General features: G+C 38.9%; 52 protein-coding genes and 1 pseudogene (1 of these 53 running past the window's edge). 27 read left to right on the top strand and 26 right to left on the bottom strand.

Annotation, left to right across the window (positions count from 1 at the left end):
- The 4 genes in view from hxsB to DK865_RS15320 are tightly spaced (at most 19 nt apart) and all read left to right on the top strand, a layout consistent with a single transcriptional unit that may run on beyond the window.
- Positions 1–1,018, top strand: partial view of a His-Xaa-Ser system radical SAM maturase HxsB gene (gene hxsB, locus DK865_RS15335; RefSeq protein WP_109392305.1) — the 3' portion only. It extends 371 nt beyond the left edge of the window; 1,018 of the gene's 1,389 nt are visible here — the last part of the coding sequence; its start codon lies beyond the left edge, outside the window; it ends in the stop codon at positions 1,016–1,018.
- Positions 1,011–2,120 (top strand): His-Xaa-Ser system radical SAM maturase HxsC, encoded by a 1,110-nt coding sequence (hxsC, locus tag DK865_RS15330; protein WP_109392304.1) that lies wholly within the window; start codon positions 1,011–1,013, stop codon positions 2,118–2,120. Before hxsB ends, hxsC begins: the two co-directional genes overlap by 8 nt.
- Entirely contained in the window at positions 2,117–2,680 is a 564-nt protein-coding gene (gene hxsA / locus DK865_RS15325) for a His-Xaa-Ser repeat protein HxsA (RefSeq protein ID WP_109392303.1), read from the top strand. The genes hxsC and hxsA overlap by 4 nt, the downstream gene beginning before the upstream one ends.
- 19 nt (positions 2,681–2,699) lie before the next feature.
- The gene (locus tag DK865_RS15320) at positions 2,700–2,930 is read left to right on the top strand and encodes a hypothetical protein (RefSeq protein WP_109392302.1); all 231 of its coding nucleotides are present in this window, start codon (positions 2,700–2,702) and stop codon (positions 2,928–2,930) included.
- Between the two features lie 38 nt (positions 2,931–2,968).
- Here DK865_RS15320 and DK865_RS15315 read toward each other — a convergent pair whose 3' ends face one another.
- Positions 2,969–3,409: a PACE efflux transporter gene (locus DK865_RS15315; RefSeq protein ID WP_109392301.1), complete on the bottom strand. Its 441-nt coding sequence runs from the start codon at positions 3,407–3,409 to the stop codon at positions 2,969–2,971.
- A gap of 110 nt (positions 3,410–3,519) precedes the next feature.
- Between DK865_RS15315 and DK865_RS15310 the strand changes: the two genes are divergently transcribed.
- Positions 3,520–4,422 (top strand): LysR family transcriptional regulator, encoded by a 903-nt coding sequence (locus DK865_RS15310; RefSeq protein ID WP_023583674.1) that lies wholly within the window; start codon positions 3,520–3,522, stop codon positions 4,420–4,422.
- On the opposite strand, the gene narL is transcribed toward DK865_RS15310, so the two are convergent.
- Complete coding sequence (gene narL, locus DK865_RS15305; RefSeq protein WP_368570648.1) at positions 4,419–5,072, bottom strand: two-component system response regulator NarL; 654 nt, start codon at positions 5,070–5,072, stop codon at positions 4,419–4,421. The two genes, DK865_RS15310 and narL, sit on opposite strands and share 4 nt — an antisense overlap.
- Positions 5,073–5,097: 25 nt before the next feature.
- Positions 5,098–6,903, bottom strand: coding sequence for a nitrate/nitrite two-component system sensor histidine kinase NarX (gene narX, locus DK865_RS15300; RefSeq protein WP_023583676.1), 1,806 nt, complete (start codon positions 6,901–6,903; stop codon positions 5,098–5,100).
- A 297-nt stretch (positions 6,904–7,200) separates the two neighbouring features.
- On the opposite strand from narX, the gene DK865_RS15295 reads away from it, so the two are divergent.
- From DK865_RS15295 to DK865_RS15265, 7 genes are all read left to right on the top strand, one after another.
- Entirely contained in the window at positions 7,201–8,595 is a 1,395-nt protein-coding gene (locus DK865_RS15295; protein WP_109392299.1) for a NarK family nitrate/nitrite MFS transporter, read from the top strand.
- A 52-nt stretch (positions 8,596–8,647) separates the two neighbouring features.
- The gene (locus DK865_RS15290; RefSeq protein ID WP_109392298.1) at positions 8,648–12,409 is read left to right on the top strand and encodes a nitrate reductase subunit alpha; all 3,762 of its coding nucleotides are present in this window, start codon (positions 8,648–8,650) and stop codon (positions 12,407–12,409) included.
- Positions 12,409–13,962: a nitrate reductase subunit beta gene (gene narH / locus DK865_RS15285; protein ID WP_109392297.1), complete on the top strand. Its 1,554-nt coding sequence runs from the start codon at positions 12,409–12,411 to the stop codon at positions 13,960–13,962. Before DK865_RS15290 ends, narH begins: the two co-directional genes overlap by 1 nt.
- A complete protein-coding gene (gene narJ, locus DK865_RS15280) occupies positions 13,962–14,687 on the top strand; it encodes a nitrate reductase molybdenum cofactor assembly chaperone (protein WP_194295211.1) in 726 nt (241 codons plus the stop codon). The genes narH and narJ overlap by 1 nt, the downstream gene beginning before the upstream one ends.
- Entirely contained in the window at positions 14,684–15,361 is a 678-nt protein-coding gene (narI, locus tag DK865_RS15275) for a respiratory nitrate reductase subunit gamma (RefSeq protein WP_109392295.1), read from the top strand. Before narJ ends, narI begins: the two co-directional genes overlap by 4 nt.
- Before the next feature lie 363 nt (positions 15,362–15,724).
- Positions 15,725–16,348: an isochorismate family cysteine hydrolase YcaC gene (gene ycaC / locus DK865_RS15270; RefSeq protein ID WP_023583682.1), complete on the top strand. Its 624-nt coding sequence runs from the start codon at positions 15,725–15,727 to the stop codon at positions 16,346–16,348.
- A 121-nt stretch (positions 16,349–16,469) separates the two neighbouring features.
- Positions 16,470–17,666, top strand: coding sequence for a lactate oxidase (locus DK865_RS15265; RefSeq protein ID WP_023583683.1), 1,197 nt, complete (start codon positions 16,470–16,472; stop codon positions 17,664–17,666).
- Between the two features lie 84 nt (positions 17,667–17,750).
- On the opposite strand, the gene eptB is transcribed toward DK865_RS15265, so the two are convergent.
- On the bottom strand, positions 17,751–19,442 hold the full coding sequence (gene eptB, locus DK865_RS15260) for a kdo(2)-lipid A phosphoethanolamine 7''-transferase (RefSeq protein ID WP_109392294.1): 1,692 nt from the start codon (positions 19,440–19,442) through the stop codon (positions 17,751–17,753).
- A 531-nt stretch (positions 19,443–19,973) separates the two neighbouring features.
- On the opposite strand from eptB, the gene fdhF reads away from it, so the two are divergent.
- The 4 genes from fdhF to DK865_RS15240 all read left to right on the top strand — a co-directional run bounded on the left by fdhF (position 19,974) and on the right by DK865_RS15240 (position 26,258).
- A complete protein-coding gene (gene fdhF / locus DK865_RS15255) occupies positions 19,974–22,118 on the top strand; it encodes a formate dehydrogenase subunit alpha (RefSeq protein ID WP_081705923.1) in 2,145 nt (714 codons plus the stop codon).
- A 300-nt stretch (positions 22,119–22,418) separates the two neighbouring features.
- Complete coding sequence (locus DK865_RS15250) at positions 22,419–23,996, top strand: PTS transporter subunit EIIC (RefSeq protein WP_109392293.1); 1,578 nt, start codon at positions 22,419–22,421, stop codon at positions 23,994–23,996.
- Positions 23,997–24,010: 14 nt separating this feature from the next.
- A complete protein-coding gene (locus tag DK865_RS15245; protein ID WP_023583689.1) occupies positions 24,011–25,372 on the top strand; it encodes a 6-phospho-alpha-glucosidase in 1,362 nt (453 codons plus the stop codon).
- Positions 25,373–25,481: 109 nt separating this feature from the next.
- On the top strand, positions 25,482–26,258 hold the full coding sequence (locus DK865_RS15240) for a MurR/RpiR family transcriptional regulator (RefSeq protein ID WP_109392292.1): 777 nt from the start codon (positions 25,482–25,484) through the stop codon (positions 26,256–26,258).
- A gap of 22 nt (positions 26,259–26,280) precedes the next feature.
- On the opposite strand, the gene DK865_RS15235 is transcribed toward DK865_RS15240, so the two are convergent.
- Together DK865_RS15235 and DK865_RS15230 are read right to left on the bottom strand one after the other, a co-directional pair.
- Positions 26,281–27,168: a 2OG-Fe dioxygenase family protein gene (locus tag DK865_RS15235; protein ID WP_109392291.1), complete on the bottom strand. Its 888-nt coding sequence runs from the start codon at positions 27,166–27,168 to the stop codon at positions 26,281–26,283.
- A 162-nt stretch (positions 27,169–27,330) separates the two neighbouring features.
- Positions 27,331–28,944: a sigma 54-interacting transcriptional regulator gene (locus DK865_RS15230; protein ID WP_109392290.1), complete on the bottom strand. Its 1,614-nt coding sequence runs from the start codon at positions 28,942–28,944 to the stop codon at positions 27,331–27,333.
- A 404-nt stretch (positions 28,945–29,348) separates the two neighbouring features.
- Between DK865_RS15230 and hydN the strand changes: the two genes are divergently transcribed.
- From hydN to sugE, 4 genes are all read left to right on the top strand, one after another.
- Positions 29,349–29,906, top strand: a complete 558-nt coding sequence (gene hydN, locus DK865_RS15225) for an electron transport protein HydN (protein WP_036914782.1) — start codon at positions 29,349–29,351, stop codon at positions 29,904–29,906.
- Between the two features lie 72 nt (positions 29,907–29,978).
- The gene (gene hypA / locus DK865_RS15220) at positions 29,979–30,320 is read left to right on the top strand and encodes a hydrogenase maturation nickel metallochaperone HypA (RefSeq protein ID WP_023583694.1); all 342 of its coding nucleotides are present in this window, start codon (positions 29,979–29,981) and stop codon (positions 30,318–30,320) included.
- A gap of 8 nt (positions 30,321–30,328) precedes the next feature.
- Positions 30,329–30,619, top strand: coding sequence for a hydrogenase maturation factor HybG (gene hybG, locus DK865_RS15215; protein ID WP_109392289.1), 291 nt, complete (start codon positions 30,329–30,331; stop codon positions 30,617–30,619).
- A 132-nt stretch (positions 30,620–30,751) separates the two neighbouring features.
- Positions 30,752–31,066 carry a quaternary ammonium compound efflux SMR transporter SugE gene (gene sugE / locus DK865_RS15210; RefSeq protein ID WP_023583696.1) on the top strand — a complete coding sequence of 105 codons (315 nt, stop codon included), beginning with the start codon at positions 30,752–30,754 and terminating at the stop codon, positions 31,064–31,066.
- 33 nt (positions 31,067–31,099) lie between these two features.
- Here the strand turns inward: sugE and DK865_RS18970 are convergent, their stop codons facing one another.
- The 7 genes from DK865_RS18970 to frdA all read right to left on the bottom strand — a co-directional run bounded on the left by DK865_RS18970 (position 31,100) and on the right by frdA (position 36,136).
- Entirely contained in the window at positions 31,100–31,675 is a 576-nt protein-coding gene (locus DK865_RS18970) for a nucleotidyl transferase AbiEii/AbiGii toxin family protein (RefSeq protein ID WP_196727703.1), read from the bottom strand.
- A gap of 64 nt (positions 31,676–31,739) precedes the next feature.
- Positions 31,740–32,081 carry a nucleotidyl transferase AbiEii/AbiGii toxin family protein gene (locus DK865_RS18965; protein WP_267128445.1) on the bottom strand — a complete coding sequence of 114 codons (342 nt, stop codon included), beginning with the start codon at positions 32,079–32,081 and terminating at the stop codon, positions 31,740–31,742.
- Positions 32,078–32,488: a DUF6088 family protein gene (locus DK865_RS15200; RefSeq protein WP_023583698.1), complete on the bottom strand. Its 411-nt coding sequence runs from the start codon at positions 32,486–32,488 to the stop codon at positions 32,078–32,080. The genes DK865_RS18965 and DK865_RS15200 overlap by 4 nt, the downstream gene beginning before the upstream one ends.
- Positions 32,489–32,828: 340 nt before the next feature.
- Positions 32,829–33,188: a fumarate reductase subunit FrdD gene (gene frdD / locus DK865_RS15195; protein WP_023583699.1), complete on the bottom strand. Its 360-nt coding sequence runs from the start codon at positions 33,186–33,188 to the stop codon at positions 32,829–32,831.
- A 14-nt stretch (positions 33,189–33,202) separates the two neighbouring features.
- The gene (gene frdC / locus DK865_RS15190) at positions 33,203–33,595 is read right to left on the bottom strand and encodes a fumarate reductase subunit FrdC (protein WP_023583700.1); all 393 of its coding nucleotides are present in this window, start codon (positions 33,593–33,595) and stop codon (positions 33,203–33,205) included.
- Positions 33,596–33,609: 14 nt separating this feature from the next.
- Positions 33,610–34,347, bottom strand: coding sequence for a succinate dehydrogenase/fumarate reductase iron-sulfur subunit (locus DK865_RS15185; RefSeq protein WP_075672948.1), 738 nt, complete (start codon positions 34,345–34,347; stop codon positions 33,610–33,612).
- Positions 34,340–36,136 carry a fumarate reductase (quinol) flavoprotein subunit gene (gene frdA, locus DK865_RS15180; RefSeq protein ID WP_036914785.1) on the bottom strand — a complete coding sequence of 599 codons (1,797 nt, stop codon included), beginning with the start codon at positions 36,134–36,136 and terminating at the stop codon, positions 34,340–34,342. The genes DK865_RS15185 and frdA overlap by 8 nt, the downstream gene beginning before the upstream one ends.
- A gap of 944 nt (positions 36,137–37,080) precedes the next feature.
- Here frdA and epmA point away from each other — a divergent pair.
- Positions 37,081–38,058: an elongation factor P--(R)-beta-lysine ligase gene (gene epmA / locus DK865_RS15175; protein ID WP_109392288.1), complete on the top strand. Its 978-nt coding sequence runs from the start codon at positions 37,081–37,083 to the stop codon at positions 38,056–38,058.
- A gap of 43 nt (positions 38,059–38,101) precedes the next feature.
- Here the strand turns inward: epmA and DK865_RS15170 are convergent, their stop codons facing one another.
- The 6 genes from DK865_RS15170 to glpT all read right to left on the bottom strand — a co-directional run bounded on the left by DK865_RS15170 (position 38,102) and on the right by glpT (position 43,566).
- Positions 38,102–38,515: a hypothetical protein gene (locus DK865_RS15170; protein ID WP_023583703.1), complete on the bottom strand. Its 414-nt coding sequence runs from the start codon at positions 38,513–38,515 to the stop codon at positions 38,102–38,104.
- Positions 38,512–38,967 carry a LemA family protein gene (locus DK865_RS15165; RefSeq protein WP_228407801.1) on the bottom strand — a complete coding sequence of 152 codons (456 nt, stop codon included), beginning with the start codon at positions 38,965–38,967 and terminating at the stop codon, positions 38,512–38,514. The genes DK865_RS15170 and DK865_RS15165 overlap by 4 nt, the downstream gene beginning before the upstream one ends.
- A gap of 95 nt (positions 38,968–39,062) precedes the next feature.
- On the bottom strand, positions 39,063–40,136 hold the full coding sequence (locus DK865_RS15160; protein WP_036914789.1) for a hypothetical protein: 1,074 nt from the start codon (positions 40,134–40,136) through the stop codon (positions 39,063–39,065).
- A gap of 36 nt (positions 40,137–40,172) precedes the next feature.
- Complete coding sequence (locus tag DK865_RS15155; protein WP_023583704.1) at positions 40,173–40,730, bottom strand: LemA family protein; 558 nt, start codon at positions 40,728–40,730, stop codon at positions 40,173–40,175.
- Positions 40,731–40,997: 267 nt separating this feature from the next.
- Positions 40,998–42,077: a glycerophosphodiester phosphodiesterase gene (gene glpQ, locus DK865_RS15150; protein ID WP_109392286.1), complete on the bottom strand. Its 1,080-nt coding sequence runs from the start codon at positions 42,075–42,077 to the stop codon at positions 40,998–41,000.
- Between the two features lie 136 nt (positions 42,078–42,213).
- Entirely contained in the window at positions 42,214–43,566 is a 1,353-nt protein-coding gene (glpT, locus tag DK865_RS15145) for a glycerol-3-phosphate transporter (protein ID WP_072063819.1), read from the bottom strand.
- A gap of 380 nt (positions 43,567–43,946) precedes the next feature.
- On the opposite strand from glpT, the gene glpA reads away from it, so the two are divergent.
- The 3 genes from glpA to glpC are packed head-to-tail and all read left to right on the top strand — an operon-like array spanning position 43,947 to position 48,092.
- On the top strand, positions 43,947–45,605 hold the full coding sequence (gene glpA, locus DK865_RS15140; protein ID WP_171455253.1) for an anaerobic glycerol-3-phosphate dehydrogenase subunit A: 1,659 nt from the start codon (positions 43,947–43,949) through the stop codon (positions 45,603–45,605).
- On the top strand, positions 45,595–46,902 hold the full coding sequence (gene glpB / locus DK865_RS15135; RefSeq protein WP_023583708.1) for a glycerol-3-phosphate dehydrogenase subunit GlpB: 1,308 nt from the start codon (positions 45,595–45,597) through the stop codon (positions 46,900–46,902). Before glpA ends, glpB begins: the two co-directional genes overlap by 11 nt.
- Positions 46,899–48,092 carry an anaerobic glycerol-3-phosphate dehydrogenase subunit GlpC gene (gene glpC / locus DK865_RS15130; RefSeq protein WP_023583709.1) on the top strand — a complete coding sequence of 398 codons (1,194 nt, stop codon included), beginning with the start codon at positions 46,899–46,901 and terminating at the stop codon, positions 48,090–48,092. The genes glpB and glpC overlap by 4 nt, the downstream gene beginning before the upstream one ends.
- A 180-nt stretch (positions 48,093–48,272) precedes the next feature.
- Here the strand turns inward: glpC and DK865_RS15125 are convergent, their stop codons facing one another.
- The 3 genes from DK865_RS15125 to DK865_RS15115 form a co-directional block, all read right to left on the bottom strand.
- A complete protein-coding gene (locus tag DK865_RS15125; RefSeq protein WP_109392285.1) occupies positions 48,273–49,418 on the bottom strand; it encodes a phosphoenolpyruvate-utilizing N-terminal domain-containing protein in 1,146 nt (381 codons plus the stop codon).
- A 59-nt stretch (positions 49,419–49,477) separates the two neighbouring features.
- On the bottom strand, positions 49,478–50,581 hold the full coding sequence (locus tag DK865_RS15120) for a glycerol dehydrogenase (RefSeq protein WP_109392284.1): 1,104 nt from the start codon (positions 50,579–50,581) through the stop codon (positions 49,478–49,480).
- Between the two features lie 364 nt (positions 50,582–50,945).
- A complete protein-coding gene (locus tag DK865_RS15115; RefSeq protein ID WP_036914791.1) occupies positions 50,946–51,620 on the bottom strand; it encodes a 7-cyano-7-deazaguanine/7-aminomethyl-7-deazaguanine transporter in 675 nt (224 codons plus the stop codon).
- Positions 51,621–51,825: 205 nt separating this feature from the next.
- Here DK865_RS15115 and tusA point away from each other — a divergent pair, with 205 nt between their 5' ends.
- Positions 51,826–52,080: a sulfurtransferase TusA gene (tusA, locus tag DK865_RS15110; protein WP_036914793.1), complete on the top strand. Its 255-nt coding sequence runs from the start codon at positions 51,826–51,828 to the stop codon at positions 52,078–52,080.
- Between the two features lie 89 nt (positions 52,081–52,169).
- Here tusA and DK865_RS15105 read toward each other — a convergent pair whose 3' ends face one another.
- Complete coding sequence (locus tag DK865_RS15105; protein WP_109392283.1) at positions 52,170–54,527, bottom strand: zinc/cadmium/mercury/lead-transporting ATPase; 2,358 nt, start codon at positions 54,525–54,527, stop codon at positions 52,170–52,172.
- A 181-nt stretch (positions 54,528–54,708) separates the two neighbouring features.
- Positions 54,709–55,335, bottom strand: coding sequence for a lysoplasmalogenase (locus DK865_RS15100; protein WP_023583715.1), 627 nt, complete (start codon positions 55,333–55,335; stop codon positions 54,709–54,711).
- A gap of 148 nt (positions 55,336–55,483) precedes the next feature.
- Between DK865_RS15100 and DK865_RS15095 the strand changes: the two genes are divergently transcribed.
- Entirely contained in the window at positions 55,484–55,870 is a 387-nt protein-coding gene (locus DK865_RS15095) for a DUF2500 family protein (RefSeq protein WP_194295210.1), read from the top strand.
- 75 nt (positions 55,871–55,945) lie between these two features.
- Here DK865_RS15095 and DK865_RS15090 read toward each other — a convergent pair whose 3' ends face one another.
- Both DK865_RS15090 and rsmD read right to left on the bottom strand, forming a co-directional pair.
- Positions 55,946–56,248 (bottom strand): DUF1145 family protein, encoded by a 303-nt coding sequence (locus DK865_RS15090; RefSeq protein ID WP_023583717.1) that lies wholly within the window; start codon positions 56,246–56,248, stop codon positions 55,946–55,948.
- Between the two features lie 17 nt (positions 56,249–56,265).
- Positions 56,266–56,850 (bottom strand): 16S rRNA (guanine(966)-N(2))-methyltransferase, encoded by a 585-nt coding sequence (rsmD, locus tag DK865_RS15085; protein WP_023583718.1) that lies wholly within the window; start codon positions 56,848–56,850, stop codon positions 56,266–56,268.
- Positions 56,851–57,078: 228 nt separating this feature from the next.
- On the opposite strand from rsmD, the pseudogene DK865_RS15080 reads away from it, so the two are divergent.
- Positions 57,079–57,671: pseudogene (locus DK865_RS15080) on the top strand (signal recognition particle-docking protein FtsY); the annotation flags it as partial.

Genomic DNA, 57,671 nt, shown 5'->3' with positions numbered 1-57,671 from the left:
AATCGCACTAATAAAAAGTCTTTCAAAAAATAACTATAAAATTGAAATACAAGGTGGTGAACCATTAATTAGGTTTGACCTTGTAAAAAAAATATATGACGAAGCTATTATTCAACTTGGTCAAGAGAATATTGAGTTTGTTATTACTTCAAGCCTTTCATTACTTACAGATGAAATGATTGAATGGTCAGAAGAAAAACCTGTTATCTACTCAGTATCTTTAGATGGAAATGAATATGTACATAATAAAAACAGAATATTACCTACAAAAAATTCATTTCAGATAATCACAGAAAATATAAAAAAACTACAACGCAGATTAGGTAAAGATAGGGTTTCAACAGTCACTACAGTAACAAAAGAATTACTTCATAATCCTCGGTCACTCATTGATGCTCATTTTGAATTAGATATATTTGATCTTTTTATTAGACCTATAAGTCCTTATGGATTTGCAGAGAAAAAAGAAAGCTACACAATATCTGAATATATTAATTTTTATGAGAAATTATTAGATATTATTTTCGAGGAAAACAAGAAAGGATTTCCTTTTGTTGAGCATTCTGGTGCTATACATATAAAAAGATTATATAATCCAGGCTTTTGTGGATATGCTGATTTAAAATCGCCAAGTGGTATAGTATTTAATAGCTTATTATTCAATTATGATGGGAAAGTCTATGGAAGTGATGAATCAAGAATGCTTCAGCAGGTATACTCTGATATTGACTTTTCTTTAGGTGACTTTGATTCGTTATCATTTAATAAAAATCCTATCTATAATAATTTACTTTCTAATTCATTTAACATGTTACATGTTGGTTGTGAAACTTGTGCTTTTCAGCCATATTGTGGCGTTGATCCTTGTCAAAATATCAGTTTATTTGGTGAGCCGGTTGGAAATAAAAGTCTTTCACGATTTTGCCTTTATCACAAAGGGATGTTTAAATTATTAGTAAAAAAGATTGATAAAGGTAATGAAGGATCTACATTATTAAAAAGTTGGACTTATGCCTGAGGTTATTAGAAAAGATTTATTCGATATTAAGAATAAATTAGATAATGGTTACTACCAAGTATTTAAAGATAAACTGGTAGATCCTAAATTCTATTTAGACAATGTTATTGTTCAACAAGAAGGAGCGGTTCTATCACCAACATTCTATAACGGTGCAAAATATGTAATAGTAGATAGTGAGCTTTATAATAGCGTCGAGAATGGTGATATTATTTCCTCTTCAAATAATAAAGTGAGAGTAATTTTATCTCGTAAGGCAAATCACAACACATTACTCGTAACGGAACGATGTAATAATCTATGCCAGTTTTGTTCTCAGCCACCCAAAAAAGATGATGACTCTTGGCTATTAGAAGATGCTATTCTTGCAATATCTGCATTTAATTTCGATGGCATTATTGGGATTAGTGGTGGAGAGCCTTTAATTTATGATGATAAATTTATCGATTTCACCCAAATAGTGAAAAAGAATGCACCTAAAACGGCACTACATGTATTAACTAATGGGCGAAAATTTAGTGATATTACTTTTACTAAAAAATTAGCGGAAGAAATTAAGGGAATGGCTATATCATTTGGTATTCCTCTCTATTCTACCCATGAGAAAATTCATGACGAATTAGTTGCATGTAAAGGAGCATATAAAGAAACGATTGCAGGATTAATTAATGCGGGTAATTTAGGCATCAATATTGAATTAAGAATAATTCCAACAAAAATAAATCACCTTTATTTTCATGGGGTTATTGAATTATGTGCAAGAATATTTTCAAATATTAATCAAATTTCAATTATGAATTTAGAGCCAACAGGTTGGGCCAAAAGAAATTGGAAGGATCTTTATATTTCTCCTGATGAGTACTCAGAACAGCTAAATTTAGCGATTAATATGACGGATATTAGTCAAATACCTTTGGCATTGTTTAACTATCCTTTATGCCATCTACCTGAAAACTTATGGGAATACAGCGTTCAATCTATTTCTGATTGGAAGAACTATTATCCAAGTGAATGTAGCCTATGCAAAATGAAAGAGCACTGTGGCGGATATTTTAGTTCTTCATATGGTAAATATCATCAAACTGCGAGGGCCATTTTATGAAAAAGTGGAGTTTAGCTGCATTACTACCTGGTTTCTTATCCTTAAATAGTCAGGCAATAGCCAGTTCTACTGGACTACCTAATTCTGAATTAACATTTGAACCTGAAGATCTTGTTTTTGCACCTTTAAATGTAGAAACACCATTTTATATTGCAGGGCATAGAAGCCATAGTTCTCACAGAAGCCATCGTAGCCATAGTTCTCACCGCTCTTCTTCTGGTGGTGGTTATTACAGAAGTGCTCCTTCTACACCGAGTTATTCTCAGCCACAAACGACCAATAGAACAAATTCGCAGAATTCGTCAGCTTCTTCATCTAATAATGATTTTTCACAATCAGTTAGGAATTCAAACTTTACTCAAGAACAAAGAAAGCGCCTTGTTATGAGGGTACAATTTGCATTATTTGAAAAACATTATTTCAATGGTGTAATTGATGGCGTTATGGGACCTGCAACCCGCCAATCAATACAAAATTATAGAAGAGATATGAAGCTATCTTCTAATGCATTAATTGATGCTGATTTATTAAATGCATTAGGAATTTATGCAACTAACTAAGAATGCAGATGGTTAAAGTATGAACATTAAAATAGGTGATGAGTTTTTAGTTTATATGGCGCTGGGTGAAGAGAGCTATATGAAAGAGTATTACCGTGTTCTGGAAGCTGATAAAGATTTAGGGCAAGTAACGGGTAAGCTTTTAAGAAGAACAACGGCTGATGATAAAAATATTGGTTTAGGTCGTTGCGAGTTAGAAGGCGGTATTGAGCAATTTGCGTTAGAAGATATCTATCCTGTCAAAGAGTGATCTGTTATTCGGATCACTCTCCTGATTTAATTTGCCACTTAGGCTACAGGTGCATTTTCAGGTAATGCAGATTTTGGTAAGCCAAACACTTTATCAAATACCCAGTTATAAACGAAAGTATAACAAGGGATGATGATGATCAGCGCAAAATCCATCACTAATGCTTGCCATAATGAAACATGCAACCACCATGCAATTAACGGAATTAAATAGAGCACCAGCGTGAGCTGAAATCCAATCGCATGTACTAGACGGCGTCTGAAAGTTCGTATCCTTGAAACTTGCCGACTCTCCCAAAATTCAAATAGGCAGTTATAAATAAAATTCCAACTCACCGCGATGGTGGTGATCACAAGCGCTAATGGACCTGTTACTGCGGTTGAACTATCAGCCAACAGTGCAAGCCCAACGGATGAAATGACCCAGCCAAAAATCTCATAAGCTGTCACGTAGACAATTTTTCGTTTAATACCTTGCATTGTACTCTCTTTTTCTGTGGATCTGTGCTGTTAAGCATCGTAAGATAAATCAGTAAGAATGATAGAAAAAGTTAGCTAGTATCAATTTGACTGAAACATCAGGAGTGAACATGCAGTTCTCAAGTGAACATATTGCGATATTTTTAGCCGTGATGGATAAAGGCTCCTTCTCTGCAGCTGCACGTTCATTAAAACGCGTTCCATCAGCAGTCAGTATGGCGATTGCTAATATGGAAGCTGAATTAGGTTATGCGCTTTTTGAACGTTCATCACGAGAGCCTCAGCCAACTGAAAAAGCCAAAGCACTTGAGCCTCATGCCAGAATGATCGCAGAGCAATTAAAATTATTACAAGTGCACGCACAAGAGCTTTCCATGGATCTCGAAAGTGTTTTAAATATTGGTGTTGCGGCTGATATTAATCCTGATTATTTATTACCTGCGTTATCTGAATTAACGCAACGTTATCCGTTACTTAATGTGAATGTGATAACCGCGGCACAAGATGACATTATTGAGATGTTACATTCGCATAAGATTCAATTGAGCCTAGTTTATGGGGGATTGTATGTGAATGGTGATGAGCAATTTCAATATCTAGGTTCTGAGTCATTGGTGGCAACAATATCTGCAAGTCATATTGCATTAGCACACCCCGCAAGTGTGTTTATTGAGGATCTGGTCAATGTGCGCCAAATTATGATCGCAAGTCATACCAAAGAGTTAAGAGATGAGCGCTCATTAGTGGCAACGAATTATTGGCAAACGGATAGTTTCCAAATGGCTCTGGGTATGGTTGAAGCGGGAATGGGCTGGGGCAATTTGCCGTATTCGCTGATTTATACTCAATTGCAAAAAGGAAAATTAAAACAGCTGCAGTTTAAGAATACGAAAAATGAGTTGCGATTGCCTATTCATGCCATGTGGCTAAAAGGGGAGTCATTACAAAAAGGGGCAAAAGAACTCGTTGAGCTGATGAGTACTCACCAGCCCATTGTACCTAACTTTAATTAATCGACGCGTTGTTGATGAACCCAAACAGCGACTTCAACACGAGATTTTAGCTTCATCTTTTTCAGTAGATGTTTTACATGCACTTTGACCGTACTTTCTGTGATATCAAGCTTACGTGCGATCATTTTATTTGATAACCCTTGCGCTATCAGCTTTAAAATATCACGTTCACGCGGGGTGAGTTGTTCAATATCTCGCTCACCTTCAGAACGATCTTCACGTAATGATTCGGCTAAAATAGGGGTTAACGTAGGGCTGACGACCATTTTTCCAGCCGCCGCCTGTTTTAGAGCGACAAGTAATTCTTCAGGCTCCATATCTTTTAAAAGATAGCCATCTGCACCACGTTTTAACGCCGTGACTAAATCATCACTATAATTTGATACGCTGAAAACAACGATCCGACCGGATAACGACTTTAATCGCAGTTGATCAAGAGTTTCAAAACCATTCATTCCTGGCATATTCAGATCGAGTAAGATTAAATCAGGATCTAATTCTTCAGCGAGTTTCACACCTTGAATGCCATCTCCCGCTTCCCCAACGACAGTGAGTGTTGTATCAAGGCTTAAAAGTTGTTTTACACCATTGCGTAGCATCGGGTGATCATCAATGAGTAAAATTGTCGCTTTTTCTGTGGGGGAACCCATATTATTCATTACGACTTGCTCCAATTTAGACAGGGTCTTTATGAGTAGTTATTAATGGAAATTTAACAAACACTTGAGTACCGCCCTGTTCGCGTACTTTTATCGTATAAGAACCATTTAAGCTATTTGCGCGTTCACGCATAATAATAAGACCATAATGATTTAATTTTTCAGGTTCTGGGTTAATTCCTTCACCATTATCATTAATTTTTAGTTCAACCATACCATTATTTAGAGATAAAGAGACTTCAGCCCAATTGGCATTGGCATGTTGTAAAATATTATTTAATGCTTCCCGGACGATTTGTACAACATGAATACTTTGATGTGAATTCACACATTTTGCGGGTAATTGATAGTCAAAATTAATGGAGAAACCAAGGCGCTGATTAAATTCAGTCAGTGTACTTTCTAGCGCTGCAAGTAATCCTGGTTCTGTGAGTTTTAAGCGAAACGTGGTTAACAGTTCTCTTAATTGACGATACGCGACATTAAGCTCTTCTCGCATCTCTTTAAGGAGTTTTTGGCAATTATCCGGTAAGGTTTCTGACTGCATCTGTAAATAGCTAACTTGCATTTTTAAACAAGAAAGCGATTGAGCAATAGAGTCATGTAATTCACGCGCAATTGCCGAACGTTCATCCATTAATAAAAGCTGCTGTTGTTGTTCGTTTTGTTGTTCCATTGCCAGCATTGCTGAGATCTGTTTTGTCAGTAAGAGCATTAAATTATTTTGTTCATCTGTTAAAACGGTATTTTCAGGTAACTGTATAACAAATAATCCATAACGATGGATTTGATCAGCTAATTCCCAATGTAATAACTCACTATTTAATGAAGTCGTTATTGGCGTATTATCTTCACAACGTTCACATTGTGGATCAGGGCAATGTTCGGAGCGTGGTTGAGGTTCTAAACTGATTTCATTAAATAATGTGTGATGATTATCTTCATATAAACGTATCTGAAAATAAGTATCGGGAATGATTTGTTGAAGCTCAAATAATATCTGTCTTAATCGGGCACAAAGTGGTGCTGGAGAGTGTAATTGTTGGCTTGAATGATAGAGATAAGAGAGCACTTTATTTTTTTGTTGTAAGTCGTAAGTTTTTTCAACCACTCTTTTTTCTAATTCGCTATACAGTGTAGAAAGCTCTTCTGACATGGTATTGAGTGCAATCCCCAATGTGGCAATTTCATCATGGTGTGTACGTTGGTGGAAACGTGCTGAAAAATCACCATGACCAATGGAATTAGCCATCGTCATAAGTTGTTGCCAAGGGTGTAATAAACGGCGACGGAAATGCCAAACAGAGCCAAACAGCAATAACAGCGTAAGTGCAGTAAAAATAAGCTGGGTATAAGCCACCAGCCTGATTTTTTGCTCCGTTAGCTGATCGATACTTAATACTAATTTATCTAGTTGAGAAACAAAAAAGACAACTTCTTGTTTGGCGTCATCACGTTGTTTTGCATAGAGCAATGTGGGTTTTAAGGTATCTTTCCAGTAAGTATTTAATTGAGCATATTGTGATTGTAGCGATTCATTGCTTAAGACTTGACGTAATTCACCACTGTCTAAGTCGGTTTCTAATTCGTGAAGATAATAACGATGTTGTTCATCTAGGGGTAAAGCGGATAACAAGCGATAGCTTTGCATACGCAGAGAGCCTGATTTATTAATCGCATGAGCATTACCTTGTACACTTAAAATAATGTGGTTAGAAATGGCCATGCCTACCACACCTAATAGAGTGAAAAGCAACATGAGTATCGCTATTTGATTAATAATTGAAAAACGGTAATGCCATTGGATTTTATGAGTGCTCATCGTTATTTTTCCAAATTTATTCAAGCGCTATCTTGCCTTAAAAAGGCATCAAATGTCATATACTACTAAAGTATTACCTCTAAATATCTCATGGAGATAATTTCACTTATAAATTATAGCGATTTCAAATTAACTTATTCATTTAAAATGAAAAATTAAGGGTTACCCTATTAATACTTAGGTATAAAGAACGATTTTAGCTTAAAAATCAAACAAATCTTTGCTTGATGCAGATCATGACTAATTAACAATTCTAATCGTAAAAAGGTGCCAATCTAACCGTTAATCGAGGTTGTTATGGCACTCACTCAACACCCAGAAAAAATGAGAAAAGGGGTGATCGAAGATTGGCATCCTGAAGATAAAGCTTTTTGGGAAAAGACTGGTCAAAAGATCGCTTCACGCAATTTATGGATTTCTGTTCCTTGTTTACTTTTATCATTCTGCGTATGGATGCTTTTTAGTGCCGTTGCAGTAAATTTGAACAAAGTTGGCTTTAACTTTACTACAGATCAGTTATTTATGCTGACTGCGCTGCCTTCTGTTTCAGGTGCTCTTTTACGCGTTCCTTATTCTTTCGTGATCCCTATTTTTGGTGGTCGTCGTTGGACTGCAATCAGTACCGTATTTCTAATCATTCCTTGTATTTGGCTTGGTTTTGCAGTGCAAGACACCACAACGTCTTACTCAACCTTTATTGTGATTTCACTGCTATGTGGTTTTGCTGGTGCAAACTTTGCATCCAGTATGGCAAACATCAGCTTTTTCTTCCCGAAAGCACGCCAAGGTGGTGCATTAGGATTAAATGGTGGATTAGGCAATCTGGGTGTCAGCGTTATGCAATTAATTGCCCCATTAGTGATTGGTGTGGGTGTCTTTGCAATGTTTAGTGGCCCCGGTGTTGTTCAACCTGATGGTTCACGTTTATGGCTAGAAAATGCCGCATGGGTTTGGGTACCTTTTTTACTGTTTTTCACTTTTGCTGCTTGGTTTGGTATGAACGACCTTGCGGCTAACAAAGCGTCTTTGAGCCAGCAATTACCCGTTTTAAAACGCGGCCACCTCTGGTTGTTAAGTATTTTATACCTGTGTTCTTTTGGTTCATTTATTGGTTTCTCTGCGGGTTTTGCCATGCTTTCTAAAACCCAATTTCCCGATATCGTTATTTTACATTATGCCTTCTTTGGACCTTTATTAGGGGCTTTAGCACGTCCTATCGGTGGTGCGCTTTCTGATAAGTTTGGTGGCATTAGAGTTACGCTGATTAACTTTATTATCATGGCAATATTCTCGGCATTACTCTTTTTAACGCTACCTGAAAACGGTGCTGGTGGTTCGTTTATCGCGTTCTACGGTGTCTTTATGGTGTTGTTTTTAACCGCAGGTTTAGGTAGCGGATCTACATTCCAAATGATTGCAGTGGTGTTTAGAAAAATCACGGTTGATCGCATGAAAGCCCAAGGCGCCACAGATGAAATGGCTCAAAAAGAAGCGGTAACAGAAAGTGCCGCAGCACTTGGTTTTATCTCCGCGATTGGTGCAATTGGTGGCTTCTTTATTCCTAAAGCCTTTGGGACATCACTGACTATGACTGGCTCTCCTGCCGGTGCCATGAAAATCTTTGTTCTATTTTATATCGCCTGCGTCTTGATCACTTGGTTGGTCTATGGACGTAAACACAATAAACAATAATGACGAATTATACGCAATGTGAGAGCGCTCGCGCGCATTGGGAGAGTATCTGATGAGTAAGTTTCTCGATAGATTCCGCTATTTTAAGCAGCTTGGTGATACCTTTTCAAAGGATCATGGCCAAACGCTAAATGTTAACCGCGATTGGGAAGATGGTTACCGTAGTCGCTGGCAACACGACAAAATTGTTCGTTCTACTCACGGTGTAAACTGTACCGGCTCTTGTAGTTGGAAAATTTACGTCAAAAATGGGTTAGTCACATGGGAAACCCAACAAACGGACTACCCACGTACACGCCCTGATTTACCGGATCATGAGCCTCGAGGCTGCCCTCGTGGTGCAAGCTATTCATGGTATTTATATAGCGCGAACCGTGTTAAATACCCAATGGTGCGTAAACGCCTCATTAAATTATGGCGTGAAGCAAAAGCACAACATCGTGATCCTGTTGATGCATGGGCTTCTATTGTTGGCTCACCAGAAAAAACCAAAAGCTATAAGCAAGCACGTGGGCGGGGCGGTTTTGTTCGCTCTTCGTGGTCAGAAGTGAATGAAATCATTGCCGCTTCTAACGTGTTTACTGCAAAAGAGTTTGGTCCCGATCGTATTATCGGTTTCTCGCCAATTCCGGCTATGTCAATGGTGTCATATGCGGCGGGCGCACGTTATTTATCGCTTATTGGTGGCGCGTGTTTAAGTTTCTACGATTGGTATTGTGACTTACCCCCCGCATCTCCCATGACTTGGGGTGAGCAAACAGACGTACCAGAATCTGCAGACTGGTATAACGCTTCTTATCTGATTGCATGGGGTTCTAACGTACCGCAAACCCGTACTCCTGATGCGCACTTCTTTACCGAAGTTCGTTATAAAGGCACGAAAACCGTTGCGGTAACGCCAGATTACGCTGAAATTGCCAAGCTCTGTGACCAATGGTTAAACCCAAAACAAGGTACTGATAGCGCAATGGCAATGGCGATGGGACACGTTATTCTTAACGAATTCCACGTTAAACGCCAAACTGAATATTTTAGTAACTATGTGCGCACTTACACTGATATGCCAATGTTGGTGATGTTAGATAAACACGACTCAGGTAAGTTAGTTGCAGGTCGTATGTTGCGTGCTTCTGATTTAGTGAACAATCTGGATCAAGAGAAAAATCCAGAGTGGAAAACCATTGCCATTGATGAGAAAACACAGCAATTGGTTGCGCCTCAAGGTTCGATGGGCTTTCGTTGGGAAGGCGCTGCCAAATGGAACCTTGAGCCTAAAGATGGCAAAAGTGGCGAAGATGTCACCTTACAATTAGGTCTTTTAGATCACCACGATGATATTGTTGATGTGGCATTCCCTTATTTTGGCGGGATCAAGAGTGAATACTTTGAAGGTGTTGCCCTTGATGATGTGCTAGTTCACAAGTTACCGGCTAAACGTATTACACTTGCTAATGGTGAAGAAAAATACATCACAACTGTCTATGATTTATTGTTGGCCAACTATGGTGTTGATCGCGGTTTAAATGATGAAAACTGTGCGTCAAACTACGATGAAATTAAAGCATATTCACCTGCATGGGCTGAAAAAGTGACAGGTGTCAGTCGTCAAGATATCACCCGTATAGCGCGTGAATTCGCGGATAACGCAGAAAAAACACATGGTCGTTCAATGGTGATAGTGGGAGCCGGTATTAACCACTGGTATCACATGGACATGACTTATCGTGGCATTATCAATATGCTGATTTTCTGTGGTTGCGTCGGTCAAAGTGGTGGTGGTTGGGCACACTATGTTGGACAAGAAAAACTGCGTCCACAAACGGGTTGGTTGCCATTAGCCTTTGGTCTTGACTGGCAGCGTCCGCCTCGCCATATGAACAGTACGTCATTTTTCTATAACCACTCAAGTCAGTGGCGTTATGAAACTGTATCACCAACCGAGTTGTTATCGCCATTAGCGGATAAATCTCGCTTTACTGGTAGCTTGGTTGATATGAACGTGCGTTCAGAGCGTATGGGGTGGTTACCTTCCGCACCGCAATTAAACGTGAACCCTCTGTCTATTGCGAAAAAAGCGCAAGAAGCAGGTGTTAGTGCCACTGATTATACCGTTAATGCATTGAAATCAGGTGAAATTCGTTTTGCTTCAGAACAACCTGATAATCCACAAAACTTCCCGCGTAATTTATTTATCTGGCGTTCTAATCTATTAGGCTCTGCGGGTAAAGGGCATGAGTATTTACTGAAATATTTACTGGGCACTGAGAACGGCCTACAAGGTAAAGATTTAGGCGAGCAAGGCCACGTTAAGCCACAAGAAGTGGAATGGCAAGATAAAGGCGGTGAGGGTAAAGTTGATTTAGTGGTGACGTTAGACTTCCGTATGTCGAGCACCTGCCTGTTTTCCGATATCGTTTTACCCACCGCTACATGGTATGAAAAAGATGATATGAATACGTCGGATATGCATCCATTTATTCATCCATTAACCGCTGCGGTTGATCCTGCTTGGGAATCTAAAACAGATTGGGAAATTTATAAAGGTATCGCTAACACCTTCTCTAAATTGTGTGTGGGTCATTTAGGTGTCGAAACGGATTTAGTGACACTACCGATTCAGCATGACTCCGCCGCTGAAATGGCACAACCTTTTGATGTAAAAGATTGGAAAAAAGGTGAATGTGACCTAATTCCGGGTAAAACAGCACCACACCTGATCCCGGTTGAGCGTGATTATCCAAATACCTATGCTCGCTTTACCTCACTTGGGCCGTTAATGGATAAATTAGGTAATGGCGGTAAAGGGATCAGTTGGAATACACAGACAGAAGTTGATTTCCTGAAAAAACTTAATCGTGTTCGTCATGAAGGTGCAGCAGAAGGGCGCCCAGCGATTGAAACCGCGATTGATGCCGCCGAAGTTATCCTCTCTTTAGCCCCTGAAACTAACGGTCAAGTGGCGGTAAAAGCGTGGGATGCACTCAGTAAAGTGACAGGACGCGATCACACTCATTTAGCTAAAGTCAAAGAAGATGAGAAAATTCGTTTCCGCGATATCGTTGCTCAACCTCGTAAGATCATTTCAAGTCCTACATGGTCTGGTCTTGAAGATGAGCATGTTTCTTATAACGCTTGTTATACCAATGTTCACGAGATGATCCCTTGGCGTACTTTAAGTGGCCGTCAGCAGTTGTATCAAGATCACGAGTGGATGCGTGCTTATGGCGAAAGTTTAGTGGTCTATCGTCCACCTATTGATACGAAGGCGATTGATGCGGTTAAAGGTAAAAAACCCAATGGTTTCCCTGAAAAAGCGCTGAACTTCCTGACGCCTCACCAAAAATGGGGTATTCACTCAACGTATAGCGATAACTTACTGATGTTAACGCTCGGTCGTGGTGGTCCTGTGGTTTGGTTGAGTGAAGATGATGCTAAAGAGATGGGGATTCGTGATAACGATTGGGTTGAAGCATACAACAGCAATGGTGCGCTAACGGCGAGAGCAATTGTCAGCCAACGTATTCCTGATGGCATGATTTATATGTATCACGCTCAGGAGCGTCAAATAAATTTACCAGGCTCTGAAATCACAGGGATGCGTGGCGGTATTCACAACTCTGTGACGCGCGTTTGCCCTAAACCCACTCATATGATTGGCGGATACGCTCAGTTGGCTTATAGCTTTAACTATTACGGTACTGTGGGTTCTAACCGTGATGAGTTTGTTGTGGTGCGTAAAATGAAACAGATTGATTGGCTTGATGGTGAAGGTGATGCTTATCAACAGACCCTGAATGGACAGGAGAAGGCATAATGAAAATTCGTTCACAAGTCGGTATGGTACTGAACCTCGACAAATGTATCGGTTGCCATACCTGTTCAGTAACCTGTAAAAATGTTTGGACGAGCCGTGAAGGTGTTGAATACGCATGGTTCAATAACGTTGAAACCAAACCAGGTACAGGGTATCCCCAAAATTGGGAAGATCAAGAGAAGTGGAAAGGCGGTTGGATCAAAAATATCAAAGGTAAATTAGTACCAAGAATGGGCAACCGTGTTGGTCTATTATCTAAAATTTTTGCCAACCCAGATGTTCCCGCATTAGACGACTACTATGAGCCATTTGATTATGACTATGAGCATTTAAAAAATGCACCAGAAGGCTCATTACCGACAGCACGTCCTCGTTCGTTGATCACGGGGCAACGTATGACCAAGATCGAAAAAGGCCCAAACTGGGAAGATGATTTAGGGGGCGAATTTAGCAAACGTGCTGCGGATAAAAACTTCGCCAATATGCAAAAAGAGATGTATGGGCAGTTTGAAAATACATTCATGATGTATTTACCACGTTTATGTGAACACTGCTTAAATCCCGCTTGTGTCGCGACTTGTCCAAGTGGTGCGATTTATAAACGTGCTGAAGATGGCATTGTGCTTATCGACCAAGATAAATGCCGTGGATGGCGCATGTGTTTAACTGGATGCCCATACAAAAAAATCTACTTCAACTGGAAAAGTGGTAAGTCAGAAAAATGTATTTTCTGTTATCCACGTATTGAAGCTGGTCAGCCAACACTGTGCTCAGAAACCTGTGTTGGACGTATTCGTTATCTGGGGGTGATGCTGTATGACGCAGATAAAATTTCACAAGCCGCCAGCGCAGATAATGAAAAGGATTTATACCAAAGCCAATTAGATATCTTTTTAGATCCTTTCGATCCTGACGTGATCAAAGCCGCTGAAGAGCAAGGTATTCCATTAAGTGTGATTGATGCAGCACAACGTTCACCGGTCTACAAAATGGCAGTGGATTGGAAGCTGGCATTACCACTGCACCCTGAATATCGCACCTTACCCATGGTATGGTATGTGCCACCTTTGTCACCGATCCAATCTGCTACTGATGCGGGGGTCTTGCCACATACGGGTGTACTGCCTGATGTAGAAAGCTTGCGTATTCCCGTTCAGTATTTAGCTAACTTACTGACAGCGGGTGATACTGCTCCTGTGTTATTAGCATTAAAACGCATGTTAGCGATGCGTCATTACAAACGTGCTGAAACCGTAGAAGGAAAAACAGATTTAAGTGCGTTAGAGCAAGTCGGTTTGACTGAAGCGCAAGCACAAGAGATGTATCGCTATCTGGCGATTGCCAATTATGAAGATCGCTTTGTTATTCCATCAAGTCACCGTGAATTAGCAAGAGAAGCTTTCCCTGAACGTAATGGTTGTGGTTTTAGCTTTGGTGATGGTTGCCATGGCAGTGATAGCAAATTTAATTTGTTTAATAGTCATCGTATTGATGCAATTGATATCACATCAAAAACACCTCAAGACGAACGCCGCTCAGAGGAGAAAATATAATGATCTCTCTGAAAGTCATTTCCCATCTTTTAGATTATCCCACTCAAGAACTGTGGGATAACCGAAGTGAGCTTATCGATGCATTACAGGAAGCGGATGAGCTTCCTGTGACTCAAGTTGCGAAATTAATGGCATTTATTCATGCGTTAACGCAACAAGAGTTATTAGATGCGCAAGCCAATTACAGTGAGCTTTTTGATAGAGGTCGAGCGCGATCACTGTTGTTATTTGAACACGTTCATGGTGAGTCTCGCGATCGTGGTCAGGCAATGGTTGATCTGCTTAATCAATATCAACAAGCAGGGATCACATTGAGTAGTCGTGAACTTCCTGATTATTTGCCAACGTATCTTGAGTATTTAACGCTTTTACCTATAACCGAGTGTATTGAAGGGCTAAACAATATTGCGCCTATTTTGGCTCTGTTAGGTGAGCGTTTAAAACAACGAGGCAGTGATTATCACGCACTCTTTGATGTGTTGCTTTGCCTCTCACAAAGTGGGTTGGAAGCATCACAGCTGACTGCTCAAGTCGAAAAAGAGCCTTTAGATGATACACCTGCTGCATTAGATGCTGTGTGGGAAGAAGAACAAGTGACGTTTCTTGGCGAAGGTACGCAATGTGGTAGTGGCAAAATCAGCCAACATCAGCGTCGTTTCGCACAAGAGACGACAGTTCAATATCTCAACGTGGGGAATTCGTTGGATACGGGAGCACAAAAATGAATTACATCAATATGTTATTTTTTGATATCTATCCCTATATTGCGGGTGCCGTCTTTATTATCGGTAGCTGGTTACGCTACGACTATGGTCAATATACATGGCGTGCCGGCTCTAGCCAGATGTTAGACAAGAAAAATATGCGATTGGCTTCTAACTTGTTCCATATCGGGATCATCGGCATTTTTGCTGGTCATTTTCTGGGGATGTTAACGCCTCACTGGATGTATGAATCTTTCCTGCCTATTGAATATAAACAAATTATGGCAATGGTCGGTGGTGGTACTTGTGGTGTATTAATGCTGGTGGGAGGCGTGATGCTATTAAAACGCCGTTTAACTCATCCACGCGTAAGGGCCACATCTTCATTTGGTGACATTATGATTTTAACACTGCTGGTGATCCAAGTTGCGTTAGGTTTACTCACTATTCCATTCTCAGCACAACATATGGATGGAAGCGAAATGATGAAGCTGGTGGCTTGGGCTCAATCTATCGTGACTTTCCATGGCGGTGCCTCAGCAAACCTTGAAGGTGTTGCATGGGTATTTAAATTACACATCTTCTTAGGAATGACGATTTTCTTATTATTTCCATTCTGTCGATTAGTCCATATTTGGAGCGTGCCAATTGAGTATTTAACTCGTCGCTATCAAATTGTGCGTAATCGTCATTAATGAATACCCCTCTCCTGATAGTAAATTAGAGACCTTTTAATTGCGCTTATCTCACCCCCGCCCGCGGGGGTTTTTTTATCTCTTTTTCTTGCCTTAAAACATCAACAAAATTTTTGAATAGTTAAAGCAATAATCTTTAGATTCATTTAAAAATGGTTGCACTTATAATTCTTTTCAACGAAATGAATTTATACCCGTCAATAAACAGTTAATTAAATATCGTGATATTTAATTAAATTTAAAGATTTATAATTGTTTGTTTATTATAAATAAACTCAAATTTAAATTAATCTGAATATTGTCATGTAAATTTGGTGCTATGATTTAATTGAGTCTTACCTCTATATACTATCGGAGATTATTATGAGCTTTAAATATCATCGTATTGATAAAAATAATGCCGCTGTTCTGTTAGTAGACCATCAAGCAGGATTACTCTCTTTAGTTAGAGATATCGAACCTGATAAATTCAACAATAACGTTTTAGCATTAGCCAATGCTGCTAAATACTTTAATTTACCTACCATTTTAACGACTTCTTTTGAAGATGGTCCTAATGGTCCTCTAATGCCTCAGCTCGTTGAAATGTTCCCAGATGCCCCTTATATTGCTCGCCCAGGTCAAATCAATGCATGGGATAATGAAGACTTCGTTAAAGCCGTTAAAGCAACGGGTAAAAAACAACTCATTATTGCGGGTGTTGTGACAGAAGTTTGCGTTGCATTCCCTGCATTATCAGCACTTGAAGAAGGTTTTGAAGTCTTTGTTGTCACTGATGCTTCAGGCACTTTCAATGCCATTTCTCGTGACTCTGCGTGGGATAGAATGTCAAAAGCAGGGGCACAATTAATTAACTGGTTTGGTTTAGCTTGCGAATTACACCGTGACTGGCGTAATGATGTTGAAGGATTAGGTACACTGTTTGCTAATCATATTCCAGACTATCGTAATCTAATGACAAGCTATAATACTTTAACAAAAAAGTAAGCGGTTAATTTAAGTTTTATCTAAAAATAGGGCTTATATTATTTTTTGAAGAATATAATTTAATCAAATTTAAAATTTATTAAATTATAGATATAAGCCCTTAATTAAATATGGAATAGAAATGAAACGTCAAATATTAAAAGCTACCGCTATTGCTATGGCATTAAGTGTCGGTGTTGCACAGGCGGCTGAATATAAAGCAAGTACTGCTGAAGGTCCAATTAAAATTGTAAACTTAAAAGCAATGGAAGCTCAAGTTCAAGCAAATATGGAAAAAGGTGCCTTTGGTTATATTCGTGGTGGTGCTGAAGACGAAAATAATTTACGTGCGAATACACGCGCATTTGATAAAAAATATATTATGCCACGTTCATTACAAGGCATCGAATTTTCTGACATAAACCTAAAAACAGAATTTTTAGGGATTAAATTAGATACGCCTATTATTCAGGCGCCGATGGCAGCTCAAGGGCTTGCTCATCAACAAGGCGAAGTTGCCACAGCAAAAGGTATGGCGAAAGCGGGCTCTATTTTTTCATTAAGCACTTATGGTAATAAAACCATTAAAGAAGTGGCGGATGCCCAACCCGGTTACCCCTTCTTCTTTCAGTTATACATGAGTAAAAATGATGCCTTTAATGAGTATATTTTATCTCAAGCAAAACAGTATGGCGCTAAAGGTATCATTATGACTATCGACTCTTCTGTTGGTGGCTATCGTGAAGATGATGTGAAAAATAATTTCCAATTTCCACTCGGCTTTGCCAACTTAGAAGCGTTTGCAAAAATCAGTGATGATAAATCTAAAACAGGTAAAGGTGCGGGTATTAGCGAAATTTATGCTCAAGCTAAACAAGCCTTCACACCAGCAGATATTCAGTATGTGAAAAAAATGTCTGGTTTACCGGTCATTGTAAAAGGTATCGAATCACCTGAAGACGCAGATACTGCTATTAAAGCCGGTGCAGATGCAATTTGGGTTTCTAACCATGGTGGTCGTCAATTAGATAGCGCACCCGCAACGATTGATGTATTACCTGCGATTGCAAAAGTGGTGAATAAACGTGTTCCTATCGTCTTTGATAGTGGCGTACGTCGTGGCTCACACGTATTTAAAGCCCTCGCAAGTGGTGCGGATGTGGTTGCGGTAGGTCGCCCGATTCTTTATGGCTTAAATTTAGGTGGATCTGAAGGTGTGAATTCAGTTATTCAACATTTAAATAAAGAGCTGAGAATTAATATGATGTTGGGTGGTGCAAAAACAGTAAAAGATATTCAAGCTACTCCTCTTTATACTGATGCAAGTTTTAATCAATAATTAACTTATTTATTAAGTTAAGAATAATAAAAACCCCACGTTCAATTTGAGCATGGGGTTTTGTTTATCGGTTATTACGAAAATTTATTTTTGGGTTGATGGTGTATCACCAAAACAGAGGTTATTTTGGTTATTAATGCCACCATCAGGTGAGGTATAACCTAAGCAACCTAACATCGAATCAAAAATATTGTGATGATAGAACGTGCGTTCTGCATCTTGATTATGTTTTAGGTTATCGAATAACTGCTTATTTTCAGGCTCTGCTAAATAGCTATCTGACATCCACACTAAGAATGGCACTTTAAATTGTTCTGGTGGGGCAATTTCTTTTGGTGTGCCGTGTAAGCCACCTTTTTCTGAAATAGATTCACCGTGATCGGAGGTATAAAATACAATGGCTTTTTTATCGCGTAATGTGTCGAGTATGCCATCAATAAAATAATCGGTATAAAGAATAGAGTTATCATAAGCATTCACTAACTGCTCTTTCGTACACTCATCATCCACATTTAAACATTCAGGTTGGTATTTTTTGAATGATTCAGGGTAACGCTGAGAATACATAAAGTGAGAGCCTTTAGTATGTAAAATCACTAAATGATTTCCCTTTGGATGCTGAGAAACCGCATTCGCCGTTTCAGCAATTAATAAGGTGTCATCAAGCTCTTTACCAAAATTGCTATTTTTTGCCGTCATCATCTCTTTCATTGCGTAGTTATTTAAATCAAGCTTATTGTAAAACCACAACTCGCTTTGCATTGAGAACAGTTCTGATGACATACCTAGTTGGCTTAGTACTGAGAAAATATTGTTCTCTTTTAATGTCCGCTGATCGTTACTTTCTGTTCCGTTTTCGCGTACGAACATACATTTTAAAGAGAGTTTTGTTGCGGTATCACAAGAAATACCTTTAAAGGCAACCAGATTCTTCTCTTGGCTTAATCGCGGATTTGTTTGACGTTCATATCCTAACAATCCCATATGATCCCATCTTGCTGTTTCACCAATAATAAAAACAACATACACATCTTCATTTGCCTTTGAAGGCTGATAAGTGAAGTGATCGGCAGGATTAAAAACATTTTGGCTATTAAACGTGTCGTCATACTGTGTTATTGCATATTGAAACAATGGAATAATCCAATTTGTAGGTAAATACGCATAACTTAAGCCACCACTATAACTTGGCAGATCCAAATTATTTTTTATTTCATAGGCTTTTTGTCTTGAATCAAGCGTTTTTAAATAGCTAAAAACAGCCAGTGCAATCACAAGCATTTTGGCGGTATTTTTTATCCAGATTTTTTTCTTTTGTTGTGGTGTTAGATTTGTCTCTGGTTTTTTGCAGAGCCAAATAAGAGCCAATGGCAAAATAGATAAGCCAATAATCCAAATAATCACATTGGGGCTAACCAGCTCTTTAGATAAATCCGTATCCGTGGTGAGTGTTGAAATGATAATGCCGTATCCAATAACGACATCATAAAAAGAAATATAGTAACTAGCACAAACACTCACGACGAGAATAAAAGAGGCGATTATCTTAAAGAAGAGAGTGCCGAAGAAAGAGAGTAGTCGTAATAGAAAGAAAGTAAAGGCAATATTAACAGCAACTTCACCTAGAATATATAATGCATCAATGAGGGGGTTGTTTGTATTCTGTGTGCCATATCGGCCAATATAAACGGAAAGATTAAGAAAAAAACCAAGATAGATAGCTAAAAAAAGGGCAATGTTCTCTTTAGAAAACCGTAAAAACTTTAATTTTTGCATGTTCAGTTATTATCAATTTATATGATGTAGAGGTCTTTAAGACCGCGAAGTTGTTTTCAGGTTCAGTATTATGTTCTTTTTTTTATTGAAGTTTAAAAATTTTTTATTTGAATTACATTGATATAAAAATTATTAATTTTAAATAGTTCTAGTAGATAGGCATATTGATAGAGATATTAGAAGGTTGTCATCATTATATACGGCAAGATCCCGATAAAGGCAGATAAGAAAGCGTATTTATTATTTTGATTTTGCAGATAAAACGAATAAGTATTATTACGTTATAAGCGTTAATGTATAACGGATTTTGATAGAAATACAAATCGACATAAATATCGTCATTAGTGTCGATCACTTCCTGCTACTTTCGTTTTCATTGTTTTCTTGCTCATTCAACAGATTTTATTTTTCTTTATTTTTCATTGCGTTGTGGAAAAGTAAAAAAGAGTGCTTATTTGGCACACTCTCTGCATAGATAGAGGAGAGGATCAGGTAATAACCTGAAAGTTGATGAACACAGGAGCAATGTTGATGAAAAAAGTCATCACGGTCTGTCCGTATTGCGCCTCAGGATGCAAAATCTACCTGAAGGTGGAAAACGGTAAAATCATTGGTGCTGAAGGCGCCAATGGTTTAACAAACCAAGGTGAGCTGTGTCTGAAAGGGTATTATGGATGGGATTTTATCCATGATACTAAGATACTGACTCCACGTCTTAAAACACCTATGATCCGTCGTGAAAGAGGCGGAAAATTAGAATCGGTTTCTTGGGAAGAAGCAATTGAGTTTGCCAGTAGCAAGCTTCTTGCTATCAAAGAGAAATACGGTGCTAAATCTATTATGACAACGGGCTCTTCACGAGGTCCGGGTAACGAAGCTAACTTCGTTATGCAGAAATTTGCTCGTGCGGTTATCGGAAATAATAATATAGACTGCTGTGCTCGTGTCTGACACGGCCCTTCGGTTGCAGGTCTGCAGCGTTCGGTCGGTAATGGTGCTATGAGCAACTCAATCGTTGAGATTGAGGATACCAAATGTCTATTTGTCTTCGGTTATAACGCCGCAGACTCGCATCCTATTGTCGCTCGCCGTATTGTTAAGGCGAAAGAAAAGGGTGCTAAAATTATTGTATGTGACCCTCGTTACATCGAAACAGCACGTTTAGCTGATTTACACTTAGGCTTAAAAAATGGCTCTAACATTGCGCTCTTAAATGCGATTGCGCACGTGATTATTGAAGAAGGGTTGCATGATAAATCCTTTATCGAAAATCACACTGAGCAATTTGAAGAGTATTGTAAATTAGTTGAAAGCTATACACCTGAATCCGTTGAAGAAACGACAGGATTAAGTGCGCAAATTATTCGTGAAGCTGCACGTATGTACGCGAAAGCAGAAACAGCAACAATTCTTTGGGGAATGGGGGTAACTCAATTCTACCAAGGTGTTGAAACGGTTCGTTCACTGACTAGTTTAGCTCTATTAACCGGTAATTTAGGTAAAAAATACGTCGGGGTTGGCCCAGTTCGTGGTCAAAATAACGTACAAGGTGCGTGTGATATGGGGGCATTACCTAACACACTGCCGGGCTATCAATACGTTACTGACGAAAAAGCGCGTGAGAAATTTGCTAAATTCTGGGGCATTGAATCCATGCCTGATGAAGTGGGCTATGCATTAAGTGAAGTCCCTCATAATATCGATCACGGCTTGTTAAAAGCTCACTATGTAATGGGTGAAGATCCGCTACAAACGGAACCTGATCTAGCAACCATTCGTAGAACGTTTGAAAAACTGGATCTTCTGATAGTACAAGATATCTTTATGACCAAAACAGCGTCTATTGCTGACGTTATTTTCCCTGCAACATCATGGGGTGAACATGAAGGTGTTTATACTGCAGCGGACCGAGGCTTCCAACGCTTCTATAAAGCGGTTGAACCTGTTGGTGATGTAAAAACAGACTGGCAAATTATCAGTCTGATGGCAACAGCAATGGGGTATCCAATGCATTACAACAATACCAAAGAAATTTGGGATGAGTTGCGTGAGTTATGCCCTATTTATTATGGTGCGACTTACGAAAAAATGGCGGACTTGGCTTATATTCAATGGCCTTGCCCAACAGAGGATAGTCCAGGTACACAATATCTGTACGAAGGCGGTCATTTTGATACCCCTAATGGTAAAGGTCAATTCTTTACTTGTGAGTGGGCACCACCGATTGACAAACTGTCTGATGAATTCCCAATGGTACTGGCAACAGTCCGTGAAGTTGGACACTACTCTTGCCGTTCAATGACAGGTAACTGTAAAGCATTGGCGGCGTTGGCTGATGAACCGGGTTATGTTCAATTAAACACCGAAGATGCCAAACAGTTGGGGATTAAAGATCAAGAGCTAGTTTGGATACGCTCTCGTCAAGGTAAAGTCATTACGCGTGCCGCGGTCAGTGATAGACCGAATAAAGGCGCGGTATATATGACTTACCAGTGGTGGATTGGTGCTTGTAACGAATTGGTTGCAGAGAATTTAAGCCCAATTACTAAAACACCTGAGTATAAATATTGTGCAGTATGTGTTGAGCCAATCAAGGAACAGGCTCAGGCAGAACACTATGTGAAAACGGAATATAGCAATATTAAACGTCGTTTAAGAGAAGCCGCCGAGGGCTGATCTGACTTAACGAGTATTGTTTTTCTGCCTTAAAACCGAGCTTACTGACCTTGTGTTAGGAAGCTCGGTTTTTTTATGATTTTTTATTGTTGTAGGGTCTTTTTCTCTTCTGCTTATTGTCGAAAAATCACTTAACTTTTGTCTGAATGTTCACCATGCGTTAGCTCACAATAAAAAAAGTAACATGTTACTTTTTGCGTAATCCGTTTCTAAATCAAGTGGATAAATTGCTTTTTATTAAATGCCAGCGCAGGATGCTGCTATGGAAATGAGTGTAAGAAAACAACAACGAGATACCGTATGAAAAAACTCATTAATGCCCTACAAGCGTTTGGTAAATCCTTATATGGCCCCGTCTTGATATTACCTATTGTCGGTTTATATATCGCTTTAGGTAATGTCTTTGGCAATGGCAATCTTGCGGAATATATTCCGTTTTTAAATCACCCGGTTATTCAAAGCATTGGGCAATTACTCGCAAAATCATCCGTTGCTATTTTAGTCAATTTGGCACTGATTTTTGCTGTGGGTATTCCCGTTGGTTTAGCAAAAAAAGATAAAGGCTATGCAGGTTTAATTGGCTTAGTGGTGTTTGTCATTTTCACAAATGCCATGAACATTACGCTAACGCTACAAGGTAAGCTGGTTAGCGCAGAAGAGATGCGAGCAGCTGGTCAAGGCATGGTATTAGGTGTTCAAGTCCTAGAGATGGGGGTATTTGCTGGGATTTTAACCGGGGCAATATCAGGATGGCTTTATAACCGTTATTCAGGTCGTCAATTTAACGGCATTATGGCTATCTACTCTGGTCATTGTTTTGTCGCCATTATTGCTATTCCATTCACCATTGCATTGGCTGTTTTAATGTGTGAAGTCTGGCCTTTTGCTCAGGCGGGAATTACTAAAATGGCGCTGGTGATTCATGATTCAGGTGCTTTTGGTGCGCTGATTTATGGATTCTTAGAACGTATTCTGATCCCAACTGGATTACATCATTTAGTGTATACCCCATTTTTGTATACAGAATTAGGCGGTGTTGCGGATGTATGTGGCACAACTTATCAAGGTGCAAGAAATATCTATTTTGCTGAAATGGCATGTCCTGAAGTTAAACAACTTAGTAGCACCGTGATTTGGGATGCGCGCGGTATCGCTAAAATGTTTGGTTTAACTGCGGCAGCCGCAGCCATGATCTCAGTGGCTAAAAAAGAGAAAAAGCAGATGGCGAAAGCGATTTTAATTCCTGCCGCAGCGACCTCTTTCTTGCTGGGCGTGACAGAGCCTCTTGAGTTTTCCTTCCTCTTTGTTGCCCCTGTTCTGTTTTTAGTTCACGCCGTATTAACGGGTATTGGCATGATGCTGTTCTACCTATTAGGTGTTCATGCGATTGGTGCGAACGGTGTTATTGATTTCATTTTATATAACTTGCCATTAGGCACTGAAAAATCAAATTGGCCTATGTATATCGTGGTGGGTTTGATTATGTCAGTTCTCTATTTCGTTATCTTTAGAACCTTGATTTTAAAACTCAATCTTAAGACACCTGGTCGTGAAGATGATGATGAAGAGACGCGTTTATACAGCAAAGAAGATTACAAGAAAAAAGCCGAAGCAGTGACTGCCTCTGAAGAAAATACTCAAACGATCAATGAGTTAGGTGAAGAGATTATTGAAGGACTCGGTGGACGTGACAATATTGAAGTGGTTGATAATTGTTACACCCGCTTAAGAGTCATTGTTAAAAATATCGATGTAATTCATGAGGATATCTTGAAAAAAACGGGAGCTAAAGGCGTTGTGCGCCACGGTAATAACGTTCAAGTTGTTTATGGATTACATGTGAAAAAAATGCGTGAAGCGGTCGAAGCCGCACTTTAATAGGAGAAAGAAAGATGACTAAATCACCCTTTATCTTAAGTATTGCAGGCGGCGGAAGCACCTATACACCGGGAATTGTAAAAAGTTTAATGGTGCGTTTAGCGGATTTCCCACTGAGTGAAATTCGCTTATACGACATCGATCAAGAGCGCCAAGATACGATTGCACCTGTGGTTGAAAAAGTGATCCGTGATCATAGCGATACGATTAAATTTACGGTGACAACGGATGCAAAAATCGCGTTTGATGGTGCACATTTTGTGTTTGCTCAAATGCGTGTAGGTCAATACAAAATGCGTGAGCAAGATGAAAAAATCCCATTACGTCATGGTGTCGTCGGGCAAGAAACTTGTGGACCTGGCGGGCTTGCTTACGGTTTGCGCACTATTTTACCTATGGTTGAGTTAATTGATTTAGTTGAGAAATATGCCTCATCTAATGCATGGATTGTAAACTATTCAAACCCAGCTGCGATTGTTGCTGAAGGTGTACGTCGTTTACGTCCTAATGCTCGTGTATTGAATATCTGTGATATGCCTGTTGCGGCGATGCGTAATATGGCTGCCGTATTGAATGTTGATCGCCATGATTTAGATGTAGACTATTTCGGTCTAAATCACTTTGGTTGGTTCACTTCTGTGCGCGTAAACGGTGAGGAAAAACTCCCTGAATTACGTGAACATATCGCTAAATTTGGTCTTTTAACAGAAGATGCTGCTCAAACAGATCCACAACACTCCGATCCATCATGGGTAAAAACATGGCGTCATATTCAGCCACTAATGGAGGCATTCCCTGAATATATTCCAAATCCATATCTGCAGTATTACTTGATGCCAAATTATATCGTTGAACATCAAGATCCAGATTACACGCGCGCAAATGAAGTGATGGATGGTCGAGAAAAACGCTTGTTTGAAGCGGCGCGTGAATACAAAGAGACCGGTATTTTACCTGATGCTTTCCACGTTGGTGTACACGGTGCTTTTATTGTTGATGTAGCATGCTCTTTAGCCTTTGATTTACGCCAGCGCCACTTAGTGATTGTTGAGAATAAAGGTGCAATTGCTGATTTACCTTATGATGCAATGGTTGAAGTGCCTGCATATATTACCTCTCACGGACCAGAGCCTATTCGTGTTGGTGATATTCCGCGCTTCCATCGCACTTTGTTAGAACAACAATTGGCATCAGAGCAATTGCTGGTAGAAGCAACGCTTGAAGGTAGCTACGAAAAAGCACTCGAGGCATTTACATTGAATAAAACGGTACCAAGTGTGATCCATGCTAAGAAGATCCTTGATGATATGATTGAAGCTAATCGTGAGTATTGGCCTGAATTACGGAAAGCGTATGTAAATGGTAAGCGTGTTTGATCTCAAGACTTGCTGTTAACGAGTAATTGAATAAGAATGCTGTTCTATCACTAGAACAGCATTTTCCTTTTATGTTGCTAAGGACGATGTATCAAACAAGGTAACAGGTATGTCGGCGCGATTGTCATCTTTACTCTCAAGAGCAACAGAATTAACCCGTGCAGAATATCGCATTCTTTCCTATTTAATTGATAATCCAACACAGATCGGCAAACTTACCATTAGAGAACTCGCTCAAGTTAATTTTGTTTCGACAACGACCATTATGCGACTTTGCCAGAAATTAGGTTTTTCTGGTTATAGTGAGTTGGTTTATTACTGCAAACAGTTGTTATCCTCGGCTGAAAAATCCCACCCATTGAAAAGTGATGAAAGCGAGGTAACAGAGCCTCTTTTTGATCAGTTTTTAGCAAATTATTTAAAAACGTTCACGTTAATTTCAGTCGAACGAAGACACGCTTTTGCTGATTTAATTAATCGTAAGAACTCATTTTTTATTTATGGTGCAGGTTTTTCCCATATATTTTCAGAATATATTAGTAAGCGGTTACAACTGATTGGTAAAGATGCTTTTCTTTCTGGTCTCAGTGACAGTAAGAATATCTTTATTAATAATGCCTCACGCTATACGGTTTTTATTGCAATATCTCGTAGTGGAGAGACAGAACAAGTCGTTGAAAAAGCGAAAATAGCAAAAAGTATTGGTATGAAGATTGTTGCATTTACTCGAGCAAGTGCCAATCCGTTGGCTGAACTTGCTGATATTCATTTCCCCATTTATGACGATGCAGTGAATTATCATTGCGACACTCTTGAGAGCTCATCTTTTGAATCAAATCTTATCTTGATGATTGATTTGTTACTCAGCCGTGCTCAACGATTTTAATTTATGCGATAACGCGTTATGACTAACCCACTGACTGGTTTAAATAAAGTGTTAAAGGCAAGTCAGGATGTGAATTCATCGAATCAAATTTATGTGATGGGTGAGAATCAACCGTTGGATAGCGAGAGAGTAAAACGATAAGATCTTGGTAAGCCTGATTTTTATTATCATGCGTAAAAATGGGTGTACCACTATGATTTAATTCATTATCTGCAATTAATAAAATATCAAGATATTGTAGATTATTATGTTCAGAAAGCATGTTTTCAGGGGTGATTTTTTGCCAAGGTGTTCCAATGGCTTCTTTCGGTGAATGAACACGTAAAGCCCCCGTTTTATCCTTAACGTTATTCTTATTTATCATCACAATCATAGTGTGATCAACGCCATCTTTATGAACACCTTCAATTGAAAGTTCACTTAAGGAATCGGGTTGGGCAATTAATCTTAAATGAAAAACAGTTGATATTGATTTAGACGAATTTTGATCTGTTAAGTGACGAGGTGTAAATGTATTACCTTGAATTAATAGCATTTTTAATTTTAATAAGGCTTGATAGGCGGTATTACTCTGCCAGCGATCATCCAGTGCTCTAAAATGCCTTTGTGCACCACTGTCTTCTCGAATAAATCCATCTTCTTCAGTGAGCACAAAAGGTTGATACTCTAGTCTGGAGATTGTTTCGATATCATTATCAAAAAGGTAGCGTCCTGTTCGAGTGTGACGAAATGAAAGCGTTGGATCTTGTGCTAAATAATCACCATATTCCATTAGTGTATTAATATCTTTTTCTTTAGCACCTAATTGTTTTATTAAATCAATGACAATATTTTGAGGAATAAAGACATATTTATTATTTTTGTATTCTTTTTTTATTTCACTAATTTTATTTATAAGCAGGCTATTCATATATAATATGCTCCATTGATGGTTTATATTATTAATTAGAAAGTTATCTAATGAAATGCAATCAAATAAATTATAGATAGAGATTAATAAGTTTCAAACAAATGAAATAAGAGAGTGTAATAAATTAATTACACTCTCTTTAAATAAGTAATTATTTCTGAATTAAAGTATTTCGGGAATGGAAATACCGAGACGTTGCATCCGTGATAATAACGTTGTTCTTTTTAATCCTAATTTTAAAGCAGCACCTCTGGCACCCGCAACGACACCGTTGGTTTCTCTTAATGCTTGAATGATCCTTTCTCGCTCCTCATCATCACTTTCTGGCGCATTCGTCTGCATACGCTTTTCAATAGATGAAGGTTGAGATAGCACCTGTTTTAAACGAGAGGGTTTATTAATATGCAACTCTTTTAGCTGGAGATTTAATGTTGATCCTCGCGTTAAAATAACCGCGCGCTCAATAATATTTTCAAGTTCACGAACATTACCCGGCCATGGATAAAGTGTTAATTGCTCCAATGCATTAGCTGGAATACAATCTATTTTTCTATCCATTCTTCGCGCAATTTTTTGCGTAAAATGTTTTGCTAAAAGCGGAATATCTTCAGGTCGCTCTCTTAATGGCGGAATAATAATTGGAAAAACATTAAGGCGATAATACAGATCTTCTCTAAACTCACCTTCATCTGTTAAATCATGAAGATCTTTATTGGTTGCCGCAATCAGTCTGACATCCACAGGGATCACTTTATTACCGCCTAATCTTTCTATTTCTCGTTCTTGAAGAACGCGCAACAGTTTAGGTTGTAATTCAATGGGCATATCACCAATTTCATCTAGAAATAGCGTACTTTTATCCGCCATTTCAAATCGACCAATATGTGTATTTGTTGCACCGGTAAAGGCGCCTTTATCGTGACCAAAGAGGTCACTTTCTAAAAGACCAGAAGGGACTGCCGCGCAGTTCATTTTTATCATCGTCTTACTTTTTCGCTGGCTGAGACGATGGATAGCGCGTGCGATTAATTCTTTACCTGTTCCGGTTTCACCTAATATAAGAACGGTGCTATCACTTTGTGCCACTAATTCAATTTGTTCGAGCACATTATGCATCGCATCACTTTGATAAATAATCTCACTAAAACATGCATTATTATCTATCTGTTCATTAAGCCAAATATTCTCATTCTTTAAACTATCTTTTAAATGTGTTATCTCTTCATAAGCGGCTGCATTTTCAATGGCAATACCAATACGAGCCGCAATTTGTTGAAGCAATTGGCAAGTATCGTTAGTAAAAACGCTTCCTATTTCATGTGCTAAAATTAATAAACCGAGAGGTTTATGATTAAAAGCCAGTGGCAATAACAAAGCCGTCTGCATATTTTGCTTAACTAGACGCTTAATCAAAATATCTTCCTGATCTTCTTTATTAATATCAATTAAGACAGGTTTATTCTGATTAATAATTTCTTCAGCTTTGTTATTCGCGCTACTAAATTTACGTTGTTGACGAATGACCGATTTCCCAGTCTGATAGCGACTAGAATAAAGAATACCTTCATTACTATTTTGTGATGAGGTACGGCATAACATAAGACTAATATGGTTCAGTCCAAAAAAACGATGTATTTCTTTAGAGACTTCAGAAATAAGACCATCCATGTCTAGATGAGCTAATACAGAATTTGTGATATCTACCAATATTCGATATTGATTACGCTCATTACGAAGGCTCTCCATAGTTTCAGCATTGTTACTGCTTAATTTCATGACACCACCGATTGCCCTAAAAAATTAGCTATATTGTAGTAGGTTTATAATAAATTTATATCAATGACTGAATCATTTTTGATCCAACCCGCTATTTTTGTATATGTAATGAAACTTAAGAATATAAATGTATCAAATCACTATATAATAAAATATATAACGATTTATTTTATCGTCAAAATTGTCGAATAATTTGACGAAGTGACTTATTCATTAATTAATAATCATTTTTATTTGAAAATTATTTAATTGAAAAATAAGGAATAGTTATATCAAAAATATATTGGCATGAACCGTGCTAGATTCATTCTATTGATACTCTAATTATTACTCTTAATTAGAATAACTCGTTGCATTTATCGCCATATATAACGGCTATATATAACAAAGATCAGGAGAATATGATGAACCGTTTCATCATTGCAGACCCTAAAAAATGTATTGGTTGCCATACTTGTGAAGTGGCTTGTGTTGTGTCACATCAGCAAGCAGACCAAGATAATTTAGCCATTGACCAAATTAGTGAGCAGAATTTCCAACCCCGTATTCATGTGATCAAGGGATTTTCTATTAGTACGGCAGTTGTTTGTCATCAATGTGAAGATGCCCCTTGTGCCAATGTATGCCCGAATGGCGCTATCATTCATAACAAAGATTATTACTATGTCGATCAGGAAAAATGTATCGGCTGTAAAACCTGCGTATTGGCTTGTCCTTATGGCACGATGGAGGTGGTTTCTCGTCCGGTGATGCGCAAATCAACTGCGCTGAATGCGATTGAGGCATTTAAAGCGGAAGCCAACAAATGTGATTTATGTCACCACCGTGAAGCGGGCCCTGCATGTATTGAAGTCTGCCCAACTCACGCTTTAGTGTGTATTGATAGAGATGCACTTGAAGAGATGGTTAAAGAGCGTCGCCGTAAAGCCGCTTTTGAAACGGGTGCTGAATTGTTGTTCTGAGATCAAGAATAAAGCAACTATGTACTGATACTATAGTTGCTATTATTTATCTCGCTTCAATAAGGTATCGACATGCATGAAATCACGCTTTGCCAGAGCGCATTTGAGATAATAGATTCTCAAGCTAAATTAAATAATGCAAAAAAAGTAAAAAGTGTATGGATGGAAATTGGCGCATTATCTTGTGTTGAAGTCAGTGCACTTGAATTTTGCTTTGATATTGTTTGCAGAGACACTCTTGCTCAAGGTTGTGAATTACATATTGACGTTATCCCTGCAAAAGCATGGTGTTGGGATTGTCATCAAGTTGTTACTGTTTCAGCCTTTAATGCAGGTTGCCCATCTTGTGGAAGCCAAAATCTGCGCGTTGAAAATGACGATGCAATGCGAATAAAGCAAATAGAGATCGAATAGGGGTTGTTATGTGTCTTGGTATTCCAGGTCAGGTTGTTGAAGTTGGAAAAACAATCACTGAAAATGCAATGGTCGATGTTTGTGGCGTTAAACGAGAAGTCAATATTGCGCTAGTTTGTGAAGGTGAACCTCATACGATGATCGGCAAATGGGTGCTGGTGCATGTTGGTTTTGCTATGAGCATCGTTAATGAAGAAGAAGCAAAAGAGACACTGGATGCGTTGATGGCAATGGGAGAAGTGGAAGACGATGTGTCAGCTTTTCTCTATGGTGAAGAGGGTGCCCCTAAGAACAATTGAGTTAGTTTTGTACTATTGCACGATTAATTTCTTTTTCTTATACTTGGACTTCATCTTTCGAAAGCTGGGACGACCCAGCTTTTTGTCTTTGTATTCAGGGGACGACCCCAACTTATCGAGTAGGGGAAAGTTATGTCTTGGATTATTCTTTTTATCGCGGGTTTATTAGAAATCGTTTGGGCTGTTGGTCTTAAATACACACACGGTTTTACGCGGTTAACGCCAAGTATTATTACCATTAGTGCCATGATTGTGAGCATGGGAATGTTGTCTTATGCCATGAAAGGCTTGCCTGCGGGTACGGCTTATGCAATTTGGACGGGTATTGGCGCAGTAGGTACCGCAATCTTTGGTATTTTGGTCTTTGGTGAGTCTGCCAATATTTATCGTTTATTAAGTTTGGCAATGATTATTTTCGGTATTATTGGACTGAAATTAGCGAGTTAAAACCCGAATATTTGGCATAAAAAAGCCCCAAAGTTATGATGAACTTTGGGGGAATTTAGTTGGTACTCTCTTCTCGTTATTAACCATTAATAACTGAGCAATACGCTTAAATGAGGCAAAACAGGTATCGAAATTAGGTGTTTCGGTAGTAAATACCATTGGGGTAACGAAATCTATAAACCTTTGATAATACAATGGATTAAGTTCCAATTCTGCTAAGCCTAGTTGTAATTCTTGAATTGGATTAAGGGCAAAGTCTAAATGTTGTTTCCCAAAACGCCTCACATCTTCTTGTAATACAATTCGAAAAAGAGGTATAAGGACTTCATAATCAAGCTGCTGGTCTATATTAATACAGTATATATCATAGATATGGCGTACTAGCGTAGGATCATCTTTACGTTTAGGATCTCGTTTAACTAACATGGTACGTCGTAGCATAGAAATGACTTTTTCAACTAATGTCGATTGTACCGTGACACAGGCAAATTTACCGACTTCTTGAGATTGGTGATATAACTGCGCAACTAACGATTGAATACTACGTTGTTCTACTTGGAGTAGAGGAATGTTTCTATTAACTCTAGTTTGATGATTGGACGTAAACAAGGAGCTTGACTAAATTGTTGAGGGTATTTTAGCTGATATTCAACATAGCGGTATTCATCACGAACTATTTTTTTTCAATAGAAAAATGGCTTGATTGAAGAGTAAGAAGATCCTCGATTTCTTTTAATAAGGCTTTACGTTTTTCTTTGCGTTTATCTCGAGAAAAGGAATGAAATACAGTGGTTGGAATGAGTTTGATGTCAACATCTTCTGACATTCTGAATATTCTTACATGAGATTTAGCGAGTGCGGTTCCCCCAGAAAAGACCATTTGGTGTGTATCAAACGCAAGTGTAGCTAACTGCGCAAGTAAAGCGACTACCCAGTAATCCTTTTCAGGGATGGCTGGGTTTCCGAGCGCTAACGCATCAGAAACCTCTAAAAATTGATTTTTTAATTTTGTCATTTGCCACTTGGTGAGTTAAGTAATCGATCACCAATCACTAGCTTTCGATTGAACCGTTTTGGATCCCATGAGTACTGGATAGATGAAGGAATTTGAGTGCTATTACCAGAAAGACTTTGCCAAGATAGAGTATCTATTTCAAAGTTGACGCCTTTCATCTTAAGAATTTCACGTAAAATGGCATCTGTGCCACCAGGGTTAGTTGGCATTAAGCGACCCGTGAGGCTGTTTTTCCGCGCTTTGGTATAAAGACCATACCCAATTTTCATCAGATTACCTTGCTTGATCAATTGATTAAGAGCACGACCAATTTGATCATAACTGGCAATATTTTCAAAATCTTTACGTTCAAAGACATAACGTCTTGAACGTTTTAATTTTTGGTTAATTTGACTTGCTGCTGTCATAGAACCTCCTTTTATGTATAGAAAACATACACGAGGGAAAGGTATATAGGAAGAAATACGACATTTTTAAAATAAGAAATACGGCATAAAAATAATATAATTCACTATAATATATTGATAATAAATAATTATTATTTCATTACTTGATTATGAGCTTGTTAATATAAATGCAATGACCTATTTTGAGAGTGGAACCTGTTAAGATTCATTCTATGTTTAGGATAAGTGATTCCGAATTCTGTTTTATTAAAGCGTATTTTAATAAGCTAAACGTAATTAAAAAAAATTTTAATAAAAAAAGCCACTCATAGAGTGGCTTTTTATCTTACGTATTAATCAATTACAGTGTAAATACACCAATGATAGCGAGAACACTGATAATTGCTGCACCACCATAGAATACCCATTTGCTTGCAGGTACATGCACTTTAAAATCGTGCAGAGTATGGTGAATACGGTGTAATGCACACCATACTGGCAGAATGATCATTAGCAGTAAGAACAGACGACCAATGATGCTTTGGCTAAATGCCATAATACGTTCATAAGTAAATGCTTCTGGCGCAATACCCATAGGGATTAGGATACCGAGCAGGATGATGATTGCTGGAGAAACAATCGCACTCCACATACCACCTGCACCAAATAATCCCCAGAAAATAGGTTCATCAGAGCGCTTAGGAAGTTGATTCTGATTCATTATTTCCTCCTGGGTTAAATTAACGCCACTGCCAGAATAGCGGCAGTAACAACGATAGTGACAGCCCAAAAACCACGTACGATAGGTTCTTGAGGCATTTTTTCATCTTTTACAACAATAACCACTGCTTTTGGTGCAAGTTTAAACCACGTCGCAGTGTGAAATAAGGTTGCAATAAGAGTCACAATGTTAATCAGCATTACAATTGGGTTACTCAGGAATCCAACGAAACCTGCCCAACTTTCTGGTCCATTTTTCAGTGCGAATACACCAAACAGTACAACCAGACTGAACCAAAGTTGTGGAAGACAAGTCCCTTCACGGGTGATATAGAAACGATAGAATCCAAGTTTCGTCCACCAGTTTGGTTGCATGCCACGAACATAAGGCTTACGTTTTGTTGTCATGTCTTGTTTCCTCCTTAACGTGGTTTCAGCATCGCAATGACAAAGTCTTGCGCACTGGCTGCTTTACCTTGCTGAATAGCGGCAGCAGGGTCCACATGTTTTGGACAGACTTCAGAACAGTAGCCAACAAAGGTACAAGACCAGACACCGTTCTCACCATTTAACTGAGGCATACGCTCTTTTGCCCCATGGTCGCGACTATCTGTGTTGTAACGTTGAGCTAATGTAATCGCTGCTGGGCCAATAAACTCTGGATTTAGACCAAACTGAGGACATGCTGCATAGCAAAGACCACAGTTAATACAACCAGAGAATTGGTGGTATTTCGCCATTTGAGCAGGAGTCTGTTTATTCGTCCCTTCTGAAGGCTTACGATCATTACCGATGATATAAGGTTTAATCGCTTCTAAGCTTTCAATAAAGTGAGTCATATCGACAACAAGGTCACGCTCAACTGGGAAGTTACCCAGTGCTTCAACTCTTACACCGTCTGGATATTCACGAATAAAGGTTTTACAAGCCAATTTAGGCACTTTGTTGACCATCATGCCGCAAGAGCCACAAATAGCCATACGGCAAGACCAACGATAAGAAAGATCAGGCGCTAAATTGTCTTTAATATAACCCAATGCGTCTAATAATGAGGTTTGCTCATCATAAGGCACATCATAAGTGACGAAATGAGGCGCTTCGTCCGTTTCTGGGTTATAGCGCATGACTTCCATTTTAATGTGCTTCATGTCATCAGCCATTCGCTTTCTCCTTATTCTGCTTGTCTTGTGCAGTCGCTTCACCACCATAGACACGTTTAGCAGGAGCAGATTTCGTGATCTTCACATCGCTATATTCTAAACGAGGGGCACCTTCTGGGTTATAGAATGCCAGAGTATGTTTCAGGAAGTTCACGTCATCACGCTCAGTACAACCTTCGTCAAGACGTTGGTGTGCACCACGAGACTCTTTACGATTGATTGCGGAATGAGCCATACATTCAGCGACATCTAAACCAAAGCCAAGCTCAATTTTGTACAGTAAATCAGTATTAAAGACGCTACTGGTGTCTTTAATTTCAACGCGTTTGAAACGTTCTTTTAATTCAGCCAGTTTATCAATGGTTTTTTGCATTAACTCAGGTGTACGGTAGATACCGCAACCTTCTTCCATTGATTCACCCATTTCATCGCGAATTTGTGACCAGTTTTCAGAACCTTTTTGGTTCATCAGTTTTTTCAGGCCATCTTCGATATCACGAGTGCGAGCATCTAATGCAGATGCGTTAGCTGGTGCTGCTTCTTGTGCACAACGAACCGCTTCTTCACCCGCAAGACGACCGAATACAACCAGCTCTGCCAATGAGTTAGAACCTAAACGGTTAGCGCCGTGTAAGCCAACAGATGAACATTCACCCACCGCAAACAGACCTTTAATACGCGTCTCAGTTTGTTGGTTAGTTTCGATACCACCCATAGTGTAGTGAGCAGTAGGACGAACAGGGATTGGTTCATTAACTGGGTCAACACCCACATACGCTTTTGCCAGTTCACAAATAAATGGCAGGCGTTCATGAAGTTTTTTCGCACCCAGATGACGTAAGTCAAGATGAACAACATCACCACGGTGAGTTTTGATGGTACGACCTGCGCGCCACTCATGCCAGAAAGCTTGAGAAACTTTATCGCGAGGACCTAATTCCATGTATTTATTTTCTGGTTTACCTAATGGTGTTTCTGGTCCTAGGCCGTAATCTTGTAGATAACGATAGCCATCTTTATTGACCAGAATACCACCTTCACCACGACAACCTTCGGTCATCAGGATACCTGAACCTGGTAGACCCGTTGGGTGATATTGAACAAACTCCATATCACGCAGTGGAACGCCATGACGTAAAGCGATACCCATACCATCACCTGTAACAATACCGCCATTGGTATTGAAACGATAAACACGTCCTGCACCACCTGTTGCCATAATGACAGCATTAGCACGAATTTGAACTTTCGTCCCTTCCATCATATTGATAGCAACAAGACCACGAGCGTGACCTTCATCAACCAATATATCGAGAACAAAGTGTTCGTCGAAACGTTGAATTTGTGGATATTTTAAGGATGTTTGGAACAGGGTATGTAGCATATGGAAGCCGGTTTTATCGGCTGCGAACCAGGTCCGTTCGATCTTCATCCCACCAAAACGTCGGACGTTGACTGACCCGTCTTCTTTACGGCTCCAAGGACAGCCCCAGAGTTCTAGTTGAGTCATCTCTGTTGGACAATGCTCAACGAAGTAATCTACGACATCCTGTTCACACAACCAGTCACCGCCTGAAACGGTATCATTGAAGTGGAAATCATAGGAGTCGTGAGCCTGAGTCACTGCTGCTGATCCGCCTTCTGCTGCCACGGTGTGGCTGCGCATTGGGTAAACTTTTGAGATCAGAGCAATTTTCAGTTGAGGATTCGCTTCCGCTGCAGCTATTGCTGCTCGTAAGCCTGCGCCCCCGGCTCCGATTATCGCTATATCGGCATTAAAGGTTTGCACTGCGCTTCTCCATTGTTCAAGTGAAAATTGGAATAATTGTCTAGAAATCAATTCACTGACATTATTAATTTGTAATGCTATTTTTTTAAGCTATCCGTAACGAAATTGTTTCACTGCCTTGTGACTGCGCTTGATAACATCTTTATTATCATTGACTGTAATTTTAGTATAACGAAATGTAGGGCACCGAAATTTGATATGAATGATGGTTTTCCCGTATTTCGCAAAAAAAGTGTGATCTACACCAAGAATTCTGGGTTTTGGTAATAAGTCACCAGAGAAACTTGAAGATCAAATAGAATATATTTTTCTAAATTGAAAATTATAAATAGTAATGAATAACCTATTTTGAAAGTATAGATAAGTTTAATTGAAAATGATAATGGTTTTTTATTAGGTGTTGATTTTAAAGGGTAAATGTTTTTATCTTTCTTAAGTCTAATTTAAATTAATAAAAGTCTATTCTAAAAATTAAAATAAATTTTTTACTATTTATCTAAAACAAATCGGTTTGTCTTGTTAATTGTTAATAAAATATTAATAATATTTCTAAAGGTTTTTAATACTAATCAAAATACGTAGATTTAAATAGAAAGTTAACGTTGAAGTTTAGATGAGTTTGGCTATTTAAATATAAGCATTGTGTTAGTTTATTGTTATTTGTAATTGAGAAAAAGAATTATTCCAATTAACTCCTATTATAAAAATAGCGAAAAATCACTGAGTTTATCGTTCTAAATTGGTGTTTATTTGAACAATAAAAAGTGCCCAAAAGTAGATGTTTTGTAGAATTATATTTATTTGTCTTATGTGTTTTTACTTAAAAGACGAAAAGATCAGTGGAAAAACATAAAATGATATCCCTCTTTATGAGGGAGAAATTTGTCTGTTGAAGAGGATGCGAGTAAACTGCACGCTTTGTTTTCTGTTGGAGTTTTTCGTTCATGAGTGAAATCGCGGATTGGCAGCCAAGCGCCTCAATCGCCAACTTACTAAAAAAGGCGAAAATAGTCAGTAATATTAGGCGTTTTTTCACTGATCGTGGTGTGTTAGAAGTTGAAACACCGATGATGAGTCAGGCTACCGTTACCGATGTTCATCTTTACCCATTTGAAACCCAATTTGTGGGGCCAGGTGCTTCTCAAGGGCTAAAACTTTATTTGATGACAAGCCCTGAATACCACATGAAGCGTTTATTAGCCGCAAATAGTGGACCGATTTATCAAATGGGACGTTGCTTCCGTAATGAGGAAGCCGGTAGATATCATAATCCGGAATTTACGATGCTAGAATGGTATCGCCCTTGTTTTGATATGTACCGGTTGATGAATGAAGTCGATGATTTATTGCAAGAAGTGTTAGATTGTGAGGCATCAGAATCACTCTCTTATCAACAAGCATTCTTGCGTTATCTTGATATCGATCCTTTATCTGTAGATAAAGATAAATTGCGTGAAGTAGCGGCAAAGCTGGATCTATCAAATATTGCAGATACGGAAGAAGATAAAGATACGCTACTTCAGTTGCTATTTGTTTCTGGCGTTGAACCTCATATCGGTCTAGAAAAGCCAACCTTTATCTATCATTTTCCTGCATCACAAGCCTCATTAGCTGAAATCAGCTCTGAAGATCATCGTGTCGCAGAGCGTTTTGAAGTCTATTTTAAAGGTGTTGAGTTAGCGAACGGATTTCGCGAGCTAACGGATGCGCAAGAACAACGTCATCGCTTTGAACGTGATAATCGTCAACGTGTGGCGATGGGACTACCAGAGCAACCTATTGATGAGCGCTTTTTAGCGGCTCTTGAAGCAGGATTACCCGAGTGTTCTGGTGTGGCTTTAGGGGTTGATCGCCTTATTATGCTAGCACTGGGGGTAGAACGCCTTAGTGATGTTATTGCATTTCCTGTTTACAGGGCGTAAGTGCGATATCGATAGTGCTAAAAAAGAGAGCTTAGGCTCTCTTTTATTTTTTAGATTTTCGGCTTTGCCTCTGTTTTTCTTCTGCTTCAAGGGCTTTTTCTTGAAACTTCGCAAACTTATCCCCTGTGACGTCTTTCATATAGCGATAATTAATAAACCAAAACGTAATACACGAAAATAAAATAACCCACCAAATTAAGAGTAGCTTTAATGTAGAATTAACCCCCAGCATTAAATGAAAGCTAATTAAGACCATTAAGCTAACAAATATCGAGCTAAATAATCCTCCTGCAATTTGCGACATATATTTTTTTAAAGGGGTGATACTGATTAATGGCAAAATAATGGCCATAGAGAACAGTACGCCAAATGTGGCAAACATAATAATTGAGATAGGTTCATCAAAGCTTAGAAACCAATCCGTTATACCCAAAAAAGAAAAGGGAATTTCTATCATAAAGCTGCCTCCCTACTAGGATAGAAAAGAGGAATATCTTTAAAATTAAAAATCAGTTTAAACAAGATATTAGGAAAAATATGTATTTCAGTATTATAGAGCGTGACGGATTGATTAAAAAATTCACGCCTATCTGCAATACACTCTTCTAATTCTTTTGCTTGTGTTTGTAATAGGTGTAAATTTCTTCCACTGATAAGCTCAGGGTATTTTTCAGCAATAATTAATGATTTTTTTATTTGTGGTAATAACTGATTAGCTAAATTAATTTTTTGATCTAATCGATCTGTTTGTAAATAGTGAGCTCTATTTTCAGCTAATTTTTCAAATAAGGCTTTCTCGTGACCCATTACTTTTTGTGTAATCACTATCAGCATGGGGATCAAGTCAGCTTGTTTTTTTAATAAAACATCAATATTAGCGAAGGCTTTATAGCAGTTATTTTTTAACATCACCATATTATTATAAATCATCACTAACTGACGTATGAAAAAATACACCAAAGTGAGAATAAAAATGATGAAAATAAGCCATTCCATATAATCAATTACCAAGGAAGAGAAGTATGATTAAAATAAAGCGTTAGTATGCCATTTTGATAATCCATTGGTATTACTAGAATGGAAAAGATCACAAAAAGAGCAATGATAACGATGAAAGTTGCATTACGACGAAAAGGACGTGCTTTGTTCCAGCGAACAACATAATCTTGCGGTGATAAACCTAATAGATAGTGAGGGGCACTGTGTGTGATAATAACTTCATCATTGATAGGCTCTGCACTACCTATCAATAAATAAGTCGTATCAGCTTCTAAGATATACTCCTTAAAACGTTTATTGTTATATTCCAGATCTTGATGAGGATTGATGCCAAGATGAACTAAAGGTTTATCTGCTGCAAGAATTTGAATTGATCCGGTATCGTCTGTCATCGTGAAATTATTGATCTTTTTTTCACAGCGTGTTTGGTGATAGCTTTTCTTGCCTTCTTTGTCTGTGGATACGTCATATTCATAATAGATGTAGCCATAGCACTCTTTTTTACCTAGACGACTCGTTAATTTTTTACCCTCAGTTATTTTACCTTCAATCTCAACAAGCCCAATAGCTAAAGAGCGAATTTTAGATGTGGCTAGAATTTTTTGAAAACGTAAAAAACGTTTTTCAGGTGTTCTTTTGACGATTTGGTAAACGAACATTAAAACGAAACTTAAAAAGAACAATCTTTGATCAATAAACAAGCTAAAGCTTAAACTTAATAATAAAAGACTAATAAATACCGTATTAATAAGTGCAGTAAACTTGGACTCACCTTCATTTTGTAATTGATGATAATTCTTTATCGCTTTTTCACCAATATTCGCAATATGATTTGAAATACCATATGCAAATAGCAAAATGACAGCAAATGCAATACAGGAGATAAGATTAACAATTGAGTCTTCACCACTAGGTAAAACGTCAGTTTCTCGCGAAAAAAACAGATAGTTTCCAGCGGCAAAAGCGAACCCTAAAAAAGGAACAATACTCAAGCTGTTTTTCTTTTCTTGAGAGCGTTTGCTGCGTAAAAAATAGATTAATGCGCCCACAGCACAGCCGATAAAAAAATAAATTAACACTGCAATTTATCCTTAATGCGGTTATTTAACTTGCTGTTATTTAAAATGAATCCCTTCATATTTCATTTCTTCTTTTGGTATTTCTAGTAATTGCATACGTTCAAAGCGGAAGAGACCAGCAATTAAGCTATCAGGAAACATTTCTATGGCGGTGTTGTAGTGAGTCGTTGCATCATTAAAGCCTTCACGACGTTGGGCAATTTTATTTTCTACATCACTAACACTTGTTTGAAGTAGTGCTAATTGTTCACCTGAAATGAGTGTCGGATAATTTTCAGCAAGGGCAATCATGCCTCGCAATGCTGTATTCATCTCATTTGTTGCGCTGATTTTTTCATTAATATTTTGTGCTTTAAAATAGCGCTGTCTTGCGTCACTTAATGCAATAAATACACTTTTCTCGTGCTCCATTGCTTTTTCCGCTACCGCCATTAATTGAGGAATTTGGTCAGCTCTTTGTTTTAAAATAACGTCAATATTCGCAAATTGATTACTGACCTGATTGCGTGTCGCAATAAGACGATTGTAAATTGAAATACCCCAACCAATAATGATGATTATCAGAATAGCTAAAACAATTATGGTCATTGTCATAGTGTTCCCTTTCCTTTATAGAAAATAAATAAAATAGTAACGATAGCAATGGTGAAATTTATCCATAAATCAAAATTATTTTTATTTTGAATACCAACAGGGACTAAATTAGACAAAGATGAAGAAATATACAATCAGAATGGGCGTAAAGATCCTACCCTTTTAAAAAAGAGTAGGATACTTGTCATACTTCAGGTTACCGCGTTATTGACGGCATTTACTCGCACGAGTCATACACTCCTGTATGGCTCCTAGCGATACCTTGAATTATTTAGCTTGTTTTTGTAAAAATTTAACCCCTAAATCAGGGAAGTCAGTAAAGACACCCTCAGCGCCCGCTTGGTTATAAATGATGTCGTAAAGCTGATCACCATCTTGTGCGTATTTAGGCAGTTTATCAATACGGACAGTAAACGGATGGATAGTCAATTTATTCGCATGAGCATCTGCAGACATGCCAGTTAAGGTGATTTTTTCTGGCGTTGAATTTTCCTCAACTAACATATGGTAGTCAGGGCCGATAGCATCCGCATAAGTGGCAATTTCTTTCATTGCGCCAGGCTTAAACATCCACTCATAGCTGTAGTTTGTCCATGTACCATCTGGTTGTTTTTCATAGGTCTCATTCCAGTCGGTATAAGCAATTAACTGAACAAGTTTTAGATCCATGCCCATTTTTGGCATCAATTCTGTTTTGATGCGTTTTAAGTCGTTAGCATCGAATGATTGCAGATAAACATTGTCGGTTTTTTTTGTATAACCGTACTGTTTAAGGACTTCCAATACTTTAGTGGTAATGTCTTTACCTTCTTGTTCATGGAACCAAGGTGCTTTAATTTCTGGGTAAATACCAATATCTTGGCCTGTTGATTTGTTTAGGCCTTGAATAAATTCAATTTCTTCTTGGAATGTATGTACACGGAAATCCGATTTACCCATAGGGAAACGATTTGGGTAACTTTGGACTTTTTTACCGTCAACAATGTCGAAGCCTTCAGTAAATTTCAGTCCTTTAATTTCTTCAAGCGTAAAATCGATAGCGTAATAACGACCATCTTTTCTTGCTCTATTAGGATAACGATCAGCCACATCGGTTACACGATCAAGATAGTGGTCATGTAAAACAACTAATTCGTTGTCTTTGGTCATCACTAAGTCTTGTTCGAGATAATCGGCGCCTTGGGCATAAGCTAATGCTTTGGCAGGAAGCGTATGTTCAGGCAAATAACCACTTGCACCACGGTGAGCGATAACGACCTTATCACTTGCCGCTTGTGCGATTGCACTTAATGATAGAGTTAAAAGAACGCCTGCAACTAACGGTTTTATTTTAAAAGATGTACTCATAAAGCAGCTCCATTTTAATTCTACGTACAATAAAGTTATGTACAGTTGGCAATAAAAAAGCCACATCAAAAAGAGTTGATGTGGCTTGGTTTTTAGAGATGAGATTTAATCAATTTCATAAATAATCAGTTAGTGATTATTCGTACTTCTGAAGCATTTCACGTTTGTGTTTGGTTTCTGTAACCATCACGATAAGTAATAATACAACAGACAGTGCACTACCGCCGATCATGACCATAAAGCCGCCATCCCAGCCGAAGTAGTCAACGGTGTAACCTACGATAGCACTTGCCGCAACAGAACCACCTAAGTAACCAAATAGACCGGTAAAGCCTGCTGCTGTACCTGCGGCTTTTTTCGGTGCAAGTTCAAGCGCATGCAGACCGATCAACATAACAGGACCGTAGATTAAGAAACCGATAATTAACATACACGCCATATCAACATTCGGGTTACCCGCTGGGTTCATCCAGAATACGATCGTTGCGATAGTAACTAAGGTCATGAAGAACACACCTGTTGCACCACGGTTACCTCTGAACACTTTATCCGACATCCAACCACACAGCAGTGTGCCTGGAATACCTGCGTATTCGTATAAGAAGTAAGCCCATGATGATTTATCCATTGCGAAGTCTTTTACTTCACGTAGATAAGTTGGTGACCAGTCCAGCACGCCGTAACGCAGTAAGTAAACGAACACGTTCGCGATTGCAATCATCCACAGAAGTTTGTTAGGGAACACATACTTCATAAAGATTTCTTTTGCAGTCAGTTCTTGCTCGTCAGTTTCTTTATAGTCTGGTGGATAATCGTTTTTGTACTCTTCAATAGGTGGCAAACCACAAGATTGTGGGGTATCACGCATTAATGCGAAAGCAATCATTGCAACTAAGATTGCGGCAAATGCGGGCATATATAACGCGGCTTTCCAGTCGTTAAACCATGCCATACCTAATAAGAATAGTAATGGAGGTAAGCCACCACCAACGTTATGCGCACAGTTCCAAATTGAAACGATACCGCCACGTTCTTTCTGTGACCACCAGTGCACCATGGTACGTCCACAAGGAGGCCAACCCATACCTTGGAACCAACCACAAAGGAACAACAGAACGAACATTACCATAATGCTCGAAGTTGCCCATGGCACAAAGCCCATAAATAGCATCACTGCGGATGCTAAAATAAGACCTGCAGGTAAGAAATAACGAGGGTTAGCACGGTCAGAGAATGAGCCCATGATAAACTTAGAGAAACCGTAAGCAATCGAGATCCCTGATAAAGCAAAACCTAGGTCACCTTTAGAAAACCCTTCTTCTACAAGATAAGGCATTGCTAACGCAAAGTTTTTTCTTACTAAATAATAAGCAGCGTAACCGAAGAAAATTCCCATAAAGATCTGCCAACGCAGACGACGATAGACGGGATCTATCTGCTCTTTTGGCAAACGCGCTTTATGTGGCGCAGGTCTAAACAGACTTAACATATTAGCCTCCGATGGCTTTTATTTTAATATGTTGATATTAAATAATGACAAAACGAACAACGAAGTTATCAAAAAATTTTCTTTAACGAACTTAATAGTAAACTTATACAATCAAATTTACTGTGAGGTATTACTCAGTTGTCGAATAATTTTTCAAGATGTGCAATTTTGAGTGATATGTTAACTTTATCAAATACTTTTTGTTAAATAATTTGTGATTAGTATCACATATGTGGTTTTAATTTTTCACTCGTGAGCGTTTCTCTTTCGTTTTTGCTCATTATCAAACATTAACCACATTTTTTGTGTATCTTATACACTATAATTAACGCTAAAGAATAAATAAGCGTTTGCTGAATGTAATGTGAGAGGGCATCTCTATGATGAGCGGTTCACCAGTGACAGAAACTGATGTCATTATTATTGGCGGGGGAGCAACCGGTGCAGGCATGGCAAGAGACTGTGCGCGCCGTGGATTACGTTGCGTCCTGCTAGAAAGACATGATATTGCAACCGGTGCAACCGGTCGAAATCATGGATTGTTACACAGTGGTGCGCGTTATGCAGTAACAGACCCAGAGTCAGCGCGTGAGTGTATTGAAGAAAACATGATTTTAAAACGGGTCGCTCGTCATTGTGTTGAAAAAACGGATGGCCTTTTTATTACCCTTCCTGAAGATTCTTTAGAGTTTCAACAGACCTTTATTCAATCTTGCCAAGCGGCAGGTATTGATGCTCAAGCGATTTCACCCGAAGAAGCTATTCGCTTAGAGCCATCTGTTAACCCAAATTTAATCGGTGCGGTTAAGGTGCCTGATGGTACTGTCGATCCTTTCCGTTTAACAGCCGCAAATATGTTAGATGCCCGCGAACATGGCGCTCAAGTGCTGACTTATCATGAAGTCGTCGGGCTTATTCGTGAAGGCGATCGTGTTAAAGGCGTGAAAGTTTACGATCATCAAGCGAAAAAACTGTATGAAATTCGCGCACAAATAGTCGCAAATGCAGGGGGGATCTGGGGACAAAAAATCGCTGAATATGGCGAGTTAAAAGTGCGTATGTTCCCAGCCAAAGGTGCGTTGTTGATTTTGGGTCATCGTATTAACAATATGGTGATCAACCGTTGTCGTAAACCAGCAGATGCCGATATTTTAGTGCCTGGTGATACCATTTCATTGATTGGTACAACATCAACACGCGTACCTTACGATGAAATCGACAATATGTATGTCACTCCTGAAGAGGTTGATATTCTTATTCGTGAAGGTTCAATGTTAGCGCCAAAACTGGCTCAAACTCGAATTTTACGTGCTTATGCAGGTGTGCGTCCTTTAGTTGCAAGTGATGATGATCCATCTGGTCGTAATGTGAGCCGTGGTATTGTTTTACTCGACCATGCGCAACGTGATGGATTAGAAGGCTTTATTACTATTACTGGCGGTAAATTAATGACTTACCGTTTAATGGCTGAATGGGCAACAGATAAAATCTGTGAAAAATTAAATGTCTCTGCTAAATGTACAACCGCAGAAGAAGCTTTACCGGGCTCTCGCCAATCTGCAGAGCAAGCATTACGTAGCGTTGTTTCATTACCTGCGCCAATTCGTGGCTCTGCCGTTTATCGCCATGGTGATTTAGCGAATAAATTATTAAGCAATGAACGTAGCGATAAGAGTTTAGTTTGTGAATGTGAAGCGGTGACTGCGGGAGAAGTCCGCTACGCCGTTAACTCTTTAACCGTCAATAACTTACTTGATTTACGTCGTCGTACTCGCGTGGGGATGGGTACATGCCAAGGTGAACTTTGTGCTTGTCGTGCAGCGGGTTTATTAAACCGTTTACAAGTCACTACTCCTCACGAGTCAGAACAACAGCTTGCCCATTTCTTAAATGAGCGTTGGAAAGGTATTCGACCCATTGCTTGGGGGAATGCGCTACGAGAGAGTGAATTCACCAGTTGGGTTTACCAAGGTTTATGTGGTTTAGATGCTGATATGATTGAAAAAACAGCTTCAGCGGAGGCAGATAATGAAATTTGACGTCATCATTATAGGTAGCGGACTTGCTGGTTTAACCGCAGGTATTCGTCTTGCTGAAGCCGGTAAGTCTTGCGCCATTATCAGTAATGGCCAAAGCGCACTACATTTTTCATCAGGTTCGCTAGATCTATTAACTCACCTTCCTGATGGCTCGTTAGTGACTCAACCTAAAAAAGCGTTAGCCGCATTGGCTGAGCTGGCTCCGAAACATCCTTATAGCCGTATGGGTGAAACTCAAGTTTCATTTTTAATTGAGCAGGCTCAAGCCTTATTATCAAGTACAAAAGGTCTTGAATATCAAGGTAATGGTGATGAAAACCATTATCGTATTACACCTGTTGGGCGTTCACGTATGAGTTGGATGAGTCCAAAACGTGTCCCAACTCATGGTGTTGATCAAGCGTTGCCATGGAAAAAACTAGCTGTTGTTGGAATTGAAGGTTTCTTAGATTTTCAGCCACAATTTGCAAGCAATACGCTGAATGAGCAGGGTGTTGAGTCTATTCCTTACCATATTCACTTACCGCTATTAGACAGACTGCGTGATAACCCAAGTGAATTTAGAGCCGTCAATATTGCGCGCTATTTAGACAAGCCAGAAAACACTAAAGCGTTAGCGGAAGAGCTGAAAAAGCATATCGATGATAGTGTCGAAGCGATTATTTTACCTGCATGTATCGGACTAGATGCAGAAGAGCCCGTGACGCTCCTTCAACAACTTGTCGGTAAACCTATCTGTTTATTACCAACATTACCACCATCACTATTAGGTATTCGTTTACATCAAGCTTTAAAACTACGTTTTCAAAAAGCGGGTGGTTTAATTATGCCGGGCGATCGTGCGGAACACGTTGATTTAATTGGCAATAAAGTTAGCGGTATTCATACACGAAACCATACTGATATTCCTATTCGTAGTGAACATGTTGTCTTGGCAACGGGCAGTTTCTTCAATAATGGATTAATTGCAGAGTTTGATCGTGTTTATGAGCCTTTGTTGGAACTGGATATGCTAGAGACATTGCCACGCAATGAATGGACACAAGTAAATGTCTTTGCAAAACAGCCTTATATGCGATTTGGTGTTGATACAGATAGCCAATTAAGACCGATGAAATATGGCGAGGTTTTAGAGAATGTTTACGCTGTAGGTGCTGTATTAGGTGGGTTTGACCCGCTTAATGAAGGCTGTGGTGCCGGTGTTTCAATGATCAGCGCACTTTATGCCGCGCAACAAATTTTACAGCACAATAAATCAGAACAGACCACATCTGCGGTTGTGGAGGCAGCACAATGAGTTTACATGATAACAGTTTTGAAGCGTGCATTAAGTGTACTGTTTGTACGACTTACTGCCCAGTTGCAAAAGTAAATCCACTTTACCCAGGCCCTAAACAGGCTGGTCCTGATGGTGAGCGTTTACGTCTAAAAGATCCAATGCTTTATGATGAAGCATTGAAATATTGCACTAACTGTAAGCGTTGTGAAGTGGCTTGTCCGTCAGATGTGAAGATTGGTGACATCATTTCGCGTGCGAAACTGAACTACAATACAAAAACACCAAAACTTCGTGATGCTATTTTAAGTCATACGGATTTAATGGGAACATTATCAACGCCAATGGCGCCGATAGTGAATACGATCACAGGATTAAAACCTGTACGTAAGATCTTGGATAAAGCACTTAAAATCGACCATCGTCGTGAATTGCCAAAATACTCTTTTGGTACATTTAGAACATGGATGAAAAAACAAGTTGAAGAGCAGGCGCGTTTTAAAGATCAAGTTGCCTTCTTCCATGGTTGTTACGCTAACTATAATCACCCACAATTAGGGAAAGATTTAGTTAAGGTATTCAACAAGATGGAGATTGGTGTTCAGTTATTAAAACGTGAAAAATGCTGTGGTGTTGCATTAATTGCGAATGGTTTTGTTAAACAAGCTAAAAAACAAGCGGCTGTAAACCTTGAATCTCTGACAGAAAAAATTGTTGAAAACAATATTCCTGTCGTTGCAACATCATCAACTTGTACTTTCACTATTCGTGATGAATATGAACATATCCTTGATGTTGATACATCAAAAGTACGTGAAAATATTGAATTAGCAACACGTTATATTTATCGCTTATTAGAAGAAGGTCGTGAATTACCACTGAAACACACCCCGTTAAAAGTGGTTTATCACACACCGTGTCATATGGAAAAAATGGGATGGACTGCATATTCCATTGATTTAATCAAACGCATCCCTGGTGTTGAAGTCATTGTTTTAGATTCTCAATGCTGTGGTATTGCCGGAACTTACGGTTTTAAATCTGAAAACTACGATGTTGCTCAAGGCATTGGTGCGGGTTTATTCCGCCAAATTGAAGAGAGTGGCTGCGATTTGGTGATCACAGACTGCGAAACGTGTAAATGGCAAATTGAGATGTCAACAACGAAAAAATGTGAACACCCTATTAGTTTATTGGCAAGAGCATTATAAGTATTGCCTATTAGATTATAAAAAAGTAATTGATTACTAAGATAACAAGCAGCTGGGGAATAAAAGAGGATCTTTTATTCCCTTTTTTTATTTTTAATAAAAAAAGGGATGAAGAGAAAATGATAAGGAAATTAAATAACTTGATATTGTGGTTCACCGGTTATTTAAACAGACTGATTTTTAATGAGAGATATAGGTGTTTTGATAAAGCCAAATATTTTGGACTTTTTTAAGTGTAATATTTTGTCCATCAATCAGCGAGAGTGCTTGTCTTCCCGCCTCGTTAATAATTGGAATATCTAATGCATTTGCTAATAAGGTTGTATTAGACAGTGGGTTACCATGACTCAATACAATTCCTTTGATTTTTTGGGTATCAAGCGCCATTAATGTGGAGGGATGAAGCTGTTTTGTTACTAGAATTGCGTTTGTATAGGGAGGATGCGTAATTGGCGGAGGGGCAGAGGTTAAATAGCGTAGTAATCGAGATAAAATATCATCTAAATCACTTTCACGAGCACGCATATTATCATCATCCATTTGTACATAAGTATCTATTAAATCAATGAATGTCTGCTGTAAGGCAAATTCAGCATTACAATGATGTTTGCTTATCATGCTACATACAGTCAGTTGTAATTCGGCATTTTCTAATAAGAAGCGGTGACTAGAAAAAATATGAGCGTATTGCTCGCCAATTTTTCGATACGCTTCTTCAGTTAACCAGTCTATATCCTTTTTGGCACGCTCAATCGCTTTTACGAGACGTTTTTGCTCTTCAAGTAATAAATGAGAGGAGATTTTTTTACGAGGGATCACGAAACGATGATAAGGGTATAGCCAAACAGGTGCGGTGATAACTTTGACAGGTTCATAATTTGTGTTTTTAGGGTGAATATTAAAATTAGGGAGATTTTCACCTAATTGCAGTTTTTTAATGGTAATGGTTTTATGTGCTGCTTTTTCAGCTTCTTCAAGCGACGCGCCTAGCGCAATACTATTGGCGGCAGCTAAGGTACCTTCAACAATCGGTGCCGAACTTAACGCAACGTTAGTGGCAACGTTATGCTCAAGATTAGCGATGGCGAGTGCTGCATTTTGTGCTGAATGATAAGTATCGAGTAAAACGAGTACACCTTGTTTGCTATAACACTTTTTTATTGCTGCGAGTATCGTTTCTGGTGACACTTCATTAGCAAGATCAGAAGGTGTTTGATAATTGGTCGCAATGGCAATTTTTACTTGGCGATCTACAGTCTGATTAACGAGCTCTTTAATACCATTGGCGAGCGTAAGGCTCTTTGAAACTAATACGATACTGACCATAAAGCACCCTTTTTTGTAAATGTAAACAGGGAGATAAACACTCCCCGTTTACTCAGGCTTTAATAAAGCCATTCCCGTCCTAATTGGTCGGCAGTTAAAATCGCGGCATAAACCTTATCGGAATCGACATCAAATGGCATGTTGTAAATTGTCTCACCTTCAGCACAACTTAGCTCAGCAACGGCCATGATTTTTTCATTTAATTCATCACCTGTTGCATTGATGCCCAACTCTTCTAAAGTGACTGGCAGTCCGACTAAAACACAGAAATCAAGGAACTCTTCTAATTCTTCTAATGGACTGTTTTCTAACACTAATTGGACTAATGTACCAAAAGCGACTTTCTCACCATGATACATGTTGTGGCACTCTTCTAATGCCGTAAATCCATTATGAATGGCATGAGCAGCCGCAAGACCCGCACTTTCAAAACCGATACCACTTAAGAAGGTATTAGCTTCAATAATATTTTCTACCGCAGTTGTACAAACACCTCGGCTTACTGCAAGTTTTGCTTTATAGCCATCTTCTAAAAGGGTGTTATAGCAAAGTTCAGCTAGAGCGAGGGCTGCTAGTGTTGATTTACCTCCTGCCATAGTCTGTTTTTGGGCATGACTACAGGCTCTTGCTTCAAAGTAGGTGGCTAAAGCATCTCCCATTCCTGCCACTAATAAACGCGCTGGCGCAGAAGCAATGATATTTGTGTCCATTACGACAACGTCAGGATTTGTTGGGTAGAAAAGGTAACTATCAAACGCGCCTAATTCTGTATAAATCACAGAAAGTGCGCTTGTTGGGGCATCGGTCGAAGCAATGGTTGGAGAAATAACGACAGGAAGCTGGCATTTATAAGCAACAGCTTTGGCAGTATCAAGTGTTTTACCACCACCAACGCCGATGATCACAAGAGAGGCTTGTGCTTTCGCAAGCTCAGATAACCGATTGATTTCGTTGTGTGTACATTCACCATTAAACAGTTCAAAGTGCCCATTCACTTCATATTGAGACATACTGTCTTTGACGGTACTTCCGACGAGATCCATAACAAATTTATCAGCAATAATCAGTGCTCTATCGCCAAAAGGTTTTGCGTATTTACCAATATGGTATAGCGCATCTGGTCCTTGAATATATTTAGCGGGGGATTGAATAACTTTTAACATAATAGACTCCTACTATTCGCAAAAGAGAGTAAAAAATCCTTATGGTGGGGCTTGTCATCCCAATTGACACTGAATTTTATGGAGATGAACTTAAATACATTAACAGTTTAATAGATGAATAAAATATTTCATTGCAAATAATTAATTGTTTTTATATTAGCATGCAAAAAATATCCTAATACTGATATTTAAGTAATATTTTGTGAGTTATTTAACTAATCATGCTAATTAATTACGATACGAAATATTTACGTAAAATAATAAACTGTTTCAGTCAGAATAAAGCTTCATAAAATTGACTTATGAAGCTTTATTATTTGAATTATGGCATTAAAATCATTATTTTTTTGCGAGGTGAGGCGTATTATGAGCGAATTTCAGCATAATCTTGTTTTTGATTTTCTTGTGCGAAAAAGTGACGCAAAATAAAATTCAATAAAACACCATAAGCAGGCAAGAAAAACAGCATACAAATGGTCAATTTAAACACGTAGTCAACTAATGCAATCTCAATCCAATTTTCTGCCATAAAGGCATCTGTACTACGATAAAAAGCAATAAAGAAGAATGCGAGTGTGTCGAGCAAATTACCAAAGAACATCGCTGCACTTGGTGCTACCCACCATTTTTGTTGTTGTCTTAAACGATTAAAGACAGACACATCCATGATTTGACCTAACACATAAGCCATAAAGCTTGCTGTCGCGATCCTTGCCACCATGATATTAAAATCAGCTAATGAGGCAAACCCCTGCCAACTTCCTTGGAAAAAGAGTGTTGAGATCAGGTAAGAAATGGCTAATGCAGGTAGCATAACGGCGGTAATAATGCGTCTGGCAAGGGGTGCGCCATAAATACGAACCGTTAAATCTGTTGCCAGAAAAATAAACGGAAAGGTAAAGGCACCCCAAGTGGTATGGAAACCAAAAATGGAAATAGGTAATTGCACAAGATAGTTACTCGAAGTAATTATCAGGATGTGGAACAAAGAAAGCCATAACAGCGCCACCGCTTTTTGGCGGGGAGTAAACGTATACATAAATTGTACCTTTTTAGTGATTGGGGTGAGGGAACCCAATAAAACCGTGATTTCTCTCTTAAATGAGAGGATGCGCATAATACGCCTGTTGCGCAACAAAAGCAAAGGTTAGGGGAAATACCTTTGTGTTTAATGTGCCGTGATGTGAACACGAAAGCGAGATATAATGACACAATCTGTCAGTGTAAGAAGAATGGTTAATAGAATGAATGCGCAATTTGATGATGCAACTAAGACATTAGACACACTAGGATTACGTTGCCCAGAGCCGGTAATGTTAGTCCGTAAAACCATAAGAAATATGGCATTAGGTGAGACACTTTTAGTCATTGCGGATGATCCTGCAACAGTACGTGATATTCCGGGCTTTTGCCGCTTTATGGAGCATGATTTATTAAATCAAGAGACTGAGTCTGCGCCTTATCGCTATCTTATCCGTAAAAAAGAGAGCAACGTGTAATTTATGCTATAAGCCTTGCGGATCTTTGCGCTAAAAAATAACCCAAACTCCAGATTAACTGAGGTTTGGGTTTGGTTATTTTAGCGTGCTTACTCTTTATTTGAAGCGTTAACTTTTACTCTTAGCAACCTTACAGCATTGGCTGTGACCAGTGCCGTTGCGCCGGAATCAGCAAGAACGGCAACCCAAAGCCCAGTGATACCTAATAGGCTTGTGACCAAGAATATGGCTTTTAAGCCCAGTGCTATCGTGATGTTTTCACGGATAATTTTACGTGTTGCACGAGATAATTTAATAATTTCAGGTAAGCCTGTTAAACGGTTATGCGTTAATGCAGCATCCGCTGTTTCAAGTGCAACGTCAGTACCGCTTCCCATCGCGACACCAATAGTCGCCGCCTTCATTGCGGGTGCATCATTGATACCGTCGCCTACCATCATTGTGTTATGCGTTTTGCTGATTTCCATTACGGAAGTCACTTTATCTTCAGGCAGTAATCCTGCTCGGAAATCCATACCGAGTTTTTTCGCAATCGCTGCGGCTGCTCTTGGATTATCACCCGTTAGCATAACGGCATTGATGTTCATCTCTTTCAATAATTTCATTGACTCAACAGCATCGTTGCGCAAGGTATCTTGCATAGCAATAACACCGATAAGTTGATTCTCTTTTAAGACGACAACAACGGTTTTACCTTCATCTTCAAGACGTGCCACTTCTTGTTGCCACTGAGAAGAGAGTGATGTGGCTTCTGATAATTGAGAAGGAGCACTGACGAGAATATGTTGGCTATTTAAATAACCTTCAATACCTTTACCCGCTAACGCTTTACGATCTTCTGCTTCCACAACAAACACGCCTTCATCTTGTGCTTTATTGATAATGGCTTTGGCTAATGGGTGATGAGAGCCAATTTCTACGGATGAAGCAAAAGTCAGTACTTCTTTTTCAGTAAACCCAGATCCAGCGACAACATCAGTCACTTGAGGTTTCCCTTCTGTTAACGTACCTGTTTTATCTAATGCGATAGTATTAACAGTACCTAATTGCTCTAATGCCGCACCGCCTTTGATCAGCGCCCCGCGTTTAGTGGCTGCCGCTAATGCTGAAGTAATTGCGGCGGGTGTTGAGATCACCAAAGCACAAGGACAACCAATGAGTAATAAGGTTAAACCGCGATAAATCCATGTTTCCCAAGGTTGTGAGAACAACAGTGGTGGCACAATGATAACCAGTGCAGAGAACAGCATGATGGCAGGGGTATAGTAACGGCTAAAGCGGTCAATAAAGCGTTCAATAGGGGCTCTACGCTCTTCAGCTTCTTCAATCAATTGCAAAATACGGTCGATAGCATTTTGCCCTTGTTCAGATACCACTTTCATCTGTACAGATCTATCCACAGATAAACAACCGGCTGCCACTTTTTCGCCTTGTAGACGCTCTACTGGCACGGATTCCCCCGTTAATGCACTTTCATCAAAACTTGCAAATGCACTAACTAGTTCCGCATCTGTTGGCAAACGTGAACCTGGTGCAATTTCAATAATGTCACCTGGACGTAATTGCGCAACAGGGACCGTTTGTTTTTTACCCTCTTTGACTAATGTTGCTTCTTCTGGCACTAATGCCATTAATGCGCTCACACCACGACGAGCACGCCCTGCAGCGTAAGACTCAAGCATTTCACCAATCATAAACAGTAAAATGACCATTGCGGCTTCTTCGGTAGCATTAATAAATAGTGCGCCAATTGCGGCAACACTCATTAATGTTTCGATGGCAAATGGTGTACCACTGCGAATAAGTTGTAAGGACTTTTTCACAATGGGGAATAAACCAATTAAGGTGGTTGTAATAAAAGCGACACGACCTGCTTGAGGATCAATAAACTCTGTACCCCAGCTAATCACCATTAAAAGCGCCAAGACAATAACAAATGCGCTCTCTTTTAAGAGGCTTTGCTTAGCGACTTTTTTGGATTGAGGTGATGAGAGATCAAAAAGTTCAAAACCTGCACTATTAATTGCTGCAATCACATCAGCGCGTAGATCACTATCAGCATCAACGACCAATTTTTCGGTGGCAAAAAGGACTTTTGCTTGTTTCACCCCTGCAACTTTGAGTGCCGCCGTTTCAATTTTTTGAGCGCAACTCGGGCAATCCATTCCTTGCACTTTCCAACTAAAGCGTTGCTGTGCAATCTTTTCTGGCTCAATGTTAGAAATAGGGGCGTTGATATCACAACGTCCATGATCATGTTCGTGGGAGTGTTCGTGATGATGTTCATCTTCGCATTCGGGATCACTTTTATCTCTTTTGGTATGAGAATGTCCACTTTCAGTATGTGAGTGCGTACTATTCTCTGAGTGACCTGAACAGCATTGAGAGCTTGAGCAGCAAGCATCGGTATGTTTATGATTATCGTGTTGATGAGCATGTTTAGTCATAACGGGCTCTCCTTGTTCAACAAAGTAAAGTCTACATTTATTTATCTGATAAGTACTTTACAGCTTGGAGTAGAGTCCAGAGTCAAGATACCGAAGGTATATTCATTGGCAAAAAGTGCGAATTAGGTCAAAAAATTAACCCCTTATTCTATTTTTTGTAAAAACAAGGGGTTAATAAATATTAAAGGAATAAAGCTCTAACGATGAAGAAATGGCCAATAAAATAACAGGCGCTGACAAGCCCTTTAGAAGCTGAAAATGAGAAGCGGAAGCGGTTGATTAGCCATATAGAGTAAGCGATTACTAACAATAATGAACCCACCATCACTGATAAGTTGTAATCATTGCTTAAATAGAAGAATTTTTCGCCAGCAACCCAAAACATCGCAAATGCGGCGAATAACGTTATTGAAGCTGGAATGGCTAATTTATCGAGCTTAGTCCATACAATCGCTAAAATGATAATGAAAGCAAGAATAACGAACCCAAGTAAAGGAAGATAAAAAGAGAGTTGGAGCGGTAGTAAAAAACTTACCATATAAAGTATATAGCTTAGAAAAACCAAGGCAAAAGATGGTAGTAAATACTTACCATCAAATATTCTTAAGATATCAGAGAGCAGTGTCGCTAATAATGCACCTACAATCAGGTAACTATTAATATTGTGTTCGGGAGCTTGCCATGCCCAAAGTAATAGAAGAAGTAGTGTGATAGGACGGAATAACCATTGTTGCCAGTTAGGACCTCGATATGCAGCATCGATATAAAGCCATCCGGAGAATAATACGGCGAGAAAAGGCCAACTCATAATATCTTCCTTATATTCAGAACTGTTTTATTATTCATAACAGAAAGATTAATTTAAGAATAGCGATTAATGACGAAACTGATGGACTTATTAAAATAATATAAAGCACACTGCTTTTTTAATCCATATAACGATAGGAATTAATGTAATGAATAAAGCGGCTATTTTAGGAATTGCGGTACTGATCATTATTATAGCGTCGGCAACTTATCGTTTTTTCGAACAAAGAAAACAGCGAATGAGTGATGATAATTCACCCGTTAAACTTTATATGGTTGAAATAATTGATAAAAAAGAAATTGCAGCAAATGAACGGCGCTCAAGAGAAAATGACGTGAATGGTCCAGAAACTACACATTATTATCAAGTCACCTTTCGTTTAACGACCGATGAGCGTAAAGATTTAGTGTTAAAGATTGATAAAGCATCTTATCAAGATATAGAGCTTGAAATGAAAGGACGTTTGTTTATGCAGGGGAGCCGATTTATAAAGTTTGAAACAGATATGCCAGGTAATGATCAAAATAATAAATAAGATAATTTATTCATAGAGTTGGCAACCTCTGGGGTTGATTATCCACCCCAGATAATTGCGAGGATATAATAATATTTATGGCTGCTGTTTAGTCTTGTTTTTCTGTTTTTCTTCGTATTCTTTTCGTAATTCTTTTTGTATTTTTAAGAGTTCAAAGATCCCAAAGAAGAAAATACGAAATTGTAATGCTGTTGACGGTTTTTTATCTTTAGGTTGTCCTGCTTTATACATAACGATTTGCAATCCATGCATGATTACCATAAAAATCAATGCGATATCCATAAAGTATTTTAGAGGTTTAGGAAATGGGGAAATAATATTTAAAACCAAAAAGCCCCAAACACCGACCATTAAAAATCGGCCAAAAAAGATTAACATAGCAACTCCATAAAAAATTAAGCAGATAAACTGCGAATATAAAGACGATACGCAACTTGTCCTGCGATCTTCTCTCTATGCAATGTCCAATGACTCGGAATTGTATAAGTCTGTGCTTTAACTTCTTCCTCGATATAAATATAGCAATCTTGCGCTAACCAACCGTTATTTTCTAATAATTGGATAGTGTCTGACAACATGCCTTTATGAAAAGGAGGATCTAAAAAAACGACATTATAAGGCGAACCTTGTTTGGCGAGATATAACAATGCACTGTCTTGAATGACATACCCATTCTCTGCCTTAAGTAAGGTTAAATTTGCGGTGATTTGTTGGGCAACAGCACGTTCGTATTCAATAAACGTGGTTTCACGAGCATAGCGAGAAAGGGCTTCAATTCCTAAACCACCGCTTCCTGCAAAGCAGTCGAGGCAACGGGCGTCTTGGATAACAGGCATTAGCCAATTAAAGAGCGTTTCTTTTACTCTATCTGTTGTTGGTCGTAATCCTTGGCTATCGAGAACTGGAAGTTTACGACCACGCCATTTTCCCCCAATTATTCTGATTTGTCCCATTGGGGCTTTTTGTGGTTTTTTGGCCATATTATTTTGATTTATATCGTTTAAACGTGAGTTTTGGAGTGTCTCTGGGAATAAGGAATTCGTGTCTGTTGTTATCTCGATGACTTCCCTTGATTTAATTCGGAATAATTTACCATAAAATTCGTATAAAAGATGCGTTTATCCATGATCAAATGATAGACTTCATTATTATTTTCAATATCGTCAATGTAATCGCGCCATGATTTAGTGCGAGGAGTTTAGTAGCTAATGGCAAAAGAAAAAAAAGGTTTTTTCTCGTGGCTCGGTTTTGGGCGTAACAAAGAAGAAAATATTGAGCAAGAGAAAGAACAGCAACGCTTAGAAGAAGAGCGTTTAGAACAAGAACGTTTGGCAAAAGATGCCCAAGAAGAAGCGGCTCGTCAAGCGCAGTTAGAAGCAGAACGCCAAGAAGCACAACGTGTTGTGCAAGATAGATTGGCACAAGAAGCTGAAAAGCAACGTTTAGAACAAGAAAAAGCCCAGCGCCAAGCTGAAATAGAGGCAGAGCAAGCACGTTTAGAGGCGGAGCATGCAGAACAAGCACGTCTGGCTCAAGAAGCACAAGCTCAACGACTGGCTCAAGAAGCTGAAGCGCAACGTTTAGCGCAAGAAGAAGCCCTGCGCCAAGCTGAACAAGCACGTTTAGAAGAAGCGCAACGTCAAGAAGCAGCACGTTTAGAGCAAGAACGACTGGCTCAGGAAGCCGAAGCACAACGTTTAGCGCAAGAAGAAGCCCTGCGCCAAGCTGAACAAGCACGTTTAGAAGAAGCGCAACGTCAAGAAGCTGCACGTTTAGAGCAAGAACGACTGGCTCAAGAAGC

Origin of the sequence: Proteus cibi (assembly GCF_003144405.1) — a bacterium.
GTDB classification, from domain to species: domain Bacteria; phylum Pseudomonadota; class Gammaproteobacteria; order Enterobacterales; family Enterobacteriaceae; genus Proteus; species Proteus cibi.
Note: the sequence above shows the minus strand (reverse complement) of the source record. Positions and strands in the feature narration are given on the sequence as shown.

Bases quoted from the DNA above. Each gene is read 5' to 3' on its own strand.
- glpQ (WP_109392286.1), bottom strand. From the start codon at position 42,077: ATGAGTACATCTTTTAAAATAAAACCGTTAGTTGCAGGCGTTCTTTTA.
- DK865_RS15185 (WP_075672948.1), bottom strand. From the start codon at position 34,347: ATGGCTGATGACATGAAGCACATTAAAATGGAAGTCATGCGCTATAAC.
- tusA (WP_036914793.1), top strand. From the start codon at position 51,826: ATGAATGCGCAATTTGATGATGCAACTAAGACATTAGACACACTAGGA.
- DK865_RS15310 (WP_023583674.1), top strand. From the start codon at position 3,520: ATGCAGTTCTCAAGTGAACATATTGCGATATTTTTAGCCGTGATGGAT.
- DK865_RS15125 (WP_109392285.1), bottom strand. From the start codon at position 49,418: ATGGTCAGTATCGTATTAGTTTCAAAGAGCCTTACGCTCGCCAATGGT.
- DK865_RS15315 (WP_109392301.1), bottom strand. From the start codon at position 3,409: ATGCAAGGTATTAAACGAAAAATTGTCTACGTGACAGCTTATGAGATT.
- DK865_RS18965 (WP_267128445.1), bottom strand. From the start codon at position 32,081: ATGACAAAATTAAAAAATCAATTTTTAGAGGTTTCTGATGCGTTAGCG.
- narX (WP_023583676.1), bottom strand. From the start codon at position 6,903: ATGAGCACTCATAAAATCCAATGGCATTACCGTTTTTCAATTATTAAT.
- DK865_RS15170 (WP_023583703.1), bottom strand. From the start codon at position 38,515: ATGATAGAAATTCCCTTTTCTTTTTTGGGTATAACGGATTGGTTTCTA.
- DK865_RS15290 (WP_109392298.1), top strand. From the start codon at position 8,648: ATGAGTAAGTTTCTCGATAGATTCCGCTATTTTAAGCAGCTTGGTGAT.
- DK865_RS15320 (WP_109392302.1), top strand. From the start codon at position 2,700: ATGAACATTAAAATAGGTGATGAGTTTTTAGTTTATATGGCGCTGGGT.
- ycaC (WP_023583682.1), top strand. From the start codon at position 15,725: ATGAGCTTTAAATATCATCGTATTGATAAAAATAATGCCGCTGTTCTG.
- glpC (WP_023583709.1), top strand. From the start codon at position 46,899: ATGAGTTTACATGATAACAGTTTTGAAGCGTGCATTAAGTGTACTGTT.
- DK865_RS15090 (WP_023583717.1), bottom strand. From the start codon at position 56,248: ATGTTAATCTTTTTTGGCCGATTTTTAATGGTCGGTGTTTGGGGCTTT.
- hybG (WP_109392289.1), top strand. From the start codon at position 30,329: ATGTGTCTTGGTATTCCAGGTCAGGTTGTTGAAGTTGGAAAAACAATC.
- DK865_RS15100 (WP_023583715.1), bottom strand. From the start codon at position 55,335: ATGAGTTGGCCTTTTCTCGCCGTATTATTCTCCGGATGGCTTTATATC.
- DK865_RS15250 (WP_109392293.1), top strand. From the start codon at position 22,419: ATGAAAAAACTCATTAATGCCCTACAAGCGTTTGGTAAATCCTTATAT.
- DK865_RS15105 (WP_109392283.1), bottom strand. From the start codon at position 54,527: ATGACTAAACATGCTCATCAACACGATAATCATAAACATACCGATGCT.
- DK865_RS15265 (WP_023583683.1), top strand. From the start codon at position 16,470: ATGAAACGTCAAATATTAAAAGCTACCGCTATTGCTATGGCATTAAGT.
- rsmD (WP_023583718.1), bottom strand. From the start codon at position 56,850: ATGGCCAAAAAACCACAAAAAGCCCCAATGGGACAAATCAGAATAATT.
- hxsA (WP_109392303.1), top strand. From the start codon at position 2,117: ATGAAAAAGTGGAGTTTAGCTGCATTACTACCTGGTTTCTTATCCTTA.
- DK865_RS15245 (WP_023583689.1), top strand. From the start codon at position 24,011: ATGACTAAATCACCCTTTATCTTAAGTATTGCAGGCGGCGGAAGCACC.
- glpA (WP_171455253.1), top strand. From the start codon at position 43,947: ATGATGAGCGGTTCACCAGTGACAGAAACTGATGTCATTATTATTGGC.
- epmA (WP_109392288.1), top strand. From the start codon at position 37,081: ATGAGTGAAATCGCGGATTGGCAGCCAAGCGCCTCAATCGCCAACTTA.
- glpB (WP_023583708.1), top strand. From the start codon at position 45,595: ATGAAATTTGACGTCATCATTATAGGTAGCGGACTTGCTGGTTTAACC.
- hydN (WP_036914782.1), top strand. From the start codon at position 29,349: ATGAACCGTTTCATCATTGCAGACCCTAAAAAATGTATTGGTTGCCAT.
- DK865_RS15095 (WP_194295210.1), top strand. From the start codon at position 55,484: ATGAATAAAGCGGCTATTTTAGGAATTGCGGTACTGATCATTATTATA.
- DK865_RS15200 (WP_023583698.1), bottom strand. From the start codon at position 32,488: ATGACAGCAGCAAGTCAAATTAACCAAAAATTAAAACGTTCAAGACGT.
- DK865_RS15165 (WP_228407801.1), bottom strand. From the start codon at position 38,967: ATGTTAAAAAATAACTGCTATAAAGCCTTCGCTAATATTGATGTTTTA.
- DK865_RS15240 (WP_109392292.1), top strand. From the start codon at position 25,482: ATGTCGGCGCGATTGTCATCTTTACTCTCAAGAGCAACAGAATTAACC.
- narI (WP_109392295.1), top strand. From the start codon at position 14,684: ATGAATTACATCAATATGTTATTTTTTGATATCTATCCCTATATTGCG.
- DK865_RS15155 (WP_023583704.1), bottom strand. From the start codon at position 40,730: ATGACAATGACCATAATTGTTTTAGCTATTCTGATAATCATCATTATT.
- DK865_RS15115 (WP_036914791.1), bottom strand. From the start codon at position 51,620: ATGTATACGTTTACTCCCCGCCAAAAAGCGGTGGCGCTGTTATGGCTT.
- DK865_RS15235 (WP_109392291.1), bottom strand. From the start codon at position 27,168: ATGAATAGCCTGCTTATAAATAAAATTAGTGAAATAAAAAAAGAATAC.
- narJ (WP_194295211.1), top strand. From the start codon at position 13,962: ATGATCTCTCTGAAAGTCATTTCCCATCTTTTAGATTATCCCACTCAA.
- glpT (WP_072063819.1), bottom strand. From the start codon at position 43,566: ATGTTAAGTCTGTTTAGACCTGCGCCACATAAAGCGCGTTTGCCAAAA.
- DK865_RS15120 (WP_109392284.1), bottom strand. From the start codon at position 50,581: ATGTTAAAAGTTATTCAATCCCCCGCTAAATATATTCAAGGACCAGAT.
- DK865_RS15230 (WP_109392290.1), bottom strand. From the start codon at position 28,944: ATGAAATTAAGCAGTAACAATGCTGAAACTATGGAGAGCCTTCGTAAT.
- narL (WP_368570648.1), bottom strand. From the start codon at position 5,072: ATGGGTTCCCCCACAGAAAAAGCGACAATTTTACTCATTGATGATCAC.
- eptB (WP_109392294.1), bottom strand. From the start codon at position 19,442: ATGCAAAAATTAAAGTTTTTACGGTTTTCTAAAGAGAACATTGCCCTT.
- sugE (WP_023583696.1), top strand. From the start codon at position 30,752: ATGTCTTGGATTATTCTTTTTATCGCGGGTTTATTAGAAATCGTTTGG.
- frdD (WP_023583699.1), bottom strand. From the start codon at position 33,188: ATGAATCAGAATCAACTTCCTAAGCGCTCTGATGAACCTATTTTCTGG.
- hypA (WP_023583694.1), top strand. From the start codon at position 29,979: ATGCATGAAATCACGCTTTGCCAGAGCGCATTTGAGATAATAGATTCT.
- narH (WP_109392297.1), top strand. From the start codon at position 12,409: ATGAAAATTCGTTCACAAGTCGGTATGGTACTGAACCTCGACAAATGT.
- DK865_RS15295 (WP_109392299.1), top strand. From the start codon at position 7,201: ATGGCACTCACTCAACACCCAGAAAAAATGAGAAAAGGGGTGATCGAA.
- frdC (WP_023583700.1), bottom strand. From the start codon at position 33,595: ATGACAACAAAACGTAAGCCTTATGTTCGTGGCATGCAACCAAACTGG.
- hxsC (WP_109392304.1), top strand. From the start codon at position 1,011: ATGCCTGAGGTTATTAGAAAAGATTTATTCGATATTAAGAATAAATTA.